This window comes from Limnothrix sp. PR1529, from assembly GCF_002742025.1.
In the GTDB taxonomy this organism is placed as follows: Bacteria; Cyanobacteriota; Cyanobacteriia; order CACIAM-69d; family CACIAM-69d; genus CACIAM-69d.
Genome location: NZ_LIRO01000004.1, coordinates 1 through 40,578 on the forward strand (window position 1 = coordinate 1; position 40,578 = coordinate 40,578).

37 protein-coding genes and 8 pseudogenes are annotated in these 40,578 nt (G+C 53.9%); 26 read left to right on the forward strand and 19 right to left on the reverse strand.

Going from position 1 to position 40,578, the window contains the following annotated elements:
- Positions 1–427 precede the first annotated feature (427 nt).
- Complete coding sequence (gene nadC / locus AMR42_RS00295) at positions 428–1,309, forward strand: carboxylating nicotinate-nucleotide diphosphorylase (RefSeq protein WP_099531516.1); 882 nt, start codon at positions 428–430, stop codon at positions 1,307–1,309.
- Between the two features lie 143 nt (positions 1,310–1,452).
- Here the strand turns inward: nadC and AMR42_RS00300 are convergent, their stop codons facing one another.
- On the reverse strand, positions 1,453–3,024 hold the full coding sequence (locus AMR42_RS00300; protein ID WP_099531481.1) for a serine/threonine-protein kinase: 1,572 nt from the start codon (positions 3,022–3,024) through the stop codon (positions 1,453–1,455).
- Positions 3,025–4,084: 1,060 nt separating this feature from the next.
- Between AMR42_RS00300 and pheT the strand changes: the two genes are divergently transcribed.
- On the forward strand, positions 4,085–6,571 hold the full coding sequence (pheT, locus tag AMR42_RS00310) for a phenylalanine--tRNA ligase subunit beta (RefSeq protein ID WP_099531483.1): 2,487 nt from the start codon (positions 4,085–4,087) through the stop codon (positions 6,569–6,571).
- Positions 6,572–6,595: 24 nt separating this feature from the next.
- Here pheT and AMR42_RS00315 read toward each other — a convergent pair whose 3' ends face one another.
- Complete coding sequence (locus AMR42_RS00315; protein ID WP_099531484.1) at positions 6,596–7,549, reverse strand: SGNH/GDSL hydrolase family protein; 954 nt, start codon at positions 7,547–7,549, stop codon at positions 6,596–6,598.
- Positions 7,550–7,782: 233 nt separating this feature from the next.
- On the opposite strand from AMR42_RS00315, the gene AMR42_RS00320 reads away from it, so the two are divergent.
- Positions 7,783–8,076: a hypothetical protein gene (locus AMR42_RS00320; RefSeq protein ID WP_099531485.1), complete on the forward strand. Its 294-nt coding sequence runs from the start codon at positions 7,783–7,785 to the stop codon at positions 8,074–8,076.
- A gap of 172 nt (positions 8,077–8,248) precedes the next feature.
- Here AMR42_RS00320 and AMR42_RS00325 read toward each other — a convergent pair whose 3' ends face one another.
- Both AMR42_RS00325 and AMR42_RS00330 read right to left on the reverse strand, forming a co-directional pair.
- Positions 8,249–8,722 carry an NAD(P)H-quinone oxidoreductase subunit N gene (locus AMR42_RS00325; RefSeq protein ID WP_099531486.1) on the reverse strand — a complete coding sequence of 158 codons (474 nt, stop codon included), beginning with the start codon at positions 8,720–8,722 and terminating at the stop codon, positions 8,249–8,251.
- A gap of 332 nt (positions 8,723–9,054) precedes the next feature.
- Positions 9,055–9,672 (reverse strand): hypothetical protein, encoded by a 618-nt coding sequence (locus AMR42_RS00330; RefSeq protein WP_099531487.1) that lies wholly within the window; start codon positions 9,670–9,672, stop codon positions 9,055–9,057.
- Between the two features lie 362 nt (positions 9,673–10,034).
- Between AMR42_RS00330 and AMR42_RS00335 the strand changes: the two genes are divergently transcribed.
- The 7 genes and pseudogenes from AMR42_RS00335 to AMR42_RS20975 all read left to right on the forward strand — a co-directional run.
- Positions 10,035–10,832, forward strand: coding sequence for a hypothetical protein (locus AMR42_RS00335; RefSeq protein ID WP_143472867.1), 798 nt, complete (start codon positions 10,035–10,037; stop codon positions 10,830–10,832).
- A 53-nt stretch (positions 10,833–10,885) separates the two neighbouring features.
- Positions 10,886–11,329: a hypothetical protein gene (locus tag AMR42_RS00340; protein ID WP_099531489.1), complete on the forward strand. Its 444-nt coding sequence runs from the start codon at positions 10,886–10,888 to the stop codon at positions 11,327–11,329.
- A 42-nt stretch (positions 11,330–11,371) separates the two neighbouring features.
- The gene (locus AMR42_RS00345) at positions 11,372–11,614 is read left to right on the forward strand and encodes a hypothetical protein (RefSeq protein ID WP_099531490.1); all 243 of its coding nucleotides are present in this window, start codon (positions 11,372–11,374) and stop codon (positions 11,612–11,614) included.
- Between the two features lie 113 nt (positions 11,615–11,727).
- Positions 11,728–14,196 carry a primosomal protein N' gene (gene priA, locus AMR42_RS00350; protein WP_099531491.1) on the forward strand — a complete coding sequence of 823 codons (2,469 nt, stop codon included), beginning with the start codon at positions 11,728–11,730 and terminating at the stop codon, positions 14,194–14,196.
- Between the two features lie 86 nt (positions 14,197–14,282).
- Positions 14,283–14,525: a DUF433 domain-containing protein gene (locus AMR42_RS00355; RefSeq protein ID WP_099531492.1), complete on the forward strand. Its 243-nt coding sequence runs from the start codon at positions 14,283–14,285 to the stop codon at positions 14,523–14,525.
- Between the two features lie 154 nt (positions 14,526–14,679).
- A pseudogene (locus AMR42_RS00360) lies at positions 14,680–15,362 on the forward strand (IS5 family transposase); the annotation flags it as partial.
- Positions 15,363–15,526: 164 nt separating this feature from the next.
- Positions 15,527–15,679, forward strand: a pseudogene (locus tag AMR42_RS20975) (transposase); the annotation flags it as partial.
- A gap of 19 nt (positions 15,680–15,698) precedes the next feature.
- Here AMR42_RS20975 and AMR42_RS20785 read toward each other — a convergent pair.
- Both AMR42_RS20785 and AMR42_RS00375 read right to left on the reverse strand, forming a co-directional pair.
- Positions 15,699–16,397: pseudogene (locus AMR42_RS20785) on the reverse strand (IS630 family transposase); the annotation flags it as partial.
- 96 nt (positions 16,398–16,493) lie between these two features.
- Complete coding sequence (locus AMR42_RS00375; RefSeq protein ID WP_099531496.1) at positions 16,494–16,754, reverse strand: element excision factor XisH family protein; 261 nt, start codon at positions 16,752–16,754, stop codon at positions 16,494–16,496.
- A gap of 196 nt (positions 16,755–16,950) precedes the next feature.
- On the opposite strand from AMR42_RS00375, the gene AMR42_RS00380 reads away from it, so the two are divergent.
- Together AMR42_RS00380 and htpG are read left to right on the forward strand one after the other, a co-directional pair.
- Positions 16,951–18,078, forward strand: coding sequence for an FAD-binding oxidoreductase (locus AMR42_RS00380; RefSeq protein WP_199858035.1), 1,128 nt, complete (start codon positions 16,951–16,953; stop codon positions 18,076–18,078).
- A 94-nt stretch (positions 18,079–18,172) separates the two neighbouring features.
- The gene (gene htpG, locus AMR42_RS00385; RefSeq protein ID WP_099531497.1) at positions 18,173–20,149 is read left to right on the forward strand and encodes a molecular chaperone HtpG; all 1,977 of its coding nucleotides are present in this window, start codon (positions 18,173–18,175) and stop codon (positions 20,147–20,149) included.
- A 215-nt stretch (positions 20,150–20,364) separates the two neighbouring features.
- On the opposite strand, the gene AMR42_RS00390 is transcribed toward htpG, so the two are convergent.
- Together AMR42_RS00390 and purB are read right to left on the reverse strand one after the other, a co-directional pair.
- Positions 20,365–21,084 (reverse strand): hypothetical protein, encoded by a 720-nt coding sequence (locus tag AMR42_RS00390; protein WP_143472868.1) that lies wholly within the window; start codon positions 21,082–21,084, stop codon positions 20,365–20,367.
- A 97-nt stretch (positions 21,085–21,181) separates the two neighbouring features.
- Entirely contained in the window at positions 21,182–22,477 is a 1,296-nt protein-coding gene (gene purB, locus AMR42_RS00395; protein ID WP_099531499.1) for an adenylosuccinate lyase, read from the reverse strand.
- Between purB and AMR42_RS21325 the strand changes: the two genes are divergently transcribed.
- Positions 22,476–22,598, forward strand: coding sequence for a hypothetical protein (locus AMR42_RS21325; RefSeq protein WP_255407476.1), 123 nt, complete (start codon positions 22,476–22,478; stop codon positions 22,596–22,598). The two genes, purB and AMR42_RS21325, sit on opposite strands and share 2 nt — an antisense overlap.
- On the opposite strand, the gene AMR42_RS00400 is transcribed toward AMR42_RS21325, so the two are convergent.
- The 3 genes from AMR42_RS00400 to folD all read right to left on the reverse strand — a co-directional run bounded on the left by AMR42_RS00400 (position 22,595) and on the right by folD (position 25,544).
- Positions 22,595–23,062 carry a divergent PAP2 family protein gene (locus tag AMR42_RS00400; RefSeq protein WP_099531500.1) on the reverse strand — a complete coding sequence of 156 codons (468 nt, stop codon included), beginning with the start codon at positions 23,060–23,062 and terminating at the stop codon, positions 22,595–22,597. The genes AMR42_RS21325 and AMR42_RS00400 overlap by 4 nt on opposite strands.
- Positions 23,063–23,220: 158 nt before the next feature.
- Entirely contained in the window at positions 23,221–24,138 is a 918-nt protein-coding gene (crtE, locus tag AMR42_RS00405; protein WP_099531518.1) for a geranylgeranyl diphosphate synthase CrtE, read from the reverse strand.
- A 539-nt stretch (positions 24,139–24,677) separates the two neighbouring features.
- Complete coding sequence (folD, locus tag AMR42_RS00410) at positions 24,678–25,544, reverse strand: bifunctional methylenetetrahydrofolate dehydrogenase/methenyltetrahydrofolate cyclohydrolase FolD (RefSeq protein ID WP_099531501.1); 867 nt, start codon at positions 25,542–25,544, stop codon at positions 24,678–24,680.
- A 249-nt stretch (positions 25,545–25,793) separates the two neighbouring features.
- Between folD and AMR42_RS00415 the strand changes: the two genes are divergently transcribed.
- Positions 25,794–26,189, forward strand: coding sequence for a hypothetical protein (locus AMR42_RS00415; RefSeq protein ID WP_143472869.1), 396 nt, complete (start codon positions 25,794–25,796; stop codon positions 26,187–26,189).
- A gap of 109 nt (positions 26,190–26,298) precedes the next feature.
- Complete coding sequence (locus AMR42_RS00420; RefSeq protein WP_099531503.1) at positions 26,299–26,742, forward strand: NUDIX domain-containing protein; 444 nt, start codon at positions 26,299–26,301, stop codon at positions 26,740–26,742.
- Between the two features lie 37 nt (positions 26,743–26,779).
- On the opposite strand, the gene AMR42_RS00425 is transcribed toward AMR42_RS00420, so the two are convergent.
- Positions 26,780–27,082, reverse strand: a complete 303-nt coding sequence (locus tag AMR42_RS00425; RefSeq protein ID WP_099531504.1) for a YkvA family protein — start codon at positions 27,080–27,082, stop codon at positions 26,780–26,782.
- A gap of 133 nt (positions 27,083–27,215) precedes the next feature.
- A complete protein-coding gene (locus tag AMR42_RS00430; RefSeq protein WP_099531519.1) occupies positions 27,216–28,166 on the reverse strand; it encodes a GDP-L-fucose synthase in 951 nt (316 codons plus the stop codon).
- Positions 28,167–28,227: 61 nt separating this feature from the next.
- Between AMR42_RS00430 and AMR42_RS00435 the strand changes: the two genes are divergently transcribed.
- From AMR42_RS00435 to AMR42_RS00445, 3 genes are all read left to right on the forward strand, one after another.
- Positions 28,228–28,443, forward strand: a complete 216-nt coding sequence (locus AMR42_RS00435; protein ID WP_099531505.1) for a hypothetical protein — start codon at positions 28,228–28,230, stop codon at positions 28,441–28,443.
- An 82-nt stretch (positions 28,444–28,525) separates the two neighbouring features.
- Entirely contained in the window at positions 28,526–28,972 is a 447-nt protein-coding gene (locus AMR42_RS00440; RefSeq protein ID WP_099531506.1) for a DUF2214 family protein, read from the forward strand.
- 174 nt (positions 28,973–29,146) lie between these two features.
- Entirely contained in the window at positions 29,147–30,091 is a 945-nt protein-coding gene (locus tag AMR42_RS00445) for a lysylphosphatidylglycerol synthase domain-containing protein (protein WP_199858036.1), read from the forward strand.
- 164 nt (positions 30,092–30,255) lie between these two features.
- On the opposite strand, the gene AMR42_RS00450 is transcribed toward AMR42_RS00445, so the two are convergent.
- The 3 genes from AMR42_RS00450 to AMR42_RS00460 are packed head-to-tail and all read right to left on the reverse strand — an operon-like array spanning position 30,256 to position 32,296.
- Complete coding sequence (locus tag AMR42_RS00450) at positions 30,256–30,513, reverse strand: DUF29 family protein (RefSeq protein WP_099531507.1); 258 nt, start codon at positions 30,511–30,513, stop codon at positions 30,256–30,258.
- 17 nt (positions 30,514–30,530) lie between these two features.
- Positions 30,531–31,124: a DUF4276 family protein gene (locus AMR42_RS00455; protein ID WP_158234300.1), complete on the reverse strand. Its 594-nt coding sequence runs from the start codon at positions 31,122–31,124 to the stop codon at positions 30,531–30,533.
- 23 nt (positions 31,125–31,147) lie between these two features.
- Positions 31,148–32,296, reverse strand: a complete 1,149-nt coding sequence (locus AMR42_RS00460; RefSeq protein WP_099531509.1) for an AAA family ATPase — start codon at positions 32,294–32,296, stop codon at positions 31,148–31,150.
- 304 nt (positions 32,297–32,600) lie between these two features.
- Between AMR42_RS00460 and acnB the strand changes: the two genes are divergently transcribed.
- The 6 genes and pseudogenes from acnB to AMR42_RS00485 all read left to right on the forward strand — a co-directional run bounded on the left by acnB (position 32,601) and on the right by AMR42_RS00485 (position 37,691).
- The gene (gene acnB, locus AMR42_RS00465; protein ID WP_099531510.1) at positions 32,601–35,192 is read left to right on the forward strand and encodes a bifunctional aconitate hydratase 2/2-methylisocitrate dehydratase; all 2,592 of its coding nucleotides are present in this window, start codon (positions 32,601–32,603) and stop codon (positions 35,190–35,192) included.
- Positions 35,193–35,360: 168 nt separating this feature from the next.
- Positions 35,361–35,945: a transposase gene (locus tag AMR42_RS21530; protein ID WP_099531511.1), complete on the forward strand. Its 585-nt coding sequence runs from the start codon at positions 35,361–35,363 to the stop codon at positions 35,943–35,945.
- Positions 35,946–36,114: 169 nt separating this feature from the next.
- A pseudogene (locus AMR42_RS21535) lies at positions 36,115–36,246 on the forward strand (phosphotyrosine protein phosphatase); the annotation flags it as partial.
- 204 nt (positions 36,247–36,450) lie between these two features.
- Positions 36,451–36,995: pseudogene (locus tag AMR42_RS20985) on the forward strand (helix-turn-helix domain-containing protein); the annotation flags it as partial.
- 29 nt (positions 36,996–37,024) lie between these two features.
- Entirely contained in the window at positions 37,025–37,387 is a 363-nt protein-coding gene (locus AMR42_RS00480) for an IS630 transposase-related protein (RefSeq protein ID WP_099531512.1), read from the forward strand.
- Between the two features lie 46 nt (positions 37,388–37,433).
- Positions 37,434–37,691: a transposase gene (locus tag AMR42_RS00485; RefSeq protein WP_158234301.1), complete on the forward strand. Its 258-nt coding sequence runs from the start codon at positions 37,434–37,436 to the stop codon at positions 37,689–37,691.
- Positions 37,692–37,721: 30 nt separating this feature from the next.
- On the opposite strand, the gene AMR42_RS00490 is transcribed toward AMR42_RS00485, so the two are convergent.
- Positions 37,722–38,437, reverse strand: a protein-coding gene (locus tag AMR42_RS00490; protein ID WP_234406420.1) for an IS1 family transposase whose coding sequence is annotated in 2 segments (ribosomal slippage) — positions 37,722–38,152 and positions 38,152–38,437 — 717 coding nt in all. Because the reading frame shifts where the segments join, the coding sequence is not laid out codon by codon here.
- Positions 38,438–38,510: 73 nt separating this feature from the next.
- Here AMR42_RS00490 and AMR42_RS00495 point away from each other — a divergent pair.
- Positions 38,511–38,801, forward strand: a pseudogene (locus tag AMR42_RS00495) (transposase); the annotation flags it as partial.
- 6 nt (positions 38,802–38,807) lie between these two features.
- Positions 38,808–39,245 (forward strand): annotated as a pseudogene (locus AMR42_RS00500) (transposase); the annotation flags it as partial.
- 57 nt (positions 39,246–39,302) lie between these two features.
- Here the strand turns inward: AMR42_RS00500 and AMR42_RS00505 are convergent.
- Positions 39,303–39,799 (reverse strand): annotated as a pseudogene (locus AMR42_RS00505) (IS5 family transposase); the annotation flags it as partial.
- Between the two features lie 314 nt (positions 39,800–40,113).
- A partial coding sequence (locus AMR42_RS00510; protein ID WP_143472871.1) for an IS982 family transposase occupies positions 40,114–40,578 on the reverse strand: 465 nt, incomplete at its 5' end.

The following is a 40,578-nucleotide window of genomic DNA, read 5'->3' on the forward strand; positions in this document are numbered from 1 at the left end:
CTCTGTTTTTGAAAATTCCTTGACCTTAGCCTTGAAATTTTCTAGAGAAGAAGAGTTTCATTTAGCTCCAGTTTTCACCGGAACTCGTCTTGCGACTTTTTAAGTTGCTTTGACGAGGCTTTTGTGCTTTAATGGCTCTCAAACTTATTCTTTTGTCTAGGTTCACCGCGCTTCGGTCGCTTCGCTTCAGCCGCCGTTTCCGGTTCGCTTCGCTTTCGCTTCCCCCTCAGCGCTTTATTAAATTAACAACCTTTCTCGAACTTGTCAACACTTTTTCAGAAAAAATTTCTCGCGCACATTCCCCAAATTCCCTAAACTCCCTTACAGCAATGCTTTGAACGCTGAAAAAATTTTTGATTGACCGGTTGCGGTGGGGCGCTCAAGTCGAGTTAGGCTTGGGCGCGTTGTTTTTTAAGGGCGTGTGGATATGGCTAAGAGCATGTTGCCGGGTTGGCTACAGATCGATGGGCTACTGCGAGGGTGGTTGCTGGAGGATTTGGGGCGGGGCGATCGAGCAACGTTGGCGGTGGTTCGAGGTGCGGCGAAGGAGCCATGGGGACGGGCGACTTGGATTGCGAAGGCTGAGGGCGTGATTGCTGGGCTACCGATCGCGGGGCGTGTTTTCCAATTGCTGGACGATCGGGTGGTGTGGAGTGCTGAAGTAGAGGAAGGTGTTGCCTGTGTACCTGGACAACTGCTGGCCCAGGTGTCAGGGCCATTGGAGGCGCTTCTCAGTGGCGAGCGGGTGGCGTTGAATTTGGTGATGCGCTTGAGCGGGGTGGCAACGCTGGCTAGTCAGTATGTGGAGCAACTGACTGGACTTCCCACACAGCTAGCGGATACGAGGAAGACGATTCCAGGACTCAGGATTTTGGAGAAATATGCAGCTCAGGTTGGGGGTGCGGTCAATCACCGTATGGGGCTGGATGATGCGGTGATGTTGAAGGATAACCACTTGGCGGCGGCTGGTGGGGTGGCGGTGGCGGTGGAACATGTTCGATCGCTCTGTCCCTATCCCTTGACGATCGAGGTGGAAACGGAATCCCTGGCGCAAGTGGCAGAGGCGATCGCAGCAGGGGTAGACATCATCATGTTGGACAACATGCCGCTGGCGATGATGCGGGAGGCGGTGGCCATGATTCGCGCCAAGGCTCCTCATATCAAAATTGAGGCTTCGGGCAATGTTTCGCTGGCTACGGTGCGATCGATCGCGCAAACCGGCGTAGATTACGTTTCCACCAGTGCGCCGATGACCCAATCTCGTTGGCTGGATATCAGTATGCGTATCCAAAACACTGATACCCAGTAGGCTGCCGAGATCACCACGCTGCCATGACCACTGAGATCAGGGGCTGCTTCGAGGGAGCAAATGAGTGACTGGGCAAAGCGGGAGGCGCGATCGATCAGCCCCGATTCCAAAAATCTGATCCCAAAAACCCGATCCAGCGCACTCTACATAAAGCCGCGCTTACCACTGGGCATGATGGTCATCCAGTTGGTTTTAGCAACCGCCAACTGCTCTTCGTCAATTTTGGCCCCGGTCAGGTTCGCGCCACAGAAGTTAGCCCCGGAAAGGTTGGCATTCGTAAAATTGGCGTAGCTGAGGTCGGCTTTGCGGAAGTCGGCCTTGGCTAAATTCGCCGTGTGGAAATAGGCGCGAATGAGCTGGGCCCCGCGTAAGTTAGCCTCTAGCAAGCTGGCTTTGGCGAAGTTTGCTTCCGTTAAATTCGATCCCTGCAAGTTTGTCTTATCGAGCTTTGACTCTCGAAAAATACAGCCGGATAGGTTGACGTTTGGCAGTTCCCCACGACTGATGTTGTGGGCGGCAAAATCTCGGCGGCCTTTGGCGTAATAGGTTTGAACTTCATTGCCCTTGAGCCATGGCATGGGGCCACCGGCTTTGGGTTTGTTGCCGCCGCTCACCCGACCGCTGTTGCCGGCTGCCCCCGATAAGGAGCTACCCGTGCTGAGACCACCAGTTAATTCAGGGCGCGATCGACGGGCACGGATGGACTGGGCTAAACGGGAAGTGTTGTTGGCAACAGGCGGCCCACCAAAATTCCCTCCCATAGAAGGACGGGTTGGCTCGGTGCTGACCGGTAGCGCCATACTTTGCGCCAAGTCATCCATGTAAGGCTCCAGGTCGAGGGCCCGCAGAATGTCTTCGGAACGCTGGTACCGGTTTTTGACGGCAATTTCCAGCATTTTCTTCAGCACATTGGCCAAGTGAGCGCTGATGTGGACGTATTTCTGCCACATCATTTCACCGGTGGTGGGGTGATAGTCCAAATCCTTGGGCGATCGCCCCGTTAGCAAATAAATGCAGGTTGCACCCAAGGCATAGATATCACTGGCATAAACAGGGCGCAGGGAGAGCTGTTCCGGTGGAGCATAGCCAGGGGTTCCCACCGACACCGCCGTCAAGGCCGTTTGGTCAGAGACGGGGCCCGTTTGCACCTGATCTTTCACCGCGCCAAAGTCAATGAGGACTAGCCGCTTATCCTGTTCCCGTCGAATGAGGTTATCCGGCTTGATATCTCGGTGAATGACCTTATTGGAATGGACGTATTGCAGAATGGGCAGGGCTTCGCTGAGAAATTGCCGAACAGCCGCTTCACTGTAGGGGCCGTTCTTTTTCACTTCACCCTTCAGGGTCATGCCATCCACAAATTCCTGAACAAGATAAAACTCCTTATCCCGTTCAAAGAAGTTCAAGAGTTGGGGAATTTGGGGATGATTGCCAATTTTGCCCAGGGTTTTGGCTTCCCGCTGGAAAAGATTACGCGCCATTTCAAATACATGGGGCGCGGTGGTGGCGGGTCGTAATTGCTTAATGACGCACTTGGGGCTACCGGGCAGGGAGATATCTTCTGCCAAAAACGTCGCGCCAAACCCCCCCTGGCCAAGGGCACGGAGGATGCGATAGCGATCGCCCAGTAGCAACGATGAGCCGCAAGTTTGACAACGTTCGGCCTCGTCGGGATTTTCGGGGTGGGGACAGGCAGGGTTTAGGCAATAGCTCATCCGGCATCACCAAGGATTGCAGAGTCGATCCGGTTGCGGGGTCGATGCGTTGCAAGCCCGAGCAGCATCTTTCATCTCTACGATACCAAAGGCGCTCATCGTTGCACGGGTTTGAAGGAGTTGGGTAGTGGTGACTTTGATTGCTTAAGGATTGCTCTTGCGGATCAGCACCAACTATTCACAGACTCGGATAAAGCGTTAATTGGCAGCGTTTTTGGGATTCAGTGGCTAGGGCTGTTTACGTATTCTTTCGGAGCATACGAGTTATCAATGACACAGATAGATTTGGGATTGAGATCTGGGATGACGGGTTAGCTTCATCCAAATTTCACACAACCTTGCCATTCACCATGCCATTGACAAAGGCGTGATTCGCCAAGGATTCAGTCCACTTCGCTGACCTAAATTCCGCCCCCGTTCACCGGGTGGTGATGACTTATGGCCAGCGAAGCAGGGGTTGTGATGCTGATTTTGATCGAGCGGGATCCCACAGACACCCGGAAAATCAGCCCTTGGCCCAACCAAGAGCGCTAAGATAGTCCCTTGGCAAACTGCCCTCCGTCTTGGGTGATGGGGTTGGTTGGTTCCCGGAATATCAATTTCCGAAGGGTGATCACCCCTCAGGGAATGGTGTGTTCGATTGTTCGAGTTGCTTAGATTTAGCAGCAATCACGCCTAGTTTCCGGGATGTTCCCCCAGCAGTATGCTCATCCGGGAGCAGTGATGCGCCTCTGACGTTCCTAGCCTACTGTGCTGCTGCGCCAATTGGCTGACCTTTCCGAACACTTTGTAGCTTTGTGGGTGACTTTTGTGGCTCCGGGTGGGTCGCTCAAGCACGCTCGATGATGCCTAAGGGGGGATACCCAACGGGAGATGGCCAGTGGATGGTGTCCCGTCGGGTTGGGTTAGCCCAGGTCTAGAGACCAAGGTTTAGAGACCAAGGTTTAGCAGCAGTGGGTTGGTTATGCGTCTGGGGCTGGGATGGAACAGAACCACTACCGTTCTTCGGCTAGTACCACGCCACCTGAAGTATTCAATTCTCGATCGATAGACTGAATTCATGCGTATCTCTTTGAACTGGCTGCGTGAACTGGTCCCCTTCAACGCGACGGCGGAGCAGTTAGCCGAAACTCTGACCTTATCAGGGTTTGAGGTGGAATCCATCGAGGATTTGCGGGCGTTGGCTGATGGGGTGGTGGTGGGCAAAGTGCTCGATCGCCAGCAACATCCCAACGCCGATCGCCTGAGTGTTTGTACGGTGGATGTGGGTCAGGCGGAACCCTTAACAATTGTTTGCGGCGCGAAGAATGTGGCGACGGGGCAAACGGTGGCCGTCGCAACGGTGGGCACCTATCTGCCAGCGGTGGATTTGAAGCTGAAACCCACGAAGCTGCGGGGGGTTCCTTCGGCGGGCATGATTTGTTCCCTGAGTGAACTGGGCCTGGCGAAGGAGTCGGAAGGGATCCACGTGTTTGCGGAGGGCGAGTCTCTGGCGGCGGGGATGGATGTGCGGCCGCTGTTGGGGCTGGACGATGTGATTTTGGACGTGACTTCAACGGCAAACCGGGCCGATGCGTTGAGCATGGTGGGAATTGCCCGGGAAGTGGCGGCGCTGGTGGGGGGTGCGGTGACACTGCCGCCAACGACGGCGACTTTGCCCGATCGCCTGGGATCGGGGGTGACGGTGCGGGTTAGCGAATCCAAGGCTTGTCTGACCTATGTGGGGACGGTGATTGAGGGCGTGACGATCGGCCCGTCGCCGGATTGGTTGCAGCGCCGCTTGCAGTCGGCGGGCGTGCGGCCGATTAGCAATGTGGTGGATGTGACCAACTGGGTGATGTTGGAGTGGGGTCAGCCGCTCCATGCCTTTGATCGCGATCGACTGCAAGGGATCTGCGGTGGTTCGGAGCTGGCGATCGGGGTGCGTTATGGCCGGGCGGGCGAAACGCTGAAAACTTTGGATGGTCAGGAGCGATCGCTCTCGCCCCAGGCGCTGTTGATTACGGGGAACGATCGCCCGATTGCCCTGGCCGGCGTGATGGGTGGTGAGGAAACGGAGGTTGATAGCAGCACGACCAATTTGCTGTTGGAAGCGGCCCTGTTTGAACCGGCGGCGGTGCGGCGATCGGCTCGCTCGATCGGGATCCGCACGGAGGCTTCCACCCGCTATGAACGGGGCACCAATCAGGTGGAATTCGGTTTGGCCCTGCAACGGGCGATCGATCTGATTCTGCAATTGGCGGGTGGGCAAGTGGTGGCCCGCGACCAGGCCGATGCTCGTCCGCCCCTGGAAACCTTCAGCCGCACCCTGAATCTCCGGCTCGATCGCTTGCACCAAATCCTGGGGCCCCTGCAACCGCCCGAGGGTGAAAAGGTTGATGAAGCGAGCGACCTGCGCGACTTTGTGCCCGCCGAGGCCGTGGAACAAATCCTGAGCAGCTTGGGTTGCCAACTGCGCGTGACCACCGCCGGAACCCCCGAAGGTGGCGGCCGCGAGTGGGAAGTGATCGTGCCGCCCTATCGCTATCGAGACCTGGAGCGGGAAATTGACCTAATTGAAGAAGTGGCTCGCCTGTTTGGCTACAACCGCTTTTCGAGCACCCTGCCGCCCAAGAGCGAATTTGGCTGCTTGCCGCCAGACATTGCCCTGCTGCGTCAGATTCGGGAACTGTTCCGGGCGGAAGGCCTGACGGAACTGATGCACTATTCCCTATGCAAGCCAGCGGGCGGCCGCCAAGTGACCTTGGCCAATCCCCTTTATGCGGAATATTCGGCCCTGCGCACGGAGCTAATTTCTGGCCTCGTGGATGCCTATCAATACAACCTGGAACAGGGCAACGGCGGGCTGAACGGCTTTGAAATTGGCCGTGTGTTCTGGTCTGAGGAGGATGGACTGTTTGAGGCAGACAAGCTCGGCGGCATCCTGGGGGGCGATGCGCGGCGTGGCCGTTGGACGGCGGGTGGCAAGGAATCACCCCTGACTTGGTATGAGGCGAAGGGCATTTTAGAGGCGGTGTTCGATCGCCTAAATCTGTCGGTGGAATACCAGGCCGATCGCGCCGATGCTCGGCTCCATCCAGGGCGTACCGCTTCTCTGTGGCTGCGGGGCAACCGCCTAGGAACCTTTGGGCAACTGCACCCGGAGTTGTGCCAAGCGCGGGATCTGCCCGCTGAGATTTACGTGTTTGAGCTAGATCTGGAAACGATCTACAAGGTGGCGATCGACGATGCACCGCCGCAACCGAAGTTCGCGCCCTATGCCACCCTGCCCGCCAGTAGCCGCGATTTGGCTTTCTTTGCGCCAACTAAGGTGACCGTAGCCGAGCTGGAGCGCACCATGGCCAAGGCTGGTCGGCCTTTGCTGGAACAGGTGGAGCTGTTTGATGAATATCGGGGCGATCGAGTGCCGGAGGGGCAACGCAGTTTGGCCTTCCGCTTGCTCTATCGCAGTCCCGATCGCACCTTGACCGATGAGGATGTGGAACCGTTGCACCAAAAGGTGCGCGATGCCATTACTGAGAAGTTTGGGGCGACCCTCCGCAGCTAAGGATCAGGACAACCAACCCGCGGCCTAGCGCGATCGGGAGAGGGTGAGCAAACTGGCCACCCGATCCACGATCGCCTGGCTCACCAATCCATTGCCCAACTCCGAGAGGTGAATGGAGTCACGGAAGAGGCCCGATCGATTAGCCAGCCGCCAATCCGGTAGAAAATCCAGCAGTTCAATGCCCTCCTGGCGGGCAAACGCCACCAGCCGATCACGGGCCTTGGCCTCATAATCACGCCCTTGGCCCGCCACCTCCCGCACCAGAGGCGTAATTGCCACCAGAAAATCCGCCTGGTTCCCTTGGGCCAAGTCACGAATTTGGGCGATCGCGGCTAGGTTCAGCCCCACCCGATCGCCCGGTTCTGGGGGGCGATTTTGCAATTGAGGGGGCATTTGGGGCGGCCGCACCCGCTGCCACAGTTCCAGCCAAGCCAAGGGAGGTTCCCGATCGGGATAGTTGGGATCCAAGCCCACCGGCAATGAGGACGGAGCCATCGCAAACAAATCATCGGTATTCAGCAGCAACACCACCACTTGTGCCGAAAACGTGCCAAAGCGCTGGAGATAGCCCAGCTCATTGCGCGGGCCCCAGGAATTGGCTGAAGCATTTAAAACCTCGATCGGGCGATCGCGCACTTGGGCCGGCAACCGTTGCATCAAGCCCCGCTCCAGCAAAGCCCCCATCGTGGCCTGATCATCCGTCCACCAGCCCCCGTTGGCGATGGAATCCCCCAACAGCAACACCCGCGTGGTTCCCTCCCGCAGGGCCGGGCTACGCATGGAATAAGCATTCACCGTAATCCGGTTGCCAAAGCGCCGAATTTGCCGATCGGGCTTCAGGCGATACCCCGTGTGGGGATCAGCCACATAAAGCGGTGGGTGGCCAAACCCAAACCCCCACCGCAAAACCCCTTCCCCAATTGCGAATAGGGCGATCGCCCCGAAGCATCCCCACAGGAGCCACTGCGCCACAACCATTCTCAACTCCTCAGCCGATAACCACGATCCCCAATTCATGGATCACCCCCAATCCCCCGGTTTCCTCGCATCCTCCGAGCATCCATCGCCCACCCCATTCACCTCAAACCGGGGACGATCGAGGACTGCAAGCATGTCATCAAAGCAGAATAGTCCCACCCTGCTGCTGAATTAGGCGGCCGTTTTCTGTCCGGACTCGCTAAAATCAGTACCGGAAATTTTTACGATTTCGTTTGGCTCCTAGCCCCCATTCAGCAGCGATCGACCGAGCGATCGAGCGCCCGTCCCCTCGCCGGGGCCCGCAACCCCTCGATTTTGTCACCGGCCGATCTCCCCGGGCGAGCTACTTCAATCTTTCGCAACTCTTTCGCAACCCCCACAAGATCATGTCAGACCTCGATCGCGGCATTATGAAATTCAAGGGAGCCGATAGCCCCGTGGCGATCGCCCTCTCTGCCACCTTCATCCTGGGCGGCATCGTAGCCCTGATTGTTTGGGCGCTGCAATCTGCCTACAGCCTGAACTAGCACCCTAGCGCCCTAGATCCCCGTCGCTTAGACAACACAAAACCAGCAGCCAGAAGCGGCCGCTGGTTTTTGGTTATTTTGGATGGCTTTTGAACGCCTTCTGGATGCGTCTCAATTCTGGTTAAGCATCGAGCAAAGCGAGCCAGAGGCGATCGCCTAACCCACCCGAGTGCTACACAGGCGTGTTTTTCAGGGGCATCCAACGCAGGGCCCGATCGCCCCCCATTTCCACCACCACCTTCACGCGGGGATCTAGCTTCGGCAGAGCGCAAAGAAACTCAATTTCCTGGCGCGAGAGCACAAACCCTTCCAGGATCCAAATCAGCAAGCCCTTGGAACGGGGCGACAGGCCCGTAAGCTGCGTTTCAATGATGGGCGGAATAAAGTACGTCTGAATGTCTCTCTTGCCCAAGTGGGCGGGACGAACCCCATGCACCCCGGTCAGGTAAGTATTCGGGTCGCCTAAGCCGCGCGCCGTCAACTTCACGGCGGTGTAACCATTGGCTCGGATGCGGCGAATATAGCGACCTTCGTAGCCCCCTTCCAAGGGCGCATAGAAGGCTAAAGCGCCGTGGGTTTCGAGATCGCGCACCAGGCGCTTACCGTCTGCGAAAAGCGAGAAGACACTATCTTGCAGGGCTACCATAAGCGTTTGCGCGATCGCGCGGAATGCTGGACTAGAGCGATCGACCCCAAACCATTACGGGCTGGTCGATGACCCTAGGCAATCTTACTACGCTCGTTTCAACCACAGGCGGTCGATCGGGCGGGAAATCGATTGCTTTTGATCATGAGTCCGATAGCGATTCGATCGAGCCGCTCAGCCAGCGCTGCCCTTGAAGCTCGATCGGGCCGTTAATCCCCAACGACTCGATCAGTTGGTAGCAGCGTTGATCGATTACCAGTTTTTTCAGGAATTTGACCCGAAAACTCAGTTTGGAACTGAATCGGTCAACCGTTAATGACCTCGCTAATTGGTTAATTCGAGTTCTGCGATTTTGCTTCTACACAACTGACCAGGATGCCAAAGAGCCGATCGAGCGGTTCGATCGCATATTCCCGCAAGTCGATCGTCACTTGATCACCCCGAAATTCCAGAAACTTCCACAAGGAACCAGTTGTAACCAAACCATAGAGGGGCGATCGCTCGTTCCCGCGTTGCCGATTGAAGCGATCGGCGGCAATCAACTCGGCAATGCATTGCCCCAAGCCTGCATTCAGGTTTTCGTTTTTGGCTTCCACAATGGTCAGCACGGGCGCTTTAATCCACAGTTGCTCTGAGGATTGACTAATTAGAAAATCAACCCGACCTGTGAGACCCAATTCTGAATCTACATTGAATTCATTGCCCGAAAACAAACTGATCTGATCATTAAACCAATGCTTTAGCGCTAACAGAATCGGCGCAATGATCATTTCGGAGCGGGCTTTTTCGGTGTTGATAGCGACTGCGATCGGGGTGTTGATTTGCAAAAATTGTGCCAGCCAGTCGGGAGGCGTGACAGTGGGGCGATCAGCAAAGTAGTCCCGACTTTCGATAACATCAATGCCAAAGTCACTAACAATCCGGTCAAGGGTAAAGTCACTGTAAGCCATTGGAATTGATTACCTTCTGGATTGTTTAAGTTTGGCATAAGCAAAATAAGCCAGTTGTAGTACACTCGCTGAGTTTTGCGAAAATCAACCAAACCTACTGCAACATAAGGATTTCTGGGAACTTGTCAGTTACCTGGCACTTCATGTGAGGTTATATATTTTCTTCTTCTAGAAATCCCAGATGCAAATCGTCTACAATCAGTCATTAAGTACGCTCCCTCCACTGCGTCAATCCCTTCATGAAATTCACTAGAAAGTCTGCGGAGTCTTTACTTTCAGCCGGCCTCGGCTTTCAAGCCAGTGCAGGTGCTCGGCTTGCATCGCAGAACATCCGAGAAATTGGTGCTCGATTCCGAGTGAAAATGGCTCGACTGGCAAAATCTCCAACGCGCTCCCGAGAAGGATTTGCCTTTGAGTATCTCGATGCTCTGGATCAGCAACTTCACCTAGGCAGTCGCTACCGAGTTGAAGTTCCTAGTGTCACTGGCAAAAATTCGCCTGATATTCGAGTTCGCGTCAGATCTTCGGGCAAAGTCGTTCAAGAGCAACAGCTCAAAGTCAACTCCCAGACTGCTGGTCGCGCTGCCAACAGTCAGGTATACGGCAAACAAGAAATTAGGACACCCAAGGGACAAGCTCACCAATCAACGAATCCCCATGTCAGGGAATCCAATGTTTCTGCGGCGGAAGTGAGTAAAGGAGCAAGCAATCCTAATCAAGCTGTTAGGAGTTATCAATTTAAAGCGGCGATCGCTGAAATTAGCCACGCTGCTGCTGTGGGTGCAATTACCGGCGCTGTTGCTGCCCTTCTCATTTCAGGTCTAGAGCACTTCCTGGCGGTTGAGCGCGGTGAAGTGGAAATTGATCAGGCGATCGCAGCCGTTTTCTTCGACACACTCCAAGGCCTTGTGATGGGAGCTGGTAGTGTAGCAACGTTTGCAACGATTCCCGCCTTTTTTCCAGCGTTAGCTCCCATTTTTCACATCATTTCTGTACCGCTAATGGCAATCGGAGCTTTTCAACTGGTAAATCAAGTCTTCCAGATTCTTGACCATCATGAATCTGTCAAACGCAATGCCCTAATCAATCAGGTTTATCAGCAAGATGCCCAGTTTTTCGAGAGTTTTGACAAGCAAGTGTCAGACTACCTAGGTATTTAAAGACTTGCTTCAATCCTTCACGCACCCTTTCCTATCACCAAGAGTTCCCGCCAATGAATATTAATCAAGCTCATGGACTTCTCAATGAAATCGAGGAGTTGCTATATTCTGGCTCCCTTTGGGATATTTGCTGGCGGAATGCTGTCAACCAGATTCGAGCAGAAAGGGTAGATGGGCCCTTTACTGAAGCTCTTGCCAAAATTCATGCGTTGGGAGCACTAGATCATGACCTAGATAAATTTATCAACGTCTTCATCCGATCACAGATTCAGCAATTTCATCAAAATTTATACAAAAGCCGAAGAAGATATCGAGTAATTAACACCTATTTTTATAAGTACTCGGACGTTCTGGTTTTTGTAGAAGAGAGCAAGATTCTGATTGCGGCTCTTCGCAAGAAGATTGATCAGATTCATGCGGACTCATGCAAGGTATCCAAAGAATTCTGTACGCGAGATTTACCTCGTGGGGCAGGAATTTTGATTGTTGACGGCTGATTCGGTAAAGCCTATCGTTAATCCGCTCTAAAAAGTACTTTCATGAGTATTCAATTGATGAGACAGCCCTCAAATTTTATTGATGCTGGTATCCAGATCAAGAGAGTTCGAGGCTTGTTTCTGTTTGAGTTCGCTGAGTGTCTGCAAGAGCATCTAAGCAGGCTCAATGAGAAACAACGAGCAGCACAGTTAACTCCCGATGAAATAGTTGAGTTAGCTGGAATTCTAGAGCTAGATCGTGTCTTGACCTTAATCAATGCCAAGGTAATTGCAAGTTCAAAATAGAGACAGTGTTCCTGCGAGTCATGTGATCGGCAGGGACAACGCTACAGGACTGCATAACTTTTGTCGATCGCGCCGATCGAGTAGGGTAGGGGTTCGATCGAGCGGTGAGGCAGATGCTCGAAACCGAATTACGAGAAACGCCGATCGCGCCGGCCTTGCCCGAGTTGTCGGCGGCCGCGGGCTATGTGGAAGTGTTGGTGGACTGTCCCGGCGTGACCGAGGCCTACACCTACGCGATCGGGGCAGACCAGGCGATCGGGCCGGGGGATGTGCTGACCGTGCCCTTTGGGGGGCGATTGGTGGGGGCGATTGCCCTGCGTTGTTGGGAACAGTTGCCCGAGGCGATCGACCCCGATCGGCTGCGGGAAGTCGAAGGAGTCGTGGCCAGCGGCCTGTTTGCCCCGGACTATTGGCAACTGTTGGCGCAGGTGGCCGATTACTATTGCGCGTCGCTGATTCAGGTGGCTCGGGTGGCCCTGCCGCCGGGAGTGTTGGGGCGGGCATCGCGGCGGGTGCGACTGGCAGACCCATTACCGGCTGCTGCGGCGGCGGGCGTGGCGGAAACCCTGCTGAGTCCGATCGCCCTGCGGTTGTGGCAATGGCTGCGATCGCAGTCGGGGCGCGACTACAGTTGGCGTTTTTTGCAACAGAAATTTCCCGGGGGCGATCGGGGCTTGCGGGACTTGGTGCGGCGCGGCTGGCTCGTCAGTTATTTGGAATCGCCCAACGCCCCCAAACCTAAGCGCCAACAAATGGCGATCCTGATTGGCGAAGGGGAACCGCTGACCCCGCGCCAACGGGAAATCGTCGGCATTTTGCAGCGGCGCGGCGGGGAATTGCTGGCTCAGGAGTTGATTACCCTGGGGCGCACCAGCAGTGGCACGTTGCGATCGCTCGAAGAAAAGGGCTGGTTGTTGCTGGAGGCGCGGGAAATTTTGCGCGGCGATCGCCATGATGCGGGCCAGCGCGATCGCCCCAAAACCCTGACCCCGGCCCAAGCCGCCGCCCTGGAAACGATCCAAGGTCTGGAACCGGGTCAAACCGCCCTGCTGCATGGGGTGACGGGTTCCGGCAAAACGGAGGTTTATCTCCAGGCGATCGCCCCGGTGTTGGCGCGGGGCCAGTCGGCGTTGGTGCTCGTGCCGGAAATTGGCCTCACGCCGCAACTAACCGATCGCTTTCGGGCCCGGTTCGGCTCCCAGGTTTGCGTTTACCACAGCGGCCTGTCGGACGGGGAGCGCTACGACACCTGGCGACAGATGCTAGACGGCACGCCCCAGGTGGTGATTGGCACGCGATCGGCAATTTTTGCGCCCCTGCCGAATCTAGGCGTGATTTTGCTGGATGAGGAGCATGATCCCAGCTTCAAACAAGATTCCCCAGCTCCCTGCTACCACGCGCGACAGGTGGCCCAGTGGCGATCACGCCTGGTCGGTTGCCCGTTGGTGTTGGGGTCAGCCACGCCCTCCCTGGAAACCTGGACGAGCCAACCGATCTATGTGTCCCTGCCCGATCGGGTGCATGGTCGCCCCCTGCCGCCAGTCGAGGTGGTGGATATGCGCCAGGAGTTGCGGGACGGCAATCGATCGATCTTTAGCCGATCACTCCAAGGGGCAATCACCGAGGCGATCACCGCCGGTCGCCAAGCGATCCTCTTTGTGCAGCGGCGGGGCCACAGCACCTTCGTGTCCTGTCGCAGTTGCGGCCATGTGATGATGTGCCCCCACTGCGATGTGTCCCTGTCGTTTCACCACCAACGGGAAACGGCTCAACCCCTGTTGCGCTGCCACTTTTGCGGCTTTGGGCAACTGCACCCGCCCGCCTGTCCCGCCTGTGGGTCGCCCTACCTGAAACATTTCGGCAGCGGCACGCAGCGGGTGGTGCGGGAACTGGAGCGGCAATGGCCCGACCTGCGAATTTTGCGCTACGACAGCGACACGACCCGCACCAAGGATGCCCACCGGATTTTGCTCGATCGCTTTGCCCGAGGCGAGGCGGATTTGTTGGTGGGCACGCAGATGCTGACCAAGGGAATCGACTTGCCGCAGGTGACGCTGGTGGGGGCGATCGCCGCCGATGGGTTGCTGAATCTGTCCGATGTGCGGGCCGGCGAGCGGGCGGTGCAAACCCTGTTGCAGGTGGCGGGCCGGGCCGGTCGCGGCGAGGAACCGGGGCGGGTGATTTTGCAAACCTACAGCCCAGAACACCCGGCGATCGGGGCGGTGGCCAATTACGACTATCCCAACTTTTTGGAGCAGGAACGGGAGATGCGATCGGCGCTCAACTATCCACCCGTGGGGCAACTAATCCTGTTGCGACTGAGTGGCCCCGACGAGGCGGCGGTGGGGCGCAGTGCCGAGCAGGTGGCAGCGCTGCTGGAAACGGCCCGGGGCGATCGCACTTTCGATCTGTTGGGGCCGGAGCGGGCGCAAGTGGGGCGAATTGCCAATCGGTTCCGCTGGCAAGTACTGATCCGCATTCCCCCTGAGGGCGATCGCCCGGCCAATTTGCTAGAGGTGCGATCGGCTTGCTTGCCGGGTGTCAGCCTCACGATCGACGTTGATCCCCTAAATTTTCTGTAGGAGCGCCGGGGGCGATCAACTTGCCCCGCTCCCATCAAAGTCGCAACAATAGTCATAGTCGTTTTATACCCGTGGGGGCGATCGTCATGTCTATTCCCAACGCTGATTTACTCCTGCAACGGATCACGATCGATCCGCAACTATGCCACGGAAAACCCTGTATTCGCGGTCTGCGATATCCAGTTGAGTTTCTTCTAGAGTTACTCGCATCTGGAATGACTCATGCTGAAGTGTTAGCCGATTATGATGATTTAGAATCGGAAGATTTATTGGCAGCATTAACCTTCCCCGTTCGTCTCAGCCAAGTCAAACAAACCTATGCGATCTAAGAGCTGATTTATAAATCAATTATTAAGCATCTAGAGCAGCCAATCTTCTCACCATCAAATGCATTAAGAGCTAATTTATAAAGAGAAGCTAAAGCCGACTTGGCAGCTCTAAATCCGGTTTTAGGCTAGACCTACCCGAAGCATCACCCAGCTCATGAGTCGTCTCCCAGTCATTGCCAATCCTACCCGCAAAGCCTATCCCAGTGATTTGAGCGATGATGAGTGGGTGCTCCTCCGGCCGCTGCTGCCCGCTCCTAAAGGCTTTGGACATCCGATAGAAGTTGATTTCCGAGAAATCCTCAATGGCATCTTTTACGTCCAGCGCACTGGCTGCCAGTGGGAAATGCTGCCCCACGATTTACCCCCTTACAGCACGGTCTACCATTACTTCCAGAAATGGCAACGAAAAGGAATTTGGCAGCAAATGCATGACCAGATTCGAGAGCAACTGCGGAACAAATTAGGTCGTTCAGAGCAATCTAGTGTCAGTATCGGTGATTCTCAGTCGGTGAAAACCACGGAAAAAAGGGGGTGGTCTACGGCTTCGATGGTGGCAAAAAGGTTAAGGGACGTAAACGCCACATTATCGTTGACTCGCAAGGGTTCCTAATGGGGGTGTTGGTGACTGAAGCGAATGCTTCTGAGCGATTGGGAGCGATTGTGGTGTTAGAGGAAGTGAAGGAGAAGCTATCTCGGCTAGAGGTGATTTGGGTTGATCAGGGGTATTCCGGGAAAAAGTTTGCGGATGCTGTGAAGCATGTGTGTGGTGAGAGTGTGCGCGTGGAGGTGATCAGCCGAATCAGTAAAGGGTTTGAGACGTTGCCCAAGCGATGGATTAGACCTCTTGCATTAATCAAGACCCTCACCCTAAATCCCTCTCCCGACTTTGGAGAGGGACTTGATCACCCGCCACGAGATCGCCGTAACCCAGCAGTTCTGGCTCCCCTTCACCCACCTTGGGAGAAGGGGTTGGGGGATGAGGGCAACGAGCTGATTCGTGCAAGAGGTCTATTGTCGAGCGGACGTTTGGCTGGCTGAACCGATTTCGGCGATTGAGCAAGGACTATGAGTTGTATTCGGAGACGAGTGAAGGGATGATCTATGGCTGCTTAATGCATTTGATGGTGAGAAGATTGGCTGCTCTAGATGCTTAATAATTGATTTGTAAATCAGCTCTAATTTGTCCATGATAACCACATCACCTACTTTGAGCTGCGGTGCCAAGTTTACTTTGACAAACTCCAGAAAGTCTTCCTTTTTCATTGAGCCTTTCAAACCTTTGATTGTTACAACTCCTGATCGCCTAATTGCACTAATGACTGTCATCTTTTTGTCGCAATAGGGCTTCTGGGTTTCATAAGCTTTCATTCCTTTTTTAGCTCTCGCAACCGGGCGATTCATCCCAACCCAAAAACCGCTTTCGTCAATGAAGACAAGTCTTTCAGCTTCCACCTTCAAAATTCGCTGCCAGTAGTCTACACGCTCTGCTTGCACTTCCGCTGTGATTATTTTCTCGCTCCTGTAAGTTTTTTTGAGGCTGATGTCATGTTGCTTTAAAAATCGATGCATCATGCTTGTGTTAGAACTGACACCCAATTTTTCTTGAACTTCTTCGCAGTACTCTCGCAATGTAAAATCAGGATTAGTCTCTACAATTTCCAAGATAGCTTCTTCATGCTGAGATAAGACGCTCACCCGCTTCGTACCACACTTTTTAGGTGCTAAGCTTCCAGTGGAGCGATATAGATTTAGAAGCCGTCTGACTGTCTCGGGGCTAATCGAAAATTGTTTTGCTACTTTCCGAATCGAAGTGTCTCCCTTCTCGTAAGCTTCTACGATTTTTCGGCGCAAGTCCAGCGAATAAAGACTCATGAGTTTTCCTGGCGATAACTCCACTACACTGATAACTATATCGTGCCATTTGTTATAGGCAAGGGCTGTATCATCGCGAACTGCTAAATATAGTGATCATTGAATAGACTTAAATTTCATAATTCCTTGATATAAAACATATTGACCTAAGGCGGCTTCTAGATCTTTCACTGGTGATCGACTTAAAAAGCTCTTGATTTCAACTGCGATTTGTTTTCCTGCCTTGTCAGCAGTTAGCAGCTTTTCAGCACCTAGGTCAATGTAAGTTGATCGTTTACCAATTTGCAAAACTAGTGGATCATCTGTAATCACCCAACCATCTTTTTCGAGAGCGACTCGCACGGTGTTATGATAAATATCCTTAGCCCTTTATGAATCTTTATTCTTTAAAATGTAGATGGCGATCAATTTTGCCAAGAAGTGATTTCTGAAAAGTAGTTGGTGTTAATACAATACGATTTTGAGAATCAGTTTTTAGCGATGCTCACGAGTCTCTTTCCAAGGAAAACTTAATCGACATTATGATGATAACCAGTTTTTGGGGTGGTTGAGGATGTCGCGGATGAGGATTGCGATCGCAGGTGGGGGCGTTGTCGGGGCAATGATTGCTTACGAACTGAGCGGGCAGCCCGACTGGCAAATCACGCTGATTGATCCCCAGGCAATCGCGTCGCCGTTGCCTCCCGATCGCCCCACCTCGACGGGGGCCGCCCTAGGCGTATTAATGGGCGCGATCAGCAAGAAAACGAAGGGGTGCGCTTGGAACCTGCGCCGCGACAGCATTCAACGTTATCCACACCTGATTCGAGAGCTAGAAACCCTGCTCGATCGCCCCATTCCCCATAATCCAAATGGCATTTTGAAGCTGGTGTTTACGGAAGCCGATCGCCCCGGTTGGTCAGCCTTGGCGGAGCTACGAAAATCTCAGGGATTTGAGCTGGAGTTGCTGTCACCTTCAGCGGTGCTCGATCGCTTCCCGGCGGTGAATTTAGCTGCCATGGATGGGGTCGCCTTTGGGATCTTCTCGCCCCAGGATTGGCAGGTGCAGCCGCTGGCCTTGACGGTGGCTTTGCGGGAGGCGGCGGTGAAACGAGGGGCCGCGATCGCCCCGGCCCAGATCACGAACGTGCAAACGGCGGGCGATCGGGTCGTTAGCCTGACCACCACGGCGGGGGAGCTGGTTTGCGATCGGCTGGTGGTGGCGGCCGGGTTGGGGTCGGCGGCCCTGGCCCGGGCGATCGCCCCGGAAGCGGCCAAGCCCCTGAAGCTGCAGCCGGTGTTGGGTCAAGCCCAGCGGTTGCGATTGCCGCGCCCTCTGAGCGATCGCCCGGAGCCGGTGCTGACGGGCAATGACATTCATATTGTGCCCCTCGGTGGCGGGGACTATTGGGTGGGGGCGACGGTGGAGTTTCCCGCCGGGGCCGAGCCGCCGATCGCCGATGGGGCCGAGTGGGGGACGGTGTGGCAAGGGGCGATCGACCTGGTTCCCGCCCTGGCCCAGGCGGAAATGGTCGAAACTTGGTCGGGGTTGCGGCCGCGCCCGGTGGAGCGATCGGCTCCGGTGATTGAGCCGCTGAATGCCAACAGTTGGCTGGCGACCGGCCACTATCGCAACGGCGTGTTGCTGGCTCCGGCCACGGCCCAATTGATCCGCGAGGCGATCGCCCAAAGCAGCCCCTAAACCGAGCGGGTAGGGAAATCCGAAATTTCAGATCACAGGGCGATCGCGCTAGCCTAGGGCCGTCCCAATTCCCTACACCAACCAGCCGTTTCCTATGAGCAGCGTGCTAAAGAAAGGCAATATCACGGTTCACACCGAAAATATTTTTCCGATTATCAAAAAGTGGCTCTACTCGGAGCATGAAATCTTCCTGCGGGAGTTGATTTCCAACGCCGTGGATGCGATTTCTAAGCTGCGGGCGATCGCCATGATGGGCGAAACCAGCGCCGATGTGGGCGAACCGAAAATCACGATCGCCCTGGATCAGGACAACAAAAAACTCTCGATTACCGACACCGGCATCGGCATGACCGCCGAGGAAATCGAGAAATACATTAACCAAGTCGCTTTCTCCAGCGCCGAAGAATTCGTCGAGAAATTCAAGAATTCCGATCAGAACATCATCGGCCACTTTGGCTTGGGTTTCTATTCGGCGTTCATGGTTTCCAGCACCGTGGAAATCGATACCCTCTCCTACCAAGAGGGTGCGCAGGCCGTGCATTGGACTTGCGACGGTTCCACGGAATTTGAAATCGACACGAGCGATCGCACCGAGCGCGGCACGACGATTACCCTCACCCTGCTCGAAGAAGAAGCCGAGTATTTGGAAGAGGCGCGGATTCGTGGTTTGGTGAAGAAGTTCTGCGACTTCATGCCCTACCCGATCGAGCTGAACGGGGAGCAAATCAACCGTCAAAAAGCCCCCTGGAAAGAGTCGCCCAGCAACCTGACCAAGGAAGACTACCTGGAGTTTTATCGCTATCTCTACCCCTTCCAAGATGAACCGCTGCTGTGGATTCATCTGAACACCGACTATCCCTTTGTGATCAACGGGATTCTCTATTTCCCGAAACTAAAACCGGACGTTGACCCCACCAAGGGCGACATCAAACTATTCTGCAATCAGGTCTTTGTCAGCGATAACTGCGAAGAAGTTATCCCCAAATTCCTGTTGCCCCTGCGCGGCGTAATCGACAGCACCGACATTCCCTTGAACGTGTCGCGCAGCTACTTGCAAGCCGATCGCACCGTTCGCCAAATTGCCAACTACATCGCCAAGAAAGTCGGCGATCAACTGAAGGATCTCTACCGCAGCGACCTGCCCGAATACATTCGTTGCTGGCAAGATCTGGGCACATTTGTTAAGTTCGGCTCCTTGAATGATGACAAGTTCAAGAAGCAAGTCGAAGACATTTTGATCTATCGCACCACAGCTGAACTGGGCAGCGGTAGTGATGCAGTGCAGGTGGAAGTGCAAACGGAAGAGGGCGATGCTTGGTCGAACCCCACCGAAACCCAAGAAGCCAAAGATGCCAACGGGTTCTACTACACCACCCTGAAGGAATATCTGGAGCGGAACAAAGAAAAACACGAAAACCGCGTGTTCTATTGCACCGATCCGGCTTCCCAAGCCACCTATGTGGAATTGCACAAGAGCCAGGGTCTAGAAGTGCTGTTCCTGGACTCGTTCATTGACACGCACTTCGTCAGTTTCTTGGAGCGAGAATATTCCGAGGTGAAGTTCTCGCGGGTGGATTCGGAAATCGATGAAGCGCTGCTGGATTCCTCCAAGAAAGAGGCGGAAATTGTTGACCCCAACACCAACGAAACCCGCAGCGATCGGATCAAGAAGCTGTTTGAAGAAGCTCTGGGCAAACCAAGCGTCACGGTGCGCGTGGAAGCCCTAAAAGCGGAAGAATCTGCACCGCCGGCCATGGTGTTGTTGCCAGAAGCGATGCGCCGAATTCAAGACATGACGGCGATGTTTGAGGGCAAGGCTGCTAGCTTCCCCGATACCCACGTGCTGCTGGTGAATTCGTCGCACCCGCTGGTGGAAAATCTGTTGAGCCTGAGTGGCGGTTCGATCGCCCTGGCCGATGGCAGCCAATCGCCGGCCGCCGAGCTGGGCAAGATGCTTTGCAACCACATCTATGACTTGGCATTGATGGCGCAAAAGGGCTTTGATGCGGATGGCATGAAGTCGTTTGTGTCGCGCTCCAACCAAGTGCTGACTCAATTGACCAAGCAATAGATTCGGTTTCTCAGTTGTTGTTAGTTGGATCACCCCCCGCGATCGCCTAGTTCGATCGCGGGGGTTTTTGATGGGGCATCAACGAATCAACGTTCTCGGAGGGCGCAAGGCGTTGCGCCCCTACCTGGAAATCATTTTTTGTAGGTGAGGATCGTTATGGGTTCTCGCAATTTTTCATCACGAACTTTGGGAAAGTCGATCAATTTAGGCCAGCATTAATCGCTGGAACTCCAGCCAGAATCGCTACTGGAATCGCTGCTGGAATAGTCGCTGGAACTACTGGAATAATCGCTGCTGGAATAGTCACTGGAGCTGCTGGAATAATCACTCGAACTATCGCTCGAATAGTTGCTGGAACTCCAACTAGAATCACTGCCGGAATCGCTGCTGGAATAGTCGCTGGCGCTGTCAGACTCGATCGCCCCGCCATGATCAGCCGCTGATTCTGCTGCCTCAAAAATATCTGCAAAATTACCCGACTCCGCCGCGATCGGCTCCGGTTCGGCGGTCTGCTCCTCAATCCAATCCTGAATCTGTTGGCTCGCGATTTCAGCTAACTCTTCGATCGCCTCATTCACCACAATCTCAGCCGCCTCGCCCACCGCATCAATCACCTGATCCTGATTAATGGGCAGGGAATTGATCGGGTTGTGAAGGGCCGATCGACTCGATCCAGAAGAACTCGAACGGTAATTCAAAGGATACGACCCGTAGCTAGCCGATCGCCGCTGTCGCAGCCACCACCACAGCAACACCAACAGCGCGATCGCCCCGCCGAAACCCGCCGCCACAATCGCGGCCGCCTGACTGCCCGCCGAGGTGGCCACCCACCACCAAACCGGGGCGATCGCCGCTGCTAATCCCATGGCTCCGTAGGTTAACCAGCTTTCCAGATCCATTGCGCCCCCCAACCTCAACGCGATCGCTTCCATCATGGGCGATCAAGCTCAAAATTGCCCAAACCAAAATCGAGACCATTGCCCACCGGCTCCGGTCTCGATCGATTGGATTCAACGTTTCCAAACGGGGAATTTAGATGCCCAAACGTTGATAAATCACATCCAAGTTGCGCAAGTGCTGTTGCGGATCAAAGCACTCATCAATTTCCTCTTGGGATAGGAGGGATTTCACCGTGGCATCTTGGCAAATGAGCTTATAGAAATCGCCACTTTCATTGTTCCAAGCTTGGTGCGCACAGCCTTGCACGGCCGCGTAGGCATCCTCACGGGTCAAGCCTTTTTTCACCAAGGCCAGCAGCACCTTTTGGCTGAACACCACACCGCCATAGCAGTTCATGTTGCGCTTCATGTTTTCGGGATAAACCAACAGGTTCTTCACCAAGTTGGTCATTTCCACCACCATAAAATGCAGCAAAATTGACGAGTCGGGCAGAATTGTCCGCTCCACGGAACTGTGGGAAATGTCCCGCTCATGCCAGAGGGCCACGTTTTCCAGGGCCGCCACGGCGTGGCCGCGAATCACCCGTGCCATCCCGGTAATCCGTTCCGATCGCACCGGGTTGCGCTTGTGGGGCATGGCCGAGGAGCCTTTTTGACCCTTGGCGAAAAATTCCTCCACTTCCAGCACGTCGGTACGTTGCAGGTTGCGGATTTCCACGGCGAACCGCTCCAAAGAAGCGGCCACCAGCGCGAAGGTCTGTACATATTCCGCATGGCGATCTCGCGAAATCACCTGAGTGGAAGCCGTGTCCGGTTCCAGGTTCAGCAGCTTACAGGCCAAGGATTCCACGCGCGGATCGATGTTGGCATAGGTTCCCACTGCGCCGGAAATTTTGCCCACAGCCACCCGATCGCGCAATTGCACGAGCCGATCGCGGTTGCGCAACATTTCCGCCAGCCAGCCAGCCAGCTTGAAACCAAAGGTCATCGGCTCCGCGTGGATGCCGTGGCTGCGGCCAATGCAAATCGTGTTGCGGTGTTCCTGGGCTTGGTAGCGCAGGGCTTGGATCAGCGATTCCACCCGCTTGAGCAGCGTATCGATGCTGGCCACCAATTGCAGGGCCAATGCCGTGTCCAACACATCGGAACTGGTTAAGCCCAGGTGAATGTAGCGACCCGCGTCGCCCACGTACTCATTCACATTGGTCAGGAAGGCGATCATGTCATGATGCACTTCCGCTTCAATTTCCAGAACGCGCTGGGGGTCAAAGTTAGCTTTCGCTTTGATCTCTTCGACGGCTTCGGCAGGGATATATCCCAGTTCTGCTTGGGCTTCGCAAACCGCAATTTCCACTTGCAGCCAGGTTTGCAGCTTATATGCGTCCGTCCAGAGATTGCCCATCTCAGGCAGCGTGTAGCGGTCGATCATGCCTGTCTTGTCGATGTTTCCAGAACACCGTGAAGAGATTAACCGAGTCATTGTACCGGGTTTTGGCGATCGCGCCCGAATGGGATTCCCGGAGCGATCGCCCCGATTAGCTCCCGTTTAGCTCCCGATCGCGATACTCGGAACCAGCAGCAGGGAACAGGCAATCCCGAGGCCACAACCCACAATCACCTGAAACGGTGTGTGGCCCAGCAGTTCCTTCAGGCGTTCTTCGCTGAGTTGGTGGTCGCCTTCAAAAAACTCATCAATGATTTGGTTCAAGACGGCGGCCTGTTTACCGGCGGCCCGGCGCACCCCGGCGGCATCGTACATGACGATGATCGCGAAGATGGTAGCCATGGCAAATTCAATGCTGCTCCAGCCAACGGTTTGGCCGATGCCCGTGGCCAGGGCGGCCACGAGGGCGGAGTGGGCGCTGGGCATTCCACCCGTGGTCACCAGGGTGCGCACGTCAAACTTACGCTGGCGAGCAAGTTCCACCACGAGTTTGATCGCCTGGGCCAGGATGCAAGATCCCAAGGAAACCAAGAGAATGCGGTTATCGAGAATGTGACTAAAGTCGTCCATGGGTCGAGCGGGGGGCGATCGAGTTGGGGACGGTGGGTGAGTAAGCGATCGCGAGGGCCAGATCCAAAGGAGCGAGTCCAGTGGCCGGAGCAAGGGGCTTAAGCCCCTTGTCTATCAGGGTTAGGACGGGAAACCGGAGGCGATCGCCCTCGTGGTTGCTAGTTTTTGCGGCTGACGATGTAGTCGGCCAGGGCTTGCAAAGGGGCCGCGGCCGCGCCGAATTCGTTCAAGCTGGCCTTGGCGCGATCGATCAATTCCTTGGCCATTTCGCGCGATCGATCCAAGCCATAGAGTTTCGGGAAAGTGGCTTTTTCCACGGCGGAATCCTTACCGGCGGTTTTGCCCAGCTCCTCCGTGGTGGCAGTCACATCGAGGATGTCATCCACAATTTGGAAAGCTAAACCAATGTCCTGGGCATATTGCGCCAGTTTGCCCACGGTGGCTTCATCGGCTCCGGCAATTGTGGCCCCGGTGGTCACACAGGCTTCCAACAGGGCTGCGGTTTTGTGGCGATGGATAAAGTGCAGGGTGTCGAGGGAAATGTTCGGGTTGCCTTCGCTGGCCAGGTCTACCACTTGACCACCCACCAGGCCGGCGGCCCCAACGGATTTTCCTAACAGGGCGATCGCCCGCACCACTCGATCGGCCGGCACGCCTTGGGTTTGGGTTGCCACAAATTCAAAGGCATAGGCCAACAGCCCATCCCCGGCCAAAATCGCCACCGGTTCCCCATAAACCTTGTGGTTCGTGGGTTTGCCGCGCCGAAAATCGTCGTTATCCATGGACGGCAAATCGTCATGAATCAGCGACATGGTGTGAACCATCTCCAGGGCACAGGCCGTGGGCATGGCCGATTCGATCGCCCCACCCACCAGCTCACAGGCCGCCAGACACAGAATCGGTCGCAACCGCTTGCCCCCCGCCATCAGGGAATAGCGCATCGACTCATAAACGGTTTCGGGATAGACCACCGAGATCGATCGATCGAGGGCGGCCTCAACCAAAGCTTGGCGTTCGCGAAGATAGCCTTTGAGATCAAAGCCCGTCGAGGGAGCAGTAGGCGCGCTAGCGGTCATGGGACAAGCACAACAGAACAGCAAGAAATCTTCCTTACCGAACCCGATCGCCGCCACAGGCGGAATCCGGCCTGGTTACGGTGCGCTTTTGGCCTAGCAAAACAACCGCTGAACCACAACCACCACCGTCAGAAGTTGGTTTGAGGGGCATTGTACCGCCTGAGGGGATCGCCCCGAGGGGACAGACCAGATTCTGATCAGATTTCGTCAGATTTTGCGTGAATTTAGGGCTGATTTCGAGCGAATTTCCAGGCCATTCCAGTAATTTTGTGAACCTTTGCAAACCGTTGATTAACGCTCATTGAACTGATACTCATCAACCTATTCCGGCTGGATCCACCGCAGCGATCGAGAGAATCTCTGACCTATTCCCAAAGATCCTCAGTTGGTTCAATCCAGCCGGCTGGACAAAGAAAATCTCAATCCAGCCGGTTGGATGAAGAAAGCCCCGATCCAGAGCATTCAGATGCAGAAGATTCCCTGAGTGCGATCGGGACAATTAGTCGGGATAACTTAGTCGGGATGATGAGTCAGGACAGCTAGGCCAGGCGGCGACGATAGCTCTCCACGGTGTTGGCCAACAGCATGGTCACCGTCATTGGCCCCACGCCACCCGGAACCGGCGTGATTGCGCCGGCCACATCCAACAGGCGATCGAAATCCACATCCCCCACCAGCTTGCTCTTGCCGGTCTGATCGGTAATTCGATTAATTCCCACATCAATCACCGTCGCGCCCGGCTTGATGTAGTCCGGGCCAATCATCAGGGGCCGTCCCACCGCCGCCACTAAAATATCGGCTTCTCGGCAAACGGCCGCCAAGTCCGGGGTGCGCGAATGGGCGATCGTCACCGTGGCATTGGCTTCCAGCAGCATCAGGGCGATCGGCTTGCCCACCAAAATGCTGCGCCCCACCACCACGGCCTTTTTGCCAGCCGGATCAATGCCCCCATCTCGCAAAATTTCCATCACGCCGGCCGGGGTGCAACTGCGCAGACAAGGCTCACCCCGCACCAACCGCCCCAAATTGGCCGGGTGCAACCCATCGGCATCCTTGTCGGGGTCAATTTCCAACAGCAGGGCGTTGCCATCCAGCCCGTCCGGCAAAGGCAGTTGCACCAAAATGCCATCCACGTTCGGATCGGCATTGAGCTGATGAATGATGGCGGTTAGTTCCGCTTGGGTGGCCGTGGCGGGCAGGTGCTGACCAAAGGAGACCATGCCCAAACGTTCGCAGGCCCGTTCTTTGTTGCGGACATAGGCGGCGCTGGCGGGATTGTCCCCGACCATCAACACGGCTAGGCCAGGCGCACGGCCCCGATCGGGCTGGAGTTCCGCAATTTCCACCTTCAGGCGATCTTGAATTTTCTCGGCAAGGGCTTTTCCGTCCAGCAGGCGCGCAGTCATGAGGGGAGAAATTCTAGGAAGAACGCTTCAAACTGTAAAGAATTGATCATGCGTTTTGACCATTTCAGCGTCAAAATCTAAAGGATTTTCCGTACCTCAACGATTTCGTCAACCCATGTGAAAACCCATGAAGCAGCCAATGCAAAAGTTAAAGTTAAGAATCGTGGTCACTGAGGGCCCGATTGCGCAACCATAACGAGCAACAGGATCTGATTGAAAATCACCATACCGGCAATGTCTCAGCAGCTCATGTCTCAGATGTTGCGGCGTTTGGCTCCACCCGTCCCACCACGGCCAAAAGGACAAAAAAACAAGGGGTGGCATGGGTTAGTTCTGGGGTTCACCTGGTTAATGGTGGGCTGCACGCCAACCGTTGCGATCGGGGAGTTAAAACAACAACCGGCTGCATCGCTCAATGGGCGATCAGTCTATATCCAAGGCAAAGCCGTCGAACGAGTGCCCCTGCTCGACGGCCGCATTTACCGAATTGAAGATTCAACGGGCTGGATTTGGGTGCTATCTCAGGGCGATCGAACCGAGCTTGAGCTAGGGCAAGTGGTGAAACTCAAGACCTCCCTTCGCTATCAACCGATCCAAGTGGGACAGCAGGAGATGGGCGAAATTTACGCGATCGAGGAGCCTTAAATTAGCCATGCGTCCATCAGACCCCAGCCCAAGCCCCAGATCCCAATCAGGATCTGAGTCAAACAGGGACAGTTCATCCCCAGAGGCCGAAACAGGAACGAGATCAGGAATGGAAGCTGTGGCCCTTGCTTTGCTCTATCCTCCCTCGCGCGATCGATTCCTGTTGCAACTGCGGGATGATTTTCCCCACATTCTCTATCCCGGTCACTGGGGCCTGTTTGGCGGACACCTGGAAGCCGGCGAAGCGCCCGAAGCAGGTCTGCGGCGGGAACTGCAAGAGGAAATTGGCTTTGTGCCGCCCCGGTTAAATCCGTTTCGATCGACCCTGCAAGACAGCGGCCGCCAGCATTTTTTCTTTCACGGATTGCTTACCGTGCCGCTCACGGAGCTGGAATTAAACGAAGGGCAGGATTTGGCTTGGGGCACGATCGCCGACTTGGAAGCGGGAGAATGTTGGTCGCCCCGTTTGCAACAGATGCGCCCGATCGGCACACCCCATCGATCGATCCTATTAGCCTTGCATCAAGACCCAGCCCTCTGGCGCGATGACTAAGGGGAATTGAGGCAGCCGATCATCACTGATCATTTCATTATTGGCCGTCCATCTTGACGGCGTTCACATCCACCGTCGAGTCAGCCACCGTGGCCGCCGGAGCGGACTTCACCGTGGGGCGATTTTTAAACCACTCGATCGCGATTTGCGACAGCTCTGCAATCAGCAAGGTCACGATCGCCAAATCATCCAGTTGACCCGCGATCGGCAGAAAGTCCGGCGCAATATCGATCGGGCTGAGGAGATACACCAGCGTGCCCGCCACAATCCAGAGGCGATATTTCGGGTTCCGAATCGTGTCGCGATACCAACCGTAAAGGGCGCTGGGGGAGATATTCATGGCGCTATCCTGCCGCGTGATTGCCTCTCATCTTGACAGGGGCGATCGGGCAGCGTCGAGGGTGACGACCCCACCGCTCGATCGCGAAACCCGCACCCCTCAGCCAGTTCAGCAATTGCCCCCCGATCGCCCCCTAAACCGCATGGGCGCGATACCAGTCGATCGTTTGGCGCAGCCCATCCTCAAAACTCGTTTGCGCCTCAAATCCAAACAGTTCCTTGGCCCGCGTCGTGTCCAAACAGCGGCGCGGTTGGCCGTTGGGTTTGTCCGTTTCCCAAACCAACTCCCCGTCGTAGCCCATCAGTTGGCAAATCAGCTCAATCAAATCGCGAATCGAAATTTCCCGACCCGTCCCCAAATTCACCGGCTCCGAGCTGTTCAGCAACTGCGCTCCCAAAACAATGCCCGCTGCCGCATCGGTGGAATACAAAAACTCCCGCGTGGGGCTGCCATCGCCCCAAACCGGAATCTGTCGATCGCCCCGTTGTTGTGCCTCATGCACCTTGCGAATCAGCGCCGGAATCACATGGGAGCTACCCGGATCGAAATTGTCCTCTGGCCCATACAAATTCACCGGCAATAGATAAATGCCATTGAAGCCATACTGATCTCGATAGGCCTGAAGTTGCACCAACAGCGCCTTTTTCGCCACCCCATAGGGCGCATTGGTTTCCTCGGGATAGCCCTCCCAAAGATCAGACTCCTTAAACGGCACGGGCGTGAATTTGGGATAGGCGCAAATCGTTCCCACACAAACAAACTTCTCCACCCCCGCTTGATAGGCCGCATGGATCAATTGCGTACCCATCATCAAATTGTCGTAAAACAGCTCGGCCGGTTTTTCGCGGTTCAGGCCAATGCCGCCCACGTGGGCCGCCAGGTGAATCACCACCTGCTGACCCGCCACAGCCGTCTCACAGGCCGCCCATTGCCGCAAGTCGCACTCGCGCGATCGGGGAATCGTGATTTTCTCAGGATTCGCCCCCGCCGCCACCAACTGTTGCACCACCTGCTTGCCCAGGAAGCCCGCGCCGCCGGTCACCAAAATGGTCTTATTACTCAAGTCGATCGGGGTGTTGCTCATGCTGTTCACCTGCTGTTCACCTTAAAAACGTGGGGAAAATCGGGGTCGAAACTGGCCGCAAATGCCGCAAATTGGGATCGCCAAGGCGCGATCGCCCTCGGTTTCTGATTTTTCCGGCCCCGCAACCAATGCGAAACACCCAGAAAACCCCATTTTGGAACAGCCCCACCCGATCCGACACCTGCTCCCCCTGGTCGTCATCGGGAAATTCAGCTTCCGGCGATCGCCAGCAAAGTTATCAATTACTATTAATGGCGGTTTCAAAGCCACGTTTTGAAGGGGGCGATTTAAAGCGGTTTAAGTCCATTATTTTTTATTGGCCCTTCACTTGCCCTTCACTAAAAACTCCTCCAATCACCATGTGGCCCAGCGCAATTACTGCCTATTTCCATTACCTCAGCTTCATGTTGGCCTTTGGGGCTGTGGCCGTGGAACTGCTGACTCTCAAAAAAGAACTCTCGATCGCGGAAGCCTGGCGAATTCTGATTGCTGACGTGATCTACGGCATCTCCGCTTCTCTGGTTTTATTCACCGGAGCGTTGCGGGTTCTTTATTTTGGCAAGGGCGCTGACTATTACCTTGGTAACCCCATTTTCTATACCAAAGTTGGCCTATTTCTCTTGGTCGGGGCTTTGTCGATTTATCCAACCATTTCCTTTGTGTCTTGGATTGGCAGTTTGCGAGAAGGCAAGGTTCCCCAACTGGGTCAAACACAATTTCGGTGGCTCTCTTGGCTCATTCGGATTGAGCTGGTGGGCTGGATCAGTCTTCCGTTGTTGGCGGCACTCCTGGCCCGCAGTGCGTAACCCTCAGTGCCTAGCCCGCTATGTTTCAGGCAATGTTTCATTGGGTATGGCGATCGAATGCCTCAAGGATTGCGATCGGGTTGTGATTGCCCATGAAAGTCTGATTGGGGGCCATTTAACGGCTACTGGGTGGCTATCTTGTTGATGGCAATCTCAATTTTTGGTTAAACCCCTTTGAAGAAATTTGGCCGCTGGCTGGTCTTGGGACTCGTCCTCGCTTTTTTGCTGAAAACACTGCTCGATCGGGCGGCGGAAGTTGCCACCTTGCGGTTAACCATCCAAGGGTGGGGCTGGTTGGCCCTGTCGTTGGGGCTGACGGCGGCGGCGCACTTGTGGTCAGCGGTGGTGTGGGGCTGGCTGTTGCAGGCCTTTGGGCGATCGGCCCCGCGTGGCTGGGTACTGCGCACCTATCTGGTGACCAATGTGGCCAAGTATTTGCCGGGGAATGTGTGGCATTTTTACGGTCGCATTCGGGCGGCGGGCCGGGTGGGCGTGGCTTGGCCAGTGGCGGCGGCCAGTGTGTTGCTGGAGCCGTTACTGATGGCGGTGGCGGCTTTGCTGCTGGGGGTTTTGGCGAGCGATCGGGCTTGGTGGGGAGTGCAGTTAGCCCTGGCGATCGGAGTGCTGGCGGCGGTGCATCCCCGCATTTTGAATCCCCTGCTGCAACGGTTGGGTCGTCGCAAACTGCAAACCACCGACAGCAACCCCCATCACCAACCGGCCCAACTGAGCCAATACCCGATCGGTCCGTTGTTGGGGGAAACGGGCTTTTTGTTGTGGCGGGGCGCGGGCTTTTTGGCAGCTCTGGCGGCCTTTAGTGCCATTAATCCTCTGGATTTGCCTCGGTTGGCCAGTGGGTTTGGGTTGGCCTGGTTGTTGGGATTGGTCGTGCCCGGTGCGCCCGGTGGGGTTGGGGTTTTTGAAGCGGCGGCGATCGCCCTGTTGGGGTCGATCGTCAATCCAGCGGCTCTGTTGGCCAGCGTGGCCAGCTATCGATTGGTGAGTGTGCTGGCGGAAACCGGCTTAGGTGGCTTGGCCTGGTGGTTAACGCCTCCTGCCGAACAAATTTGGGCCGGGGAATCTGAATCTCGGGAATCAGAAGCCTCTGAATCGAATTAACACTTAACCGAAGGCTGAATTTGGTCTCCCTTTGGAGGCTGTTTGCAAACCGGCGAAGCAAGTCAAAGAGCATCAGCCCTTACATTCAGAGACGATGATTCCTTTAGCCAACATTCGCCTGATGCTGAGGCAATTGGCGGAATTGGATACTCTCTCCTACTTTTTCAAACAGCCTCTGATGTAAGGTCTTGGGTCATGGCCTGTTCCCATGTGAAGGGCAACTCAGCGGGAAACAGGGCGATCGGCAAACCAGTTTTGGCTTGTGCTTTGGTGCGAGCGTCGGCATAAGCTGCCATGGTTCCTTCCAGGAGCGATCGCACTAGCTGCCAAATCAGGGCGAGGCGTTGGCGATAGCCTTGCGGAGCAATCTCGCGCCAGGAGAGTTGTTCGGCTTGTTTGCTCAGGCTTTGCCATGTCACCATGCTCGATCGCTCCCTGTTTATTTCAGTTGATTAAGATCAGCTAGTTGATTTATGGCAGCAGTAGCTCGTCTCAAGCTAGGTGAAGATTCCACTGCATAGCTAGTGCGCCAACTATTCCTAATAAAATCGCCTAAGACCAAGTTGTAACCTCTTCCTTGCGTTGCTGTTGATCCTGGTAATGGCAGCAAAGCTTCTTTTAGACTACGCTTACGACATTTTTTACTGACAACATTTAATAAAAAGCGTTTAGGATCTCCTATATCATCAGGATTTTGCAAGAAGTTATCATCACTAATCTGCAAAAATTTAGCCAAAGCGCTTCGGTCAGCCATAACCCAAGACTCTATTTCATGTACAGCAATACGTAGTAAAAAATTTCGATGTCTCTTGGTTTCACCAAGCCATTCTTTGATCAGAAGCACAGGACATTGTTTCTGATCTAAATCAGTGAGCACAATAAAGGGTATAGATTGGGCAGCGGTATTAAACTTAACAGCATTCTTTCGCAGAAAACCAGATCCGTTCTGCTTGAGGCAGTTCATGATACTGAACTGAAATTCAGACTGTTCCAAGATTTTTCTTAAAACAATCTCACTCAGATCGTCCTCCACTGCAATATTGACGAAGACCATATTCACTTGAGAAAGTCTAGTTGATCAATGTGTGTAGGTTTAGTTTTCGGCAAGACGGTATCTGCAATGCTTAGTCCTGCACTTAGTAATGGCTTGATATCTTCCAATGAAGATGCAACTTCTACCTGAGTGCCTTCTGGCCGCGGGGTGAGTAAGAGAACCTCTTCTCCACCAATTCCTGGATCGGATAGTAGATCACTGCTGTGGGTGCTAATAAAAATTTGGCGACGTTTACCTTTCTGAAGTTGTTCAATTAATGCAGGTAATTTGGCATTGATTGCTGAATGGAGCGATAGTTCAGGCTCCTCTAGAAGAAGTAGCGAATTTCCCTCTAGTAAGGACCACAGTAGACCTATAAGCCTTAGCGTCCCATCTGAAAATTGATCTTCCTGCTGTTTACCAGCCTTGGGCCTCCAGTGCTCGTAGAGTGCTTCCAGATGGGGCACACCCATTTCATCCTTAACATCCTGCAGTTGTTTCAATTGCGGTAAAGCAATTTTTAGTGCACCTTCAATTTTCCTGAGACGCGATCGCCGCGTTCTTTCAGGTGTCTTAATGATCCTATCTAAAAAGCTCCTTCCAAAAGGATCATCTTGTAGTGCATTACTCTGAAATGCGTCAGGATGTCGCAGGAGCTGAGGAATGAGATGTAAGTACAAAATTGAGTTTAAAAATACTTGTATATCGCGAAACTCAAAGTTGGAGTTGACTTGCTCTAGATAAGTTTCACGTAGTCTGACACCATCGTCTATATCGTCTTGGTTAGGACGATCCAAAATTTTCTTACCATCCTTCCAAACGCGCTCGTAGGAAATTTGAGGTGAATTATCGCCACCTTTTTTCTGCTGAATTCCTAGCGCGTATTTAAATGTTGGCGAATCTCCTAGAGATCCTGACAGATGTATTTCTAGTTCAACATCTGGGTGACGACGAGCTGCAAGACAACGAATTTTTGAAAGCCCCTTACGATCTCGAATCGCTTTCTGTAATCCGCCACCATCTTTTGCAATATCTCTTAAAAATCGCAATGCATCTAGTAAGTTTGATTTTCCGCAGGCATTGGGGCCAACTACGAATACACGATCTCGTAGATCTACATCAACTGACTTGAAGTTGCGCCAGTTTTTTAGCTTGAGGTGTGTAATTAACATTTTACTTTTATATCAAGACAATCAATCACAATCTAGCATAGCTTTCATAGGAGCAAATGATTGAACAGAGTCGAGCTAGGCAATCAATGTTGGCAACATGGTATTGGTTTAAATATGGGGCATGTTGTTAGCCTAGGCTAGTAGAGTGCATAGATCTAATGTTATGAGCCAGTAATGAACCTAGATTGGTGATTGGCGCAACCGCTACAGCGCCAGGAAATGTCCCTCGCGATCCTAGACTGTTAAGCACGATCGCCGATGCTCGGCATCCACGCTACAGCGCTCGCAGGAGACAGAACACACCATGCTCGAAGCTTATCGCCAACAGGTTGCAGAACGCGGTCAACTGGGCATCCCCCCCTTGCCCCTCGATGCCGCCCAAACCAGCGACCTGTGTAAGCTGCTGGAAACCCCGCCCGCTGGGGAAGCAGAATTTTTGATGCACTTGCTGTGCGATCGCGTGCCCCCCGGTGTGGATGAGGCGGCCTATGTGAAAGCGTCGTTCCTGACCGCGATCGCCCAAGGAGAAACCACCAGCCCCCTAATCACCCCCCAAGGCGCAGTCGCCATCCTGGGGCAAATGGTCGGTGGCTACAACGTGCAATCCCTGGTCAGCCTACTGAAATCCAAGGATGCGGGCATCGCCCAAGCCGCCGCCACCGCCCTCAGCAAAATTACGTTGGCCTTTGATGCGTTCAACGACGTGCTGGAACTGTCGGAGCGCAACCCCTACGCCAAACAGACGATCGATGCTTGGGCCAACGCCGCTTGGTTCATCAGCAAGCCCAAGCTGGCCGAAGCGATCACCGTCACGGTGCTGAAAGTGCCCGGCGAAACCAACACCGACGACCTCTCGCCCGCCACCCACGCCACCACCCGCCCCGATATTCCGCTGCACGCCTTGGCCATGCTGGAAACCAAGATGCCGGAAGCCCTGGGCCTGTTGCCGGAGCTGAAGGCCAAGGGCCTCCCGATCGCCTATGTGGGTGATGTGGTCGGTACGGGGTCTTCGCGCAAATCGGCGATCAACTCTGTGCTGTGGCACATCGGCGACGACATTCCCCACATCCCCAACAAGCGGGCCGGCGGCGTGATTTTGGGCGGCAAGATTGCGCCGATTTTCTTCAACACGGCGGAAGATTCCGGGGCCCTGCCGATCGAGTGTGACGTGGCCCAAATGAACACGGGCGACGTGATCACGATCTATCCCTACAAGGGCGAAATCACCAACGAGGCGGGCGAGGTGATCAGCACCTTCAGCCTGAAGCCCGACACGATCGTCGATGAAGTGCGGGCCGGCGGTCGGATTCCGCTGCTGATCGGTCGCAGCTTGACGGACAAAACCCGCGAAGCACTGGGGATGGAACCCAGCACCCTGTTCGTGCGCCCCACCGCTCCCGCCGACACCGGCAAAGGCTTCACCCTGGCCCAAAAGATGGTCGGCAAGGCCTGCGGTCTGCCCGGTGTGCGCCCCGGCACTTCCTGCGAACCGCGCATGACCACCGTGGGTTCCCAGGACACCACCGGCCCCATGACCCGCGACGAGCTGAAGGAGCTAGCCTGCCTCGGTTTCAGCGCGGATCTGGTGATGCAGAGCTTCTGTCACACGGCGGCCTATCCCAAGCCGGTGGATCTGAAGACCCATGCGGAATTGCCGGACTTCATTGCCCAGCGCGGCGGCGTGGCCCTGCGCCCCGGCGATGGGATCATTCACTCCTGGCTGAACCGGATGCTGATGCCGGACACGGTGGGCACGGGCGGCGACTCCCACACCCGTTTCCCCTTGGGCATTTCCTTCCCGGCGGGTTCCGGGTTGGTGGCCTTTGCGGCGGCCTTGGGTGTGATGCCGTTGGATATGCCGGAGTCGATCCTGGTGCGGTTCAAGGGCAGCCTGCAACCGGGCGTGACCCTGCGGGATGTGGTGAACGCGATTCCCTACGTGGCGATTCAGCAGGGCAAGCTGACGGTTGCGAAGGAGAACAAGCAGAACATCTATTCCGGCAAGATCATTGAAATGGAAGGGCTGCCGGATCTGAAGCTGGAGCAGGCCTTTGAGCTGACCGATGCGACGGCGGAGCGATCGGCTGCCGGTTGCACGATCGCCCTGAGCGTGGAAACCGTGTCGGAATACCTGCGATCGAACGTCACCCTGCTGAAAAACATGATCGCCCGTGGCTACGAAGATGCCCGGACGATCGCCCGCCGGATTGCCCAGATGGAAGCCTGGTTGGCGACCCCCTCCCTGATGACCGCCGATGCGGATGCGGAATACGCCGACATCATCGAAGTGGATCTCGATCAACTGGTGGAACCCCTAGTGGCCGCGCCCAACGACCCGGACAACATCAAAACCCTGTCCGATTGCGTCGGCGACCCGGTGCAAGAGGTGTTCATTGGTTCCTGCATGACCAACATCGGTCACTTCCGCGCCGCCGCCAAGGTGCTGGAAGGGGCCGGCAAAGCCAAGGCGCGTCTCTGGATCTGCCCGCCGACGCGGATGGATGAAGAAATGCTGCGTCAGGAAGGCTACTACGAGATCTTCGAGGCGGCCGGTTGTCGGTTGGAAATGCCCGGTTGTTCGCTCTGCATGGGCAATCAAGCCCGCGTGGAAGACAACACCACCGTGTTTTCGACCTCCACACGCAACTTCAACAATCGGATGGGCAAGGGCGCGCAGGTCTACCTCGGCTCGGCGGAGTTGGCGGCGGTCTGTGCCCTGTTGGGTCGGATTCCCAGTCGCGAGGAATACCTGGAAGTGGTGAAGGGCAAGATCGATCCGCTGGCGGGTGATTTGTACCGCTACCTCAACTTCGATCAGATCGATGGCTTTGAGGATCAAGGGCGATCGGTCTCGAAGGAAGACCAAGAAAAAGTCCTGGTCAGCGCCAGCCGTTAATGAATCTCCGGTAGGGGCGTACCGCCGTACGCCCTCCGCCAGAGGTGATCGATTCAAACGATAATTCTTGGATTTCGGGATCTTGCGTATCAGAGGGCGCATGGCGATGCGCCCCTACGGAGAATGGTGGTTTTTGGATTGGAAATTGTGTTGATCGGGCGTTAAAAGATGGCGTACAACCCGGCGATTCATCATCGGCGATCGATTCGATTAAAGGGATTTGATTATTCGCAGTCAGCCGTTTATTTCGTGACCCTTTGTTGTTATCAACGAGAATGTTTATTTGGAACAATCTCGCAGGGCGAAACCGTTCTGAACGAATTGGGAATGATCGTCAGAAATGAATGGTTGCGAAGTTTTGAAATTCGGGATGAATTAAAGTCGGATGCTTGGGTGATCATGCCCAATCATTTTCATGGGTTGTTGTGGTTTGATCGCCCGATCATGCAGACACAATCACCGAGTAATGAGAGCGAACCGGTTGATGACAGTATGCTGGACAAACGTCTGTTGAGGCGGCCGGCGCGATCGCTCGGATCTGTAATTGCCGGTTTCAAAGCAGCGACTACCAAACGCATTAACCAATACCGGAATGCACCAGGAACACCGGTTTGGCAACGCAATTATTATGAGTCGATCGTGCGGGACGATCGAATGCTGAACCATATTCGAGATTACATTGAAAACAATCCGCGATCGTGGTCAACCGATTCCCTACATCCCAACAATATTCCAAAAAATTATCCCCCGTAGGGGCGTACCGCCGTACGCCCTCCGCCAGAGGTGATCGATTCAAACGATAATTCTTGGATTTCGGGATCTTGCGTATCGGAGGGCGCATGGCGATGCGCCCCTACAAAAATTGTGGTTTTTGGATCGTTATCATGAAGTCATTAACTTGACCATAACTGATCTCTAGAAAATGCCAAAAATCTTGTTTGTTTGTGCGCAAAATAAGCTGAGAAGCCCAACCGCTGAAACCATCTTTTCCAGATTTGATCAGTTAGACTGTTTATCGGCGGGAATTCATCCATCGGCTAACAACCCACTCGATCGGGAGCTGATTGCATGGGCAGATGTGATTTTTGTGATGGAGAAGAAACATAAAGCCAAAATTCAACAGCGATTTCGTTCGTCTCTCAGTGGCAAAAGAATCATATCGCTAGACATCCCAGATCAATTTCAATATACAGCCTTTGCCTATAACAAATGGCACGATATAGTTATCAGTGTAGTGGAGTTATCGTCAGGAAAACTCATGAGTCTTTATTCGCTGGACTTGCGCCGAAAAATCGTAGAAGCTTACGAGAAGGGAGACACTTCGATTCGGAAAGTAGCAAAACAATTTTCGATTAGCCCCGAGACAGTCAGACGGCTTCTAAACCTATATCGCTCCACTGGAAGCTTAGCACCTAAAAAGTGTGGTACGAAGCGGGTGAGCATCTTATCTCAGCATGAAGAAGCTATCTTGGAAATTGTAGAGACTAATCCTGATTTTACATTGCGAGAGTACTGCGAAGAAGTTCAAGAAAAATTGGGTGTCAGTTCTAACACAAGCATGATGCATCGATTTTTAAAGCACCATGACACCAGCCTCAAAAAAAAACTTACAGGAGCGAGAAAATAATCACGGCGGAAGTGCAAGCAGAGCGTGTAGACTACTGGCAACGAATTTTGAAGGTAGAAGCTGAAAGGCTTGTCTTTATTGACGAAAGCGGTTTTTGGGTTGGGATGAATCACCCGGTTGCGAGAGCTAAAAAAGGAATGAAAGCTTACAGCGGTTTGCGTAACTATAGGGGACAATAAAGAGGATAAAAATCAAGGAGAACTCTATGCCAGCTTTATCTCAAGACATCAGAGAGCGGATCGTCACCACTTATGAAGGCGGAGGCACTTCTATCCGGAAACTAGCAGAACGTTTTCAAGTCAGCAAAAACGCAGTGCATCAGATTCTCAAAAGAAAGCGGGAAACGGGTTCCATTACTCCCCAAAAAGCGAGCGGCGGTAAACCCAGTCAACTGCAAGGGAAAGATGAAGAAGCCAGAGCCATGGTCAAAGACCATCCTGATTATACGCTGTCCGAATATTGTGAACTCTGGCGAGAAAGGACGGGTATAGATATCCATGAGAGCACGATGTGCCGATTCCTCCAGCAACTGCGACTCACCCGAAAAAAAAACAAAAAGGAACAGTAAGGCAAGTACGGAAGAAGTACAACAGCAGAGAGTAGACTACTGGTCGGTGATTTTGGCAGAGGAGATAGAAAATTTGGTGTTTTTAGATGAAATGGGAATATTACTGGGAATCATGCGAGATATGGCCAGAAGCGAGGCGGGGACAAGAGCCTATGATTTTGATTGTGTCTATCGAGGTAAAAGACTGAACTACATCGGCGCAATGAGTATCAAAGGCATTCTGAGTCTAAAAGCCCTGCCCAAATCGCTGAATGGAGAATTATTTAAAGAGTTTATTGAGACAGAGGTAGTGCCTGTGAAGTAATGATGGACTATGATGTGAAGTAATGATGGACTATGAAGCGACTGGCAATGAGGCATTGTAGTGGTGAATAAATCGCCAAATCGCTGCTTCGTGATTGACCAAGGATTTGGAAAAAGACAGGGTGCGCCGCACTAAACGACTAATCCGCTGACGCAAGGTGTCATTCAATCGCTCCACGTAATTCGTTAATCCGGTTTCTTTGCCCACAGGCCGATGTCGTTTTCTGGGAATCACGCTGCGATAGGCTTCCCAAAAATCGGTGTAGCAGACTGCACATTGGCGATAGACACCCGGCAAGCTCTCCCATAGCTTTTGGGCTAACTGGGCTGAACGATTCCCCATGACCATCCCAACAACCTCGCGAGTCACGGCATCCAGTGCTAGCCAGATCCAGACTTTTTGCTTCTTGGAACCCACAAAAGACCAAAGCTCGTCTAGTTGCAGGATTAAACGGCTTTTTTTTTAGGGCGCACTTGCGCCTGGCGAGGGATGCGACCGGCTTCGACTGCCACATAGGATTCAATCCAGGATTCAGAGACCTGTGCGACCCGCGCAATCGCGGCTTGGGAGAGACGCTCTAGGAGCAAACGATCAATGAGGGCGATCTGCTCAGGTGTGACTCGTTTCTGAGTGGGGTGCTCAATGAACTGGCGGCCACAGGCTTTGCATTTGAAGCGCTGCTTGCCGTTGTGGATACGACCATTTTTAACCGTGTGGCTGGATTGGCATTGAGGGCAAGCAGGCATGAGCTGGAGCGGTGAATGACTATTGCTAGGCTAGCATCATTACTTCACAGGCACTACCGAGACAGAATTAGCGCCAAAGCTATGGGAAGGAGCGGTAGTGGTGATGGATAACCTGAAAGCGCACAAAGTAGAAGGGGTGGCGGAATTAATCGAAGCAAGAGGAGGGAAGGTAATCTATTTACCGCCCTATTCAGCGGACCTCAATCCGATTGAGCATCTCTGGTGGGAATTAAAAGCATTTGTGAGAAGGTACAGACCAAAATGGGAGGAAGCCGTAGAGAAACTGCTGAAATTGGGGATGCTATTGAACACAGAGGAAATTCGTAGAAATTATTTTACCCACTGCTGCTATTGTCTCTTGTAGTCATGCAAGCCGCTGTATGAAACTCAGAAGCCCTATTGCGGCAAAAAGATGACAGTTATTAGTGCAATTAGGCGATCAGGAGTTGTAACAATCAAAGGCTTGAAAGGCTCAATGAAAAAGGAAGACTTTCTGGAGTTTGTCAAAGTAAATTTGGTACCGCAGCTCAAAGTAGGTGATGTGGTTATCATGGACAACTTAAACTCTCATCATCGTCCAGAGGTAAGAGAAATGATAGAAGCAGCAGGAGCAACGGTAGAATATCTGCCAGTGTATTCACCAGACTTTAATCCTATAGAGATGATGTGGTCACAGTTAAAAATCTTTTTGTGGAAATTCAGAACAGAAACTATAGAGGTGTTGGAACAATTAACGAGACTAGAAGCCCGACTAGTGGATTTACAGTGCCTTAGAAACTGGTTTACTAAGTGCTGTTATTGTACCTAGTGATTACGGCAAGGGCTGTAGCTTCTCCTTCACTTCCTCTAACACCACAATTGCTCCCAGTCGCTCAGAAGCATTCGCTTCAGTCACCAACACCCCCATTAGGAACCCTTGCGAGTCAACGATAAGGTGGCGTTTACGTCCCTTAACCTTTTTGCCACCATCGAAGCCGTAGACCACCCCCTTTTTTCCGTGGTTTTCACCGACTGAGAATCACCGATACTGACACTAGATTGCTCTGAACGACCTAATTTGCTCCGCAGTTGCTCTCGAATCTGGTCATGCATTTGCTGCCAAATTCCTTTTCGTTGCCATTTCTGGAAGTAATGGTAGACCGTGCTGTAAGGGGGTAAATCGTGCGGCAGCATTTCCCACTGGCAGCCAGTGCGCTGGACGTAAAAGATGCCATTGAGGATTTCTCGGAAATCAACTTCTATCGGATGTCCAAAGCCTTTAGGAGCGGGCAGCAGCGGCTGGAGGAGCACCCACTCATCATCGCTCAAATCACTGGGATAGGCTTTGCGGGTAGGATTGGCAATGACCGGGAGACGACTCATGAGCTGGGTGATGCTTCGGTTAGGTCTAGCCTAAAACTGGATTTAGAGCTGCCAAGTCGGCTTTAGCTTCTCTTTATAAATTAGCTCTAAATAGTGAAAACCTTCAAGAATCAATTAATAATCTTGCAATATCAGGTATGACTTTTTTCAAAGCTTGATACAGTTGTTGTAAGGTCGCGCATTGTATCAGAAAGCCCTCATTGCAATCTTAATCAAATTGGAGAAAAGATGATTGGAATCTTTAAAAAATACTTATACAAGTTGACTGCTCCGTGATTGAGCTTCCATGATTTTTAACTTAACGTCAGTTCGGTTTAAGCAGGCAGCTCAATTCCCAGCGCAGCCAAATCGAGGGACGGTTTCTTGGGCTGATGACAGTAGGCAATCAGCCCACTGAGCAGATGCACAAAACAATTGATCGGACTGCGGTGACGCGAGTGCTCAATCTGGCAACGATTCTTGAGCTGGTCAATGACGGTCTCCACCAGCGAGCGTCGGCGGGCCAACAGCTTGTCACTGATCAGCATCAGGGAATTCTTCATATTGCGACGGGGCTTAGCCAAAAACTGTAGGCCATAGTCCTGCCAAAGCTGATGCGCTAACGCTTTTGAGATATAGCCTCGGTCAGCAAATACTTTGCCCCAACAGTCTTTCAGTAGATTGAGTACCGGTTTGCGGTCATCCGTATTGCCAGGAGTCAAGCAGCAGTCGAGGAGTTCGCCTTGGTCATTGACCACCAAATGTAGCTTCAGACCAAAGAACCAGCCCATGGAGGTTTT

Bases quoted from the DNA above. Each gene is read 5' to 3' on its own strand.
- nadC (WP_099531516.1), top strand. From the start codon at position 428: ATGGCTAAGAGCATGTTGCCGGGTTGGCTACAGATCGATGGGCTACTG.
- AMR42_RS00300 (WP_099531481.1), bottom strand. From the start codon at position 3,024: ATGAGCTATTGCCTAAACCCTGCCTGTCCCCACCCCGAAAATCCCGAC.
- pheT (WP_099531483.1), top strand. From the start codon at position 4,085: ATGCGTATCTCTTTGAACTGGCTGCGTGAACTGGTCCCCTTCAACGCG.
- AMR42_RS00315 (WP_099531484.1), bottom strand. From the start codon at position 7,549: ATGGTTGTGGCGCAGTGGCTCCTGTGGGGATGCTTCGGGGCGATCGCC.
- AMR42_RS00325 (WP_099531486.1), bottom strand. From the start codon at position 8,722: ATGGTAGCCCTGCAAGATAGTGTCTTCTCGCTTTTCGCAGACGGTAAG.
- AMR42_RS00330 (WP_099531487.1), bottom strand. From the start codon at position 9,672: ATGGCTTACAGTGACTTTACCCTTGACCGGATTGTTAGTGACTTTGGC.
- AMR42_RS00335 (WP_143472867.1), top strand. From the start codon at position 10,035: ATGGCTCGACTGGCAAAATCTCCAACGCGCTCCCGAGAAGGATTTGCC.
- AMR42_RS00340 (WP_099531489.1), top strand. From the start codon at position 10,886: ATGAATATTAATCAAGCTCATGGACTTCTCAATGAAATCGAGGAGTTG.
- AMR42_RS00345 (WP_099531490.1), top strand. From the start codon at position 11,372: ATGAGTATTCAATTGATGAGACAGCCCTCAAATTTTATTGATGCTGGT.
- priA (WP_099531491.1), top strand. From the start codon at position 11,728: ATGCTCGAAACCGAATTACGAGAAACGCCGATCGCGCCGGCCTTGCCC.
- AMR42_RS00355 (WP_099531492.1), top strand. From the start codon at position 14,283: ATGTCTATTCCCAACGCTGATTTACTCCTGCAACGGATCACGATCGAT.
- AMR42_RS00380 (WP_199858035.1), top strand. From the start codon at position 16,951: ATGTCGCGGATGAGGATTGCGATCGCAGGTGGGGGCGTTGTCGGGGCA.
- htpG (WP_099531497.1), top strand. From the start codon at position 18,173: ATGAGCAGCGTGCTAAAGAAAGGCAATATCACGGTTCACACCGAAAAT.
- AMR42_RS00390 (WP_143472868.1), bottom strand. From the start codon at position 21,084: ATGATGGAAGCGATCGCGTTGAGGTTGGGGGGCGCAATGGATCTGGAA.
- AMR42_RS21325 (WP_255407476.1), top strand. From the start codon at position 22,476: ATGCCTGTCTTGTCGATGTTTCCAGAACACCGTGAAGAGATTAACCGA.
- purB (WP_099531499.1), bottom strand. From the start codon at position 22,477: ATGATCGACCGCTACACGCTGCCTGAGATGGGCAATCTCTGGACGGAC.
- AMR42_RS00400 (WP_099531500.1), bottom strand. From the start codon at position 23,062: ATGGACGACTTTAGTCACATTCTCGATAACCGCATTCTCTTGGTTTCC.
- crtE (WP_099531518.1), bottom strand. From the start codon at position 24,138: ATGACCGCTAGCGCGCCTACTGCTCCCTCGACGGGCTTTGATCTCAAA.
- folD (WP_099531501.1), bottom strand. From the start codon at position 25,544: ATGACTGCGCGCCTGCTGGACGGAAAAGCCCTTGCCGAGAAAATTCAA.
- AMR42_RS00415 (WP_143472869.1), top strand. From the start codon at position 25,794: ATGTCTCAGATGTTGCGGCGTTTGGCTCCACCCGTCCCACCACGGCCA.
- AMR42_RS00420 (WP_099531503.1), top strand. From the start codon at position 26,299: ATGGAAGCTGTGGCCCTTGCTTTGCTCTATCCTCCCTCGCGCGATCGA.
- AMR42_RS00425 (WP_099531504.1), bottom strand. From the start codon at position 27,082: ATGAATATCTCCCCCAGCGCCCTTTACGGTTGGTATCGCGACACGATT.
- AMR42_RS00430 (WP_099531519.1), bottom strand. From the start codon at position 28,166: ATGAGCAACACCCCGATCGACTTGAGTAATAAGACCATTTTGGTGACC.
- AMR42_RS00435 (WP_099531505.1), top strand. From the start codon at position 28,228: ATGCCGCAAATTGGGATCGCCAAGGCGCGATCGCCCTCGGTTTCTGAT.
- AMR42_RS00440 (WP_099531506.1), top strand. From the start codon at position 28,526: ATGTGGCCCAGCGCAATTACTGCCTATTTCCATTACCTCAGCTTCATG.
- AMR42_RS00450 (WP_099531507.1), bottom strand. From the start codon at position 30,513: ATGGTGACATGGCAAAGCCTGAGCAAACAAGCCGAACAACTCTCCTGG.
- AMR42_RS00460 (WP_099531509.1), bottom strand. From the start codon at position 32,296: ATGTTAATTACACACCTCAAGCTAAAAAACTGGCGCAACTTCAAGTCA.
- acnB (WP_099531510.1), top strand. From the start codon at position 32,601: ATGCTCGAAGCTTATCGCCAACAGGTTGCAGAACGCGGTCAACTGGGC.
- AMR42_RS21530 (WP_099531511.1), top strand. From the start codon at position 35,361: ATGGCGTACAACCCGGCGATTCATCATCGGCGATCGATTCGATTAAAG.
- AMR42_RS00480 (WP_099531512.1), top strand. From the start codon at position 37,025: ATGCCAGCTTTATCTCAAGACATCAGAGAGCGGATCGTCACCACTTAT.